Consider the following 57,671-nt stretch of genomic DNA (forward strand, 5'->3'; position numbering starts at 1 on the left):
ACCCGCAATGCGGTTACTGCTAATTCGGAAAAGAACCTCAGTTCGCTTCCTGCCGATTTACACCGGATACTGCTTTAATCGTGGTGGGTCGTGCAGGATGACTCGGCTTTGCCTCGCCCTGCGGGCCGTTGCCGCTGGCAACGTTGTCTCGCTTACGCTCGACCCGAACCTGCTGCAGGTTCGCTTCCTGCCGATTTGCACCGGTTACTGCTTTAATCGTGGTGGGTCGTGCAGGATTCGAACCTGCGACCAATTGATTAAAAGTCAACTGCTCTACCAACTGAGCTAACGACCCACTTTTGCCGCCCGAAACCTAATCGCTTATGCCTCGTCAACGGCGGCATATATTACTGATTTACCTTGCCAGCGCAACCACTATTTTCCCCGGAGAGGTTCAACTGCCTACCTTTCATGCGTTAAGACCAGAAATCCAGCGAAATCTGGTCAATATTACACGCTTAAAGGCTTGCCGCACGTTTTGCCGCCTGTTTGGCCGCTTCGGTGTTCGGATACTGTTTAATGACCTGCTGATAAACCGCTTTCGCTTTTGCGTTATCACCTTTGTCCTGCATGATCACGCCCACTTTATACAGTGCTTCCGAGCTTTTCGGCGATTTTGGATACTTTTTCACCACGGTGGCGAAATAATATGCCGCATCATCCTTTTTGCCCTTATTGTAATTCAACTGCCCCAGCCAGTAATTCGCATTCGGCTGATAGGTTGAATCGGGATATTTCTTCACAAAGGCCTGAAACGCTGCGATGGCCTGATCGTACTGTTTTTTCTCCAGTACCAGCGCAACGGCGCTGTTGTAATCAGTATTGGCATCGCCGCTTTGCACCGGGGCCGCTGCAGCCGCTCCTGCATCTGCCGCTGGGGCTGGGGCCGCCGCCGCTGCGGTATCGCCGCCGGAACCCGAAGCGGTATTGCTGGCCGCAGCACCGCTGCTCAGGCTGTCAATTTGCTGATAGATCTGTTTTTGCCGCTCGACAACCTGATTCAGCTGATAGCTGTTTTCCTGAATCTGACCACGCAGCGAATCAATATCGCTTTGCGTCGCGTTAAGCTGCTGTTGAAGCTGCTGAAGAAGCTGAGCCTGTGCATTGGAGATGCGCTCAAGGGAGGTGACACGGTCTTCTACCGAGCCGGAGCCGACGCTACTGATTGATGCCTGGGCATTAGCGGCCCAGGGGGCCGCTATGCCAATCAGTAACGACAGACTCAACAAGTGAGGTCTGAAGCTACTAATCATGTGACTCTCTTAGTATACCAGGACGGCACGACGGTTTTTGGAGTAAGCCGCTTCGTCATGACCGAGCACCGCAGGCTTCTCTTTACCGTAAGAAACGATAGAGATCTGATCGGCAGAAACGCCTTTACCTTGCAGGTACATTTTCACTGCGTTAGCACGACGCTCGCCCAGTGCAATGTTGTATTCCGGCGTACCGCGCTCATCCGCATGACCTTCAACGGTGACTTTGTAGGACGGGTTATTACGCAGGAAAGTCGCGTGCGCATCCAGCATCTGAGCGAAGTCAGAACGGATGTCATATTTGTCCAGATCGAAGTAAACGATGTTGTTCTGCTGCAGCTGCTGCATCTGCAGACGCGCCTGCTCGTCAGAAGACATGTTGCCGCCGTTCATGCCGTTGCCGCTACCGTATGCACCATCAGCGCCGCCCATACCGTTGGTCTGGTCGTTGTCGTTGTTTTTGTGCGAGCTACATGCAGCTACAGCGATTACCGGCAGAGCCAGCATTAAACCCTTCAGCACTTTGTTCAGTTGCATTTCTAAATCCTGTTATAAGTTTGCTATACATATTTACACATGCATCACAGATACGGCGACCAGGCAGGAGATTTGACCTGTCCATCAGTCGCCGGAAGACGCGCTTTGAAACGCCCATCTGTCGAAACCAACTGCAACACGGAACCCATCCCCTGAGTAGAGCTATAGATTACCATCGTGCCGTTAGGTGCGAGACTTGGCGTCTCATCCAGGAACGTGTCCGTTAATTGTTGAACGGCTCCCGTTTCCAGATCTTGTCTGGCGACGTGTTGAGCGCCGCCGTTGGTGCTGATCATCACCATAGATTTGCCGTCAGTGGCAATGTCAGCATCCTGGTTTTGTGAACCTTCCCAGGTAATACGCTGCGGCGCGCCGCCATTGACATTAACTTTATAAATCTGCGGACGTCCTGCCTGATCTGAGGTATAGGCCAGACTCTGGCTGTCAGGATACCAGGTAGGTTCGGTGCTGTTAAAGCGACCGTCGGTAATCTGGCGAATCTGACCGGAACCCAGATCCATCACGTAAAGGTTAAGGCTGCCGGTTTTAGAGAGCGCAAACGCCAGCTTAGAGCCGTCCGGCGAGAAAGCAGGCGCACCGTTATGACGCGGGAAGGAAGCCACCTGACGAATTGCTCCGTTAGCCAGCGTTTGAATAACCAGCGCCGATTTACCGCTTTCAAAGGTGACATAGGCCAGCTTGCTGCCGTCCGGCGACCAGGCCGGCGACATCAGCGGCTGCGGTGAACGGTGTACGACAAACTGGTTATAGCCATCGTAGTCCGCTACGCGCAGTTCATACGGGAACTGGCCGCCATTGGTCTGCACCACATAGGCGATACGGGTACGGAACGCGCCTTTAATACCGGTCAGCTTTTCAAAGGATTCATCGCTGGCGGTATGCGCGGCATAACGCAGCCACTGTTTGGTCACTTTGTACTGATTCTGCGCCAGCACGGTGCCCGGTGAGCCGGAGGTATCCACCAGCTGATAAGAGACCGTATAGCTGCCATCGGCGCCCGGCTGGATTTGGCCGATCACGACGGCATCAATACCCAGCGCGGTCCAGGCGGCTGGCTGTACTTCCGCCGCGCTGGTTGGCTGCTGGGGCAGACGCGAACGATCCAGCGGATTAAATTTACCGCTGTTGCGTAAATCCGCAGCGATAATGCCGCCAATATCTTCCGGCGCCGCGCCCGGTCCATCCCATTTAAACGGGACAACACCAATCGGACGCGCCGTATTCACCCCCTGGGTGATTTCGATGCGTACTTCTGCATGCAGCACTGCTGCCCACAGAAGAAGAAAAAAGCTTAAGGTTACACGTAGTGCCTGCTTCATTTTCTCTCCCTTATCTGAACGCCATGTCCACGATAATTCGCACTGTTCCTGACGACGATTAACTAAAACCATACAGAGTACGGCAAGCTAACCATAGTTCAACCTGCCATTTGTTACTGCATTCTTACGGCTTGAATTCCAGCGTAGCTTCTTTTACCGCCTGCCAGACATCCTGGCTCGGTGGTTTAGGCATGCGCGCCATACGAGCCGCGTTGATCGCCGCCTGACACAACGCCGCATCGCCGCCAGCCGCCGTGGCCGAAATCAGCAAGCCATCGGGCGCCAGCTTAATACGAACGTCACAGGTGCGCCCCTTAAAGGTGTCGGCATCGTAGAATTTACTTTCTATCGCGCCTTTTACCTGACCCAGATAGCTCTCAATCGCCGCACCGGAAGCGCCTGATTTTTTCTGATTGCCCTTCCCTGCCGCACCGCCGCCGGACTGACCGGTTTTCGGTGCGTTTTTACCGGAGGAGAGGCCGCCCAGTAAATCATCGACCGCGCTGCTATCGCTGGCCGCTTCCGCCGCGGCTTTTTTCTTCGCTTCCGCAGCCGCTTTCGCTTTAGCGTCCGCTGCGGCCTTGGCTTTGGCCTTCGCCTCAGCGGCGGCTTTCTCTTTAGCATCCGCAACCGCTTTAGCTTTTGCCTCAGCGACGGCTTTCTCTTTAGCAGCCGCAGCCGCTTTAGCTTTTGCTTCAGCGACGGCTTTCTCTTTAGCATCCGCAGCCGCTTTGGCCTTCGCCTCGGCGGCGGCTTTCTCTTTAGCATCCGCAGCCGCTTTGGCTTTCGCTTCAGCCGCTGCCGCTTTCGCCTGTTCTTCCGCCTTCTGCTTCGCCTGGGCTGCGGCGGCCTTAGCCTGTTCCGCCGCTTTGGCTTTTGCTTCGGCGGCAGCGGCGGCTTTGGCCTGCTCTGCCGCTTTAGCTTTGGCTTCGGCGGCATTGGCTTTAGCTTGTTCTGCTGCTTCCGCTTTTGCTTTCGCCGCTGCGGCTTCTGCTGCTTTCTGCTGCTCTTCGGCGCGCCTGGTCGCTTCTTCGGCCTGGCGCTGCTGATCAGCCTGCTCCTGAGCCTGTTTTTTCGCCTCTTCCTGCGCCTGCAGACGTTCTTTTTCCAGCTCTTTTAACCGCTGCTGCTCGGCAGCACGCTTTTGCTGTAGCTCTTCAGCCTGCTGCTGCGCCTGTTTCTGGCGCTGCTGTTCGGCGCGTCGGCTGTCATTTTGCTGATTTTGCTGGCGGTTATATTGCTCAACCACCGCACCTGGATCGACCATAACGGCATCAATATCACTACCGCCACCGCCACCGCTGGCCTCGATTTTTTCGTTAAACGAGCTCCAAATCAGTAATGCAATCAGGATGATATGCAATATCACTGAAATGATTATCGCGCGTTTTAACTTATCGTTTTGTTCGGATGCCTTCGACACGCTCGGTTCCCAAAAAACGGTTACGGAATAATTAAATTGGCTGCGTCATCAGGCCGACTGATTTTACACCCGCCTGATGCAGCAGGTTCAGCGCCTTGATAATCTCGTCATAGGGCACATCTTTTGCGCCGCCAATCAGAAACACCGTTTTCGGATTCGCTTCCAGTCGGCGCTGTGCTTCCGCTACCACCTGCTCAGAAGGCAACTGCTCCATACGATCGTGATCGACAACCAGGCTGTATTGCCCAACGCCGGAAACTTCCACAATCACCGGTGGATTATCGTCACTGGAGACCGTTTTTGAATCCGTGGCGTCCGGCAGATCGACTTCAACGCTCTGGGTGATAATGGGTGCCGTTGCCATAAAAATCAGCAGCAGCACCAGCAGCACGTCCAGCAGCGGAACGATGTTAATTTCAGACTTCAGATCGCGACGACCGCGACCACGCGTTCTGGCCATACGTCACCTCTGCTTACTTTTTATTCTCGCTGGAGAATGCCTGACGGTGCAGGATAGCCGTGAACTCTTCCATAAAGTTGTCATAACCCTGTTCCAGCTTGTTGACGCGCTGGTTCAGGCGGTTATACGCCATTACGGCAGGAATTGCGGCAAACAGACCGATAGCGGTAGCGATCAGCGCTTCGGCAATACCCGGCGCCACCATCTGCAGCGTCGCCTGCTTCACCGCGCCCAGCGCGATAAAGGCGTGCATAATCCCCCATACGGTACCAAACAGACCGATATAAGGACTGATGGAACCCACGGTGCCGAGGAAGGGAATATTATTTTCCAGGCTTTCCAGCTCACGGTTCATAGAGATGCGCATGGCGCGGCTGGCGCCTTCCAGCACCGCTTCTGGCGCATGGCTGTTGGCCCGATGCAAACGCGCGAATTCTTTAAAGCCGGCGTAAAAGATCTGCTCTGAGCCGCTCAGTTCATCGCGACGCGCCTGGCTTTCCTGATAGAGGCGGGATAGCTCAATGCCCGACCAAAATTTGTCTTCAAACGCTTCCGCTTCGCGTCCCGCCGCGTTGAGAATGCGGGTGCGCTGGATAATAATCGCCCAGGACGCAATGGAAAACCCGATCAAAATCAACATGATAAGTTTAACCAGAAGGCTTGCCTTCAGGAACAAATCAAGAACATTCATGTCAGTCACTGCTTGAACTCCGCGACAATAGACTTGGGAAGCGCTATTGGCTTCATTAGGTGTGGGTTGATGCAGGCGATAAGGACTTCTGCTTCATTGAGCAATTTGCCTTCTGCGTTAACGATGCGTTGCGTAAACGTCATGGTTGCACGGGTCATCGACGTCACCTCGCTCTGCACTTCAAGCATATCATCCAGTCGCGCGGCGGCAATATAATCAACCGTGATTCGACGTACGACAAAAGCAATCTGCTGTTCAAGCAGCGATTGCTGTTGGAAATGATGCTGGCGCAGCATCTCCGTACGCGCTCGTTCATAAAAAGCGATATAGCTGGCGTGGTAAACCACCCCACCGGCATCGGTATCTTCGTAATAGACCCGCACCGGCCATCGAAACAGCGTTGTACTCACTTTACATCCCGGTAATGCTTTTTAAACGTTGCTACTATACGCAAGTGCAAACGGCTTTGGAATGGATCGTCAGAGCGCGGAGAAAATAATTATAGAATGGAAACTATTGACAAAAACGACGGGATAATTACTGGCAAAAAGCGGCGCTAAACAGACCTTTCCTGACGTAAATTTTCATTGTCAGCCGAGCCTGAGCGAATGGCGTCACCTCAGGCACGAAAACCCGTCAGAAAAAGAAAAATAACATTCCCAGCGAGAGCGCAATCAGGGCCAGCAGCGGCGAGAGAAACATCTGCCAGCGCACCTGGCCAGGCCGAAACCCAACGCCATGCACCACACCTGCGCAAACCGCCCATATCAGCACAAAACCCTGCCAGACGGTTAACGAACTGGTATTGGCGGCAAAGCGCGTCGGATCCCAAAACAGGCAGCCTGCCAGCAGCAAAGCCAGCACCAGAGAAAGCGCCCGCAGCGGGCGCTTATCCATGATGAAATAGAGCTGTTGCAGCCGCTGGCGCATCAGGGTTTATCCTGCTGCTGGGCGCTCTCTTCTATATGCTCCAGCGCCAGCGCGGTGATAATCCCGAAGGCGCAGGCCAGTAGCGTTCCAAGAATCCAGGCAAAATACCACATGGTTTAACGCCTCCGTTAATAGAGTGAATGAGTATTACTTTCAATATGTTCTTTGGTGATGCGTCCGAACATTTTGTAGTAACACCAGCTGGTATAAATAAGGATAAGGGGTACAAACACCATCGCCACAAACAGCATCAGCTTCAGCGTCATCAGGCTTGAGGTGGCATCCCATATTGTCAGACTCATATTCGGCTGAGTGCTGGAAGGCATAATGAACGGAAACATCGCCACGCCAGCGGTCAAAATAACGCAGGCCAGCGTAAGCGAGGAGAACAGGAACGCCCAGCCGCCCTTCCCTGTGCGTGAGCAAATGACGGTAAGCAGCGGTAGTACCACGCCCAGCGCCGGGATCAGCCACAGCAGCGGATACTGGTTAAAATTAATCAGCCAGGCTCCGGCTTCGCGCGCCACTTCCTTATTTAACGGATTTGAAGATGCCGCATGATCCAGCGCGCTGGTCACTACGTAGCCATCAATCCCGTAAATAACCCAAACGCCCGCCAGCGCAAAAGCGACCAGCATAATCAGCGCGCAAATCTGCGCGGTGGCGCGGGCACGCAAATGAAGCTCGCCCTGGGTACGCATCTGCAAATACGTGGCGCCCTGCGTCAGAATCATCGTCAGGCTTACCACGCCGGCCAGCAGGCCAAACGGATTCAGCAGCTGGAAAAAATTACCGGTATAGTACAGGCGCAGGTAAGCGTCGGTATGGAAAGGCACGCCCTGCAGCAGGTTACCGAATGCCACGCCAATCACCAGCGGCGGAACAAAGCTGCCGATAAAAATGCCCCAGTCCCACAGCGTACGCCAGCGCATATCTTCAATTTTCGAACGGTAGTCGAAACCAACCGGACGGAAAAACAGCGACGCCAGCACTAAAATCATCGCGACATAAAAACCGGAGAAGGCAGCGGCATAAACCATCGGCCAGGCGGCAAACAGCGCGCCGCCGGCGGTAATCAGCCAGACCTGGTTTCCATCCCAGTGCGGCGCAATGCTGTTGATCATAATACGACGTTCCGTATCGCTGCGTCCGAGGATGCGCGACAGCATACCCACGCCCATATCAAAACCGTCGGTGACCGCGAAGCCAATCAGCAGAATACCGATCAGCAGCCACCAGATAAAACGTACTACTTCATAATCCAACATGGCTGGCTCCTTTACTGCACCGGCTGCGAGGCGATAGTGGACTGCTCATAGTGATAGCGTCCGGTTTTCAGGCTGCTTGGTCCCAGGCGGGCAAATTTGAACATCAGATACATTTCCACCACCAGGAAGAGCGTATAGAGGCCGCAAATCAGTCCCATAGAGAACAGCAGGTCACCTACGGTGAGCGTCGAGTTCGCCACCGCCGTTGGCAACACTTCACCAATCGCCCACGGCTGACGGCCATATTCTGCAACAAACCAGCCCGCTTCGACGGCGATCCACGGCAGCGGAATGCCATACAGCGCCGCCTTCAGCAGCCAGCGGTTTTTTCCAATACGGTTACGGATGACGCTCCAGAACGAGAGGCCGATAATGCCGAGCATCAGCACGCCGCACAGCACCATAATGCGGAAGGAGAAATAGAGCGGCGCAACGTGCGGAATAGAATCCTGGGTAGCCAGCTTGATCTGCGCTTCCGTCGCGTCGGTAACATTTGGCGTATAGCGTTTCAGCAGCAAACCGTAACCCAGATCCTGCTTGTGACCGTTAAAGGCTTCGCGCACGGCCGGATCGGTATTACCCGCCCGCAGTTCTTCCAGCAGATGATAGGCCTGCATCCCGTTACGGATACGTACCTCATGCTGCGCCAGCAGATCTTTCAGGCCGGTTACCGGCTGGTCAACCGAACGCGTAGCGATCAGGCCCAGCAGATAAGGGATTTGAATGGCGTAGCCGTTTTCCTGGGTCAGCTGATCGGGCAGGCCAAACAGGGTAAAGGCCGCCGGGGCGGGCTGCGTTTCCCACTCGGCTTCAATCGCTGCCAGCTTGGTTTTTTGCACATCGCCCATTTCGTAGCCGGATTCATCTCCCAGCACAATCACCGACAGCACGGCCGCCATACCAAAACTGGCCGCGATAGCAAAAGAGCGTTTAGCGAACGCCAGATCGCGCCCGCGCAGCAGGTAATAAGCGCTGATACCGAGAATAAACATGGCACCGGTGGTATAGCCCGCCGCAACCGTATGCACGAACTTCACCTGCGCGACCGGGTTAAGCACCAGCTCCGAGAAGCTCACCATCTCCATGCGCATGGTTTCAAAATTAAATTCTGAGGCGATGGGGTTTTGCATCCAGCCATTAGCGACCAGAATCCAGAGTGCGGAGAGATTGGAACCCAGGGCCACCAGCCAGGTGACGGCCATATGCTGAACTTTGCTCAGGCGATCCCAGCCAAAAAAGAACAGGCCAACAAAGGTGGATTCGAGGAAGAAAGCCATCAGGCCTTCAATGGCCAGCGGGGCACCGAAAATATCGCCGACATAGTGAGAATAATAAGACCAGTTAGTGCCGAACTGGAACTCCATAGTCAGGCCAGTCGCTACGCCCAGCGCAAAGTTAACGCCAAACAACTTGCCCCAGAACTTGGTCATATCTTTGTAGATTTGTTTACCCGACAGGACATAAACGGTTTCCATGATCGCCAACAAAAACGCCATACCCAGCGTTAACGGCACGAAAAGGAAGTGGTACATCGCAGTCAGGGCAAACTGTAAACGCGACAGTTCGACGATATCAAACATCTTAACCCCTTGCTCTTTGCTAAAAGCAGTTAAAACATAATGTTTATTTACCAGGAGGAACCGGTAAATAGCACCATGCTGATTGCTGTTTAAAATAAAACGCTATTTTTATTTTGCTGTTTAACGGACAGGAAAAAATATAGCCGCACGCAGCAAATGAAAGAGAGTAGATAACTCACCGCAGGTGAGACGGCAATATCATACCCCTACAAACGATACGGTAAAGAGAAATTATTGTGATCCCCAAGATATTTTTTGATCTGGCCCCAGATTTAACCTTAACGCGTTACAAGGCGAAATATGACGCAGCGCAATAAATACAAGGAAGAAAGATAGAAGCAATGATTACATTAATATCAATAATTTAGATAAAAATAGAATGCAATGTTAATTATAAATATTAATTTAACAGCATAGGTGAATTATATGTTAAAGATCTGTTTTAAATAATCGAATTTATTAATCCTTTATTTAAAATCCAGCAAAATAATAGCGTACAAAACGCATTTTCTTTTGATGGAAAATCCTTACTTTTTATTTTTAATTCGATTGATAAAAAGGAATTATGAAATTTACCGACAGAAAATTCACATTTATTAAACCCGTTTTTATTTTATTGTTAACAAAACGACCACGGCAGGAATAAAAGCGATAAAAAAGGCCACCCGTAGGTGGCCAACATGTCGAATAATCTGACACAGATTATTTTAGAGGGAGTACTGCTTTTACTGCGTCGCCAATGTCTGCCAGGCTACGAACGGTTTTTACGCCAGCCGCTTCCAGCGCAGCGAATTTTTCATCCGCCGTGCCTTTACCACCGGCAATAATCGCACCAGCGTGGCCCATACGCTTGCCTTTCGGCGCCGTGACGCCAGCAATGTAGCCTACAACCGGTTTGGTAACGTGTTCTTTAATGTAGGCCGCCGCCTCTTCTTCTGCGCTGCCGCCGATTTCACCGATCATAACGATGGCTTCCGTCTGCGGATCGTCCTGGAACATTTGCAGAATATCGATAAAGTTGGAGCCAGGAATGGGGTCGCCGCCGATACCTACACAGGTGGACTGGCCGTAGCCAATATCGGTCGTCTGCTTCACCGCTTCATAGGTCAGCGTACCGGAACGTGAAACGATACCGATGCGGCCCGGCTGATGAATGTGGCCCGGCATGATGCCGATTTTACATTCGCCTGGGGTGATAACGCCCGGACAGTTCGGACCAATCATGCGTACGCCCGCTTCATCCAGCTTCACTTTTACCGTCAGCATATCCAGCGTCGGGATCCCTTCGGTAATAGTGATAATCAGCTTGATGCCAGCATCGATGGCTTCCAGGATGCCGTCTTTACAGAAAGGCGCCGGAACATAGATAACGGACGCCGTTGCGCCGGTCGCTTCTACCGCCTCGCGTACGGTATTAAATACCGGCAGGCCAAGATGCGTGGTGCCGCCTTTGCCTGGCGTTACGCCGCCAACCAGCTGCGTACCATAGGCCAGCGCCTGTTCAGAGTGGAATGTACCCTGGCCGCCGGTAAAGCCCTGGCAGATAACTTTGGTGTTTTTGTCGATCAAAATGGACATTATTTACCCTCCGCTGCAGCAACAACGCGTTGGGCCGCGTCGGTCAGGCTGGTTGCTGCAATAATGTTCAGACCGCTGTCCGCCAGTTTCTGTGCGCCCAGCTCAGCGTTGTTCCCTTCAAGACGCACCACTACCGGTACGTTGACGCCCACTTCTGCCACCGCGCCGATGATGCCATCAGCAATCAGGTCACAGCGTACGATGCCGCCGAAGATGTTAACGAATACAGCTTTTACCGCGTCGTCAGACAGGATGATTTTAAAGGCTTCGGTTACGCGCTCTTTAGTTGCGCCGCCGCCAACGTCGAGGAAGTTAGCAGGCTGACCACCGTGATGTTTCACGATGTCCATAGTACCCATCGCCAGACCGGCGCCGTTTACCATACAGCCAATGTTGCCTTCCAGCGCAACGTAGTTGAGCTCCCATTGGGTCGCGTGCGCTTCGCGCGGATCTTCCTGGCTCGGATCGCGCATTTCACGCAGCTCCGGCTGACGGAACATCGCATTACCGTCTGCGCCCAGCTTGCCATCAAGGCAAATCAGGTCGCCCTGTTTGGTAATAACCAGCGGGTTGATCTCAACCAGCGCCAGGTCACGTTCCAGGAACAGCGTCGCCAGACCCATAAAAATTTTGGTGAACTGATTGACCTGCTTGCCGCTCAGACCCAGCTTAAACGCCAGCTCGCGCCCCTGATAAGGCTGCGGGCCAGTCAGCGGATCCAGCGCCATTTTATGAATCAGCTCTGGCGTTTCTTCCGCCACTTTTTCAATCTCGACGCCGCCTTCGGTGGAGGCCATAAACACCACGCGACGTGAGCTACGGTCAACCACGGCGCCGAGGTAAAGCTCCTGATCAATATCGGTCGCGGCTTCTACCAGAATCTCGTTAACCGGCTGACCTTCCGCATCCGTTTGGTAAGTAACCAGACGTTTACCCAGCCAGTTTTCAGCAAAAGTACGGATCTCTTCTTTGCTGTTAACTACTTTCACACCGCCCGCTTTACCACGGCCACCGGCATGAACCTGACATTTTACTACCCACGGGCCTGCGCCAATTTTTGAGGCCGCTTCTTCCGCTTCACGTGGCGTAGTGCAGGCGTAACCGATCGGTGCCGGTAAGCCATACCGTGCAAACAGCTGTTTCGCCTGGTACTCGTGTAAGTTCATGATGTTCTATCCATTCAGGTCTGAAAAGATTAATAAGGTTGGGCGCGGCAATGACCGCGCCCGGCAACATTAAACGTCCAGCAGCAGGCGCGCCGGATCTTCCAGCATCTCTTTCACCGCCACCAGATAGCCCACGGATTCGCGGCCATCGATCAGACGGTGATCGTAAGAGAGTGCCAGATACATCATCGGCAGCACCACGACCTGACCATTAACCGCCATTGGGCGATCTTTGATGGCGTGCATGCCCAGAATGGCGCTCTGCGGTGGGTTAATGATCGGCGTCGACATCAGCGAACCGAACACGCCGCCGTTGGTGATGGTAAAGTTGCCGCCGGTCAGTTCTTCTACCGTCAGCTTGCCGTCACGGCCTTTTACCGCCAGCTCTTTAATTTTCTTCTCGATATCCGCCATGCTCAGCGTATCGACATCGCGCAGAACCGGCGTTACCAGGCCACGCGGCGTGGAAACGGCGATGCTGACGTCAAAGTAGTTGTGATACACCACATCATCACCGTCGATGGAGGCGTTCACTTCCGGATAGCGCTTCAGCGCTTCCACTACCGCTTTGATATAGAAGGACATAAAGCCCAGACGCACGCCATGACGCTTCTCGAAGGCATCGCCATACTGCTTGCGCAGATCCATGATCGGCTTCATGTTGACTTCGTTGAAGGTGGTCAGCATTGCGGTGCTGTTTTTTGCTTCCAGCAGACGCTCGGCAACGCGTTTACGCAGGCGCGTCATCGGTACGCGTTTCTCGCTGCGGCCTGCCAGCGGCTGCGGTGCGGCAGCCTGCGGCTTCGATTCGGCTTTTGCCGGCTGCTGTTTCAGATGTTTTTCCACATCTTCGCGCGTAATGCGTCCACCCACGCCGGTGCCTTTAATCGTCGCCGCATCCAGGCTGTGCTCGGCAATCAGTCGGCGAATCGCCGGGCTAAGGGCATCGTTGCTTTCTTCTTCCAGCGAGGCGGACTGGCGCTGCGCTGGAGTGGATTCGTTGCTTTCCGCTTTAGCAGAGGTCTCTTTGCCGCCGCTGTTACCCTCTTTCAGGCGTCCCAGAATCTGACGAGAGGTCACGGTTGCGCCCTCATCTTCCAGCACGGCTTCCAGCACGCCGTCGGCGGAAGCAGGCACTTCCAGCACGACTTTATCGGTCTCGATTTCTACCAGCACTTCATCGCGGCTTACTGTATCGCCCGGTTTCTTATGCCAGGTTGCTACAGTGGCATCAGCAACAGATTCAGGCAGGTCGGGAACGAGAATATCTACGCTACTCATTATCTTTCCTTATTTAATCAACGTTCAGCGCGTCATTAACCAGGGCTTGCTGCTGTTTCAGGTGTACAAACATGTAACCTACAGCAGGTGAAGCGGAAGCCGGACGTCCGGCATAACGTAAAGAAGCACCAAAAGGAATCACTTCACGGAAGTGATGCTGGCTGCAATACCAGGCGCCCTGGTTCAGCGGCTCCTCTTGACACCAAACGAAATCATGCACGTGCGCATAGGGCTGCAGCGCTTCCTGTACCGCTTTGTGCGGGAAAGGATAAAGCTGCTCAATGCGTACGATAGCGACATCGCTTTGTTCATTTTTGCGACGCTGTTCCAGCAGGTCGTAATAGACCTTGCCGGCGCACAGCACTACGCGTTTCACCGCTTTTGCATCCAGCTCGTCTACTTCGCCAATCGCTGGCTGGAAGCTGCCGTTTGCCAGCTCATCCAGCGAGGAAACCGCCAGCGGATGACGCAGCAGAGACTTCGGCGACATGACCACCAGCGGGCGACGCATACCGCGCAGCGCCTGTCGGCGCAGCATGTGATAAACCTGCGCCGGAGTCGACGGTACGCAGACCTGCATATTCTGCTCTGCGCACAGCTGGAGATAACGTTCCAGACGGGCCGAGGAGTGCTCCGGTCCCTGTCCTTCATAGCCGTGCGGCAGCAGCATGACCAGGCCACACATACGGCCCCATTTTTGCTCGCCGGAGCTGATGAACTGGTCGATAACCACCTGGGCGCCGTTGGCGAAGTCACCGAACTGCGCTTCCCAAATGGCCAGAGTGCGCGGCTCAGCGGTGGCATAACCATATTCAAACGCCAGCACCGCTTCTTCCGACAGCACGGAGTCCCAGACTCTAAACTGGCCCTGGCCGTTGTGGATATGCTGCAGCGGCGTATAAGTCGAACCGTTCGCCTGGTTATGAATCACCGCATGGCGATGGAAGAAGGTGCCGCGCCCGGAATCTTCGCCGGAAATACGCACCGGAATGCCTTCATCCACCAGCGTGGCGTAGGCGAGATTTTCCGCCGCGCCCCAGTCGAACAGCTTATTGCCTGCCGCCATTTCGGCGCGGTCGTTGTAGATCTTCGCAACGCGCGACTGCACTTCAACCGATTCCGGCACCTGACTGATACGCTTCGCCAGTTCCTGCAGGCGCTTAAAGTCAACTTTTTCCGGGTAGCTTTCATCCCACTCATGGTTGAGATAAGGCGACCAGGTGAAAGAGTGCAGGCTCATCGGACGCCATTCTGGCACCACGCATTCGCCAGCATCCAGCGCATCACGATAAAGGTTAACCATTTCCGTGGCGTCTTCCAGATTTATTACCTGCTCCGCTTCCAGACGATCGGCGTAAATTTTACGCGGCGTCGGATGCTTTTTGATTTTCTGGTACATCACCGGCTGGGTTGCGCTTGGCTCATCCGCTTCGTTATGGCCGTGGCGGCGATAGCAAACCAGATCGATAAAGACGTCGCGCTTAAAGGTATTACGGAAGTCGAGCGCCAGGCGGGTAACAAAGGCGACCGCTTCCGGATCGTCCGCATTGACGTGGAAAATAGGCGACTGCACCATTTTGCCGATGTCGGTGCAGTATTGGGTTGAACGGGCATCTTTCGGGTTTGACGTGGTGAAACCGATCTGGTTGTTAATCACGATACGCACCGTACCGCCCACTTCATAACCGCGCGCCTGCGACATGTTCAGGGTTTCCTGAACCACGCCCTGGCCAATCACCGCCGCATCGCCATGAATGGTAATCGGCAGCACTTTATTGCTTACCGGCTCATCCAGACGATCGAGGCGAGCGCGTACCGAGCCCATCACCACCGGACTAACGATCTCCAGGTGCGACGGGTTAAACGCCAGCGCCAGGTGAACCATACCGCCTTCGGTTTCCACATCGGAAGAGAAGCCCATGTGGTATTTCACGTCGCCGGTGCCAAGATGTTCTTTGTGCTTGCCAGCGAACTCGTCAAACAGATCCTGTGGTTTTTTACCCAGAACGTTAATCAACACGTTCAGACGGCCACGGTGCGCCATGCCCAGCACCACTTCACGCGTGCCGCTTTTGCCGGCGTGACGGATCATCTCGCGCAGCATCGGCACCAGCGCATCGCCGCCTTCCAGCGAGAAACGTTTCGCGCCGGGGAATTTGGCGCCCAGATAGCGCTCCAGCCCTTCTGCGGCGGTCAGCTCTTTCAGGAAGCCTTTTTTCTCTTCAGCCGAGAACGCGGCGTGCCCCACTACCGATTCGATACGCTGCTGAAGCCAGCGTTTTTCATCAGTATTGGTGATATGCATATATTCCGCGCCGATCGGGCCGCAATAGGTCTGCTTCAGGGCATTAATCAGTTCCCCCAGCGGCAGGCGATCTTTGCCGATAGCAAAAGAGCCGACATTGAAGGTTTCCTGATAATCCGCCTCGCTTAATCCGTGGAAAGCTGGCTCAAGATCGGATACCTGCTCCTGCTGCCACAGGCCCAGCGGATCGAGGTTAGCGTGCTGGTGACCGCGGAAGCGGTAGGCATTGATCAGCTGCAGGACTTTTACCTGTTTAGCATTGGCATCGGGATCGCCAACGGAAGCGGCGTAACGCGAAGTATCTTTTGCCAGACGACGGAAATAGTCGCGCGTAGAGGAGTGGAACTGCTCAGGCCTGAGCCCGGTGCCGGGAAGCTGTTGGAACATGTCGCGCCATACAGCATCAACAGAGTCAGGATCGGTGAGAAAATCCTCATAGAGCTGCTCTATGTAAGATTGGTTCGCGCCGGCCAGCCAGGAAGAGTCAAGCCAGGGCTTCATTGCGCTGTTCTGCATTGTGATCCCTTAAGCATTACATGCTTTTTTCGAGGTTTCATTGTTGCCGGGTTACCGGCTTGCCCAACGCTGTGTCGCGCACCTGCTTGTAAAGTGCCCGTCACAGCCAGATCCAGTTCATCGATACGAGCGCGCTGGGCAATCGATGCCCTGGCCCGTAAGGGAACCTTGGTAAGGTTTTTCATCGTGTTGTGACAGACCTTACCAGGGTCTCCGTAAAACATCCGGGAACCTGAGTTCCCGGATAACTTTGCCGTTACGCGTTACGCTGTAGCAGCATCGACTTAATATGGCCGATGGCGCGCGTTGGGTTCAGCCCTTTCGGACAAACGCTGACGCAGTTCATAATGCTATGGCAGCGGAATACGCTGAAAGCATCGCTAAGATCGTCCAGACGCGCATTGGTCTCGGTATCACGGCTGTCGATCAGGAAGCGATAGGCCGCCAGCAGTCCCGCAGGGCCGACGAATTTGTCCGGGTTCCACCAGAACGACGGGCACGACGTCGAGCAACAGGCGCACAAAATACACTCATACAAACCATCCAGGTGAGCACGGTCTTCCGGCGTTTGCAGATGCTCGCGGGCGGGCGGATTTTCGCCATTATTCAATAGGTAAGGCTTAATCTTCTCATACTGCTTGTAGAACTGCCCCATGTCCACGACTAAGTCGCGAACCACCGGCAGGCCCGGCAGCGGACGGATAACGATTTTTTTCTTGCCGTTGTCCAGCGCTGAAACCGGGGTAATGCAGGCCAGTCCGTTACGACCGTTCATATTCAGGCCGTCAGAGCCGCAAACGCCCTCACGGCAGGAGCGACGAAAGGCCAGCGTAGGGTCTTTCTCTTTCAGCTTAATCAGCGCGTCCAGCAGCATCATGTCGCGACCGTCTTCCGCTTCCAGGGTGTAATCCTGCATGCGCGGCGCGTCATCCACGTCCGGGTTATAACGATAAATGGAAAATTCGAGTCTCATCGTCTCTTCTCCGCAAATTAGTAGGTACGCACTTTCGGCGGGAAAGCGGCGCGCAGTTTCGGCTGCATGTTCACCTCACGGCGCGTCATGCTTTCGGTTTGCGGCAGATAGAGCGAATGGCACAGCCAGTTCTCATCGTCACGTTCCGGGTAGTCAAAACGGCTATGGGCGCCGCGGCTCTCCGTGCGGTAATTCGCTGCCACGGCGGTAGCAAAAGCGGTTTCCATCAGATTATCCAGCTCCAGGCATTCGATGCGCTGGGTATTAAAATCGCTGGAACGATCGTCAAGGCGCGCAGACTTCAGGCGCTCACGGATCTGCTTCAGATCTGCCAGCCCTTGCGCCATCGCATCGCCTTCGCGGAACACGGAGAAGTTATTCTGCATGCAGCTTTGCAGCGCCTTACGGATTTCAACCGGATCTTCACCCGTAGTGTTGTTATCCCAGCGATGATAACGCGCCATTGCGGCATCAATATCTTCCGGCGTTGCATCGCGCAGCGGCCCCTGCTCCTGAATTGACTCCAGCAGATGCAGGCCCGCCGCACGGCCAAAGACCACCAGATCCAGCAGCGAGTTGCCGCCCAGGCGGTTAGCGCCGTGTACCGATACGCAGGCGATTTCGCCGACGGCGAACAGACCCGGCACCACTACGTCTTCACCTTTTTCATTCAGGGTCAGCGCCTGGCCGCTTACTTTGGTCGGAATGCCGCCCATCATATAGTGGCAGGTTGGGATAACCGGAATCGGCTCTTTCACCGGGTCAGCGTGAGCAAAGGTACGGGACAGTTCAAGAATGCCCGGCAGACGCGACTCCAGCACCTCTTTACCCAGATGATCCAGCTTCAGTTTAATGTGCGGGCCCCACGGGCCTTCACAGCCACGGCCTTCACGGATTTCAATCATCATGGAACGCGCAACCACGTCACGGCCCGCCAGATCTTTGGCGTTCGGCGCGTAACGCTCCATAAAGCGTTCGCCATGTTTATTCAGGAGATAGCCGCCTTCGCCACGGCAGCCTTCGGTCACCAGCACGCCGGCACCGGCGATGCCGGTCGGGTGGAACTGCCACATCTCCATATCCTGCACCGGCACGCCCGCGCGCAGCGCCATACCGACGCCGTCGCCGGTATTAATATGGGCGTTGGTCGTGGATTGATAGATACGGCCCGCGCCGCCGGTCGCCAGCACCGTCGCTTTCGCTTTGAAATAGACCACTTCGCCCGTTTCAATACTCAGCGCGGTACAGCCCACCACGGCGCCATCCTGGTTTTTCACCAGATCCAGCGCATACCATTCGGAGAAAATGGTGGTTTTGTTTTTCAGGTTCTGCTGATATAGCGTGTGCAGCAGCGCATGGCCGGTACGGTCAGCCGCCGCCGCGGTGCGTGCCGCCTGCTCGCCGCCGAAGTTACGCGACTGGCCGCCGAACGGGCGCTGATAAATGCGGCCATCGTCCAGACGGGAGAACGGCAGACCCATATGCTCCAGCTCCAGAATCGCTTCCGGACCGGTTTTACACATATATTCGATCGCGTCCTGGTCACCGATATAGTCGGAACCTTTTACGGTATCGTACATGTGCCATTCCCAGTTATCCTCATGGGTATTACCCAGCGCAACGGTAATGCCGCCCTGCGCGGAAACGGTATGGGAACGGGTAGGGAAAACTTTAGACAGCAGGGCACAGCTTTGGCCCGACTGTGAAATCTGCAGGGCCGCACGCATACCTGCGCCGCCTGCCCCGATAACTACGGCATCAAACTCTCTGACTGGCAAATTCATTCTCACGCACCCCACACCACAACAGTTCCATAAATTGCATAAACCAACAGCGCAACAACGATGACCAGCTGCAGAAGCAGACGCCATGCCAGCGGTTTAATATAGTCCGTCAGCACCTGCCACATGCCGATCCAGCCGTGAATAACGGTAGAAAACAGCGTCAGCAGGGTAAAGACTTTGGTAAAAGAAGAGGCGAAGAAGGCGCGCCAGATATCATAGGTCAGCGTATCTGACACAATAATGAAGCCGAGAATATATAAGGTGTAGAGCGTAATGAGGATTGCAGTGGCACGCAGCAGCAGCCAGTCCTGCACGCCATTACGACCCAGTGCAGTAGCATTGCTTACCATACGAGGACTCCAGCCAGAATTGAAAGCACGACAGTAATACCAAAACAGATACGCGCAGAGCTATTGCCGACATGCTGCGTTTCCGCCAGGTAACCGAAATCCATTAACATATGACGGATACCGCCAACAGTATGCCAGGCCAGCGCGGTGAGGATGCCCCACATAATGAACTTAGCGAAAAAGCTGTTCATCACGGCAGATGCCTGCAGGAAGCCTTCAGGTGAGGAGAGCGAGAGCCCCAGTAGCCAGAGCAGGATACCGACGGCCACAAAACTAATGACGCCGGAAACGCGGTGGAGAATGGACGCTATTGCAGTAACGGGAAACCGGATCGTAGTGAGATCCAAGTTGACAGGTCTTTGTTTTTTCACGGTTTTGCCCACACAGCCTTTCTTATTTTGCTTCCTCCGGGCCTGAAGGTGATAGCCGATCGCGACTCGTGCACCGGCACCATAACAGCAACATCCAGTGTTAATTGAAGCGGTAAAACGCTGGGTGGCTCCTGGTGTCAGGGTATTCCGGAGACCTGGCGGCAGTATAGGACGATCACATTCTCATTACAATTGCTCTACAAACGCTTTAGCAAGATTTAGGTGGAACAGTGATCGACCTCACGATTTTCATATTTTAAACAAATTTAATTATCTGATTTGACAAAAGTTCAACAATTCAGTTACAAACTAACGCACGAAAGTTCTATGATGCGTAAAAGTTATGGGGATACACTTTACCCCTAAACACAAGTTATGTAACAGTGTTGAAATTAAATTGCTAAACGCATCAGGTTATTAGTTAAGGTTCATAATGACCAGCACGGATCTTTAACAACCACAGAACGCATTAGCATCGTGGCTGCCGGAAGCTTTCCGACCGCGCCCGTCACTCTGTACCCTGCAAGCAAAACATGCCACAGAGTAGATAGTCTGCAATTACTTCACGCAATTCGCAGCATGATGGTAACTTCGGTGTCAAAGATCCTACAAATATGGCGCTAAGGAGACTGTAAATGGCTGATAAAAAAGTGACGCTCACGCTAAATGGTGAAGCTCCTGTTGAGCTGGACGTGCTACAAGGCACGCTGGGCCAGGACGTTGTCGATGTCCGAAGCCTTGGCTCAAAGGGTTTGTTTACGTTTGACCCTGGTTTTACCTCTACTGCGTCCTGCGAATCCAAAATTACCTATATTGATGGTGATGAAGGCATCCTGCTCCATCGTGGCTATCCGATCGATCAACTTGCCACCCATTCTAATTACCTGGAAGTCTGTTACATTCTGCTGAACGGCGAAACGCCAACGTCAGAACAGTTTGAAGAGTTCCGTACCACCGTTACGCGCCATACCATGATTCATGAGCAGATTACCCGTCTGCTTCAGGGTTTCCGCCGCGATTCTCACCCGATGGCCGTCATGTGCGGCGTGACCGGTGCGCTGGCTGCGTTCTATCATGATTCACTGGACGTTAACATTGAGCGTCACCGCGAAATCGCAGCGTTCCGCCTGCTGTCTAAAATGCCGACCGTGGCGGCCATGTGTTACAAATACTCGATTGGTCAGCCATTCGTATATCCACGCAATGATCTCTCCTATGCCGGTAACTTCCTGCATATGATGTTCGCCACCCCGTGCGAAGAGTATAAGATTAACCCGGTGCTGGAACGCGCCATGGATCGTATTCTGATCCTGCACGCTGACCATGAGCAGAACGCATCTACCTCAACGGTGCGTACTGCGGGTTCTTCCGGCGCTAACCCGTTCGCCTGTATCGCTGCGGGTATCGCCTCGCTATGGGGACCGGCGCACGGCGGCGCGAACGAAGCCTGCCTGCGTATGCTGGAAGAAATTAACCATAAAGAGCATATCCCGGAATTTGTGAAGCGTGCGAAAGATAAGAATGACTCTTTCCGCCTGATGGGCTTCGGACATCGTGTTTATAAAAACTACGATCCGCGTGCAACCGTCATGCGCGATACCTGTCATGAAGTGCTGAACGAGCTGGGTATGAAAGATGACCTGCTGGAAGTGGCGATGGAGCTGGAGCATATTGCGCTGAACGACCCCTACTTCATTGAGCGCAAACTCTACCCGAACGTTGACTTCTACTCTGGCATTATTCTGAAAGCGATGGGTATTCCCTCTTCGATGTTTACCGTGATCTTTGCCATGGCGCGTACCGTTGGCTGGATCGCCCACTGGAAAGAGATGCATGACGAAGGAATGAAAATTGCCCGTCCGCGTCAGCTTTATACCGGTTACGAACAGCGCGAGTTTACCTCTAAATTATCGAAATAATTTTGCTTCAGTTTAAAAGGGCCTGCGGGCCCTTTTTTATGCGCTGTATAACGTGCAGTCAGATAAAGTTTTTAACGTCAACGCTGGCAGCCGGGACACCAGTAAAAGGGACGCGATGAAAGCGTGCTTTTTTCGATAATTCCGCCGCAGCGCTCGCAGGGCTGGCCGGCACGATGAAAAACTTTGAAGCTAAAGGCCGCGCCGTGGTGGGCACTTTTCATGGTGCCGCGCATCCGGTAAGAGTGACGCGGAATCGCCAGCAACGCCTGTACTAAACGCTGTAGCTGCGGCTCCGTTAAGTCCTGCGCCCGATGTTGCGGTGCCAGCGCCGCCTCCCACAGAATTTCCACGCGTAAATAATTGCCTAAGCCCGCCAGAAAAGCCTGATCGAGCAGCAGGCCGCTGAACTGACGCCGACGGAAGCGCGGCGAAAGCAGGCGTTCGCGTACCTCCTCTTCCGTGAGCGTCATCTCCAGCACGTCGGGACCGATGCGCTGCAAAAAGGGATGCGCCGCCAGCGTATCGCTATTGTGCATCTCAATATCAGAAGCGCTATACAGCAGAATGGTTTGGTCGGCGCAGCCAAGCCGCACCCGTAATATCCGCTGCGTTTTTGGATCGCTGCCGGTTTTTACTACCCGCCAGACGCCGTATAGCTGGTTATGGCTGTAGAGCGTCAATCCGTTGGAAAAATGTGTCAGCAGCGCTTTACCGCGGGTTTCAATGGCGGTTACCGTTTCACCGATTAAGGCGTTTTCATAGGTTTTTAGCTGCGGAAAGGCAAACCAGACCTCCGTCAACGGTTTACCGATAATGGCCTCTTCCAGCCGATCCGCCGCCCGACGGATCTCTGGTCCTTCTGGCATAGAAATATCCTGTTAGTGCGTTGCGCCGCCAATCAGGCGCAGATCCTGTTCAGTTCGTAGCGCAATGGTAATCGCCATTTCCAGCGCCAGAATGACGGTTTGTGCTGCCATGCTGGGCGCGCCGGGATGATTGATCGCCTGCTCCGGCAGATAAGGAATATGAATAAAACCGCCGCGCACCGTATTGTCCTGTTGAGCCAGACGATGCAGTAGCCCGTACATCACATGGTTACAGACGTAGGTTCCTGCGGTTTGCGACACCGATGCGGGAATGCCTGCTTCACGAATTCCTTCGACAATCGCCTTAATCGGCAATGTAGAAAAATAAGCCGCCGGGCCGCCGGGCCGCCGGGGATAATCGGCTCATCAATGGGTTGATTACCGTTGTTATCAGCGATACGCGCATCGTTGATGTTAATGCCAATCCGTTCGACGGTTATATCGGTCCGCCCACCGGCCTGCCCTACCGCAATGACTAACTCCGGCTGCTGCGCCTCCATCTCGGCATAAAGCGTGGTTAGCGCATCGCCAAAGGCGCAGGGCAGCTCTTTTGCCACTACCTGAAAGCCGCACAGCATACGCTCGTGCAGCTGACGCACCGCTTCCCATGAAGGGTTAATCTGCTCACCGCCGAAAGGCTCGAACGCTGTAATCAATACTGTTCTCATTATTGCCTCACAGGAACATCAGGAAATAGAGCAAAAATATGTTCACAATTAACAGTAGCACGCCGGTCGGCGTCTGCGCCCGGATGACCGCATTGCGGTCCGGCAACTCCAGCAGCGCCGCGGGGACGATATTAAAATTCGCCGCCATCGGCGTCATCAGGGTGCCGCAGTAGCCGGAAAACATCCCGATGGCGGCCATCACGGCCGGATTTCCGCCGTGCTGAAGCACCAGCACAGGAATGCCGATACCGGCGGTGACAATGGGAAAAGCCGCAAAGGCATTGCCCATAATTATGGTTAACAGCGCCATGCCGATAACAAACACCGTCACGGCAATAAAGCGATTATCCACCGCCAGATACTGCTCCGTCAGGTGAGCGATAGCGCTGCCGACGCCCGCGCTGGTAAACAGCAGCCCCAGCGTGGCAAGGATTTGCGGCAAAATAAAGGCCCAGCCGATCGAATCCAGCAGACGGCGCGTTTCCTGTATCGACTGCGCCGGACGCTCGCGGCTGATTTTCAGCGCCACCAGCCAGCCCACCAGGCAGCCAACGGTCATAGAAAACAGCGTGACCAGCGTAGAGTGCTTGCCTTCACCAAAAACCACAGACTCCAGGCCGGGAATATGGTTAAACGCCAGCACGCCCGCCACCGTCACCAGCGGGATCGCCAGCGCCGGTAAGAAGAGACGATTGCCAAGGCGGCTGGCGCTCTCCTGACGTTCACCTTCGCTGCGCTGATGATAGCTCCCAAGTTTTACCCCACCCAGGCCAGCAATCAGCGCCATCACCACCACCAGCACGCCGATAAGAATATGCAGGTTGCGTGCGCCGCCTTCCCCGGAACCGGTTAGCTGCGCCGCCAGTTGATATGCCCAGTCACCGATAAAAAACATCAGGCCGTACAGACCCCAGAATAACCCGGTAGTGATACGCCGCGGATTGGCCTTATCGCGCCATGACATCAGCGCCACTACCAGCAAAATCAGCCCGGCAAGATAAAACAGATACTGTTGCTGAAACATTAGCGGCCCCCTTTTTGCTGTAGCGCCGCCTGGTTCAGCGCGCTCAGCTCCGCCGCCAGCTTTTTATCAAGCCGACGCAGGCGCAGGGAGTGAATAATGAAAGCGCTTACCGCCGTGGGAATGCCCCACAGCGCGATATGCAGCGGTTCGGTGTGGATACCGCCCGATTCCAGCATAAAGTTGTGCATGAAAATAATCGCACCAAAGGCGACAAAAATATCTTCGCCAAAAAATAGCCCAACGTTATCCGTTGCGGCTGACATGGCGCGCAGACGGTAGCGCACCGAAGCGGGCAGATCGCCGTAACGATTTTCCACTGCGCCTTCCGCCATCGGTGCCAGCAGCGGCCGCACCATCTGCGGGTGGCCGCCCAGGCTGGTCAGCCCCAGCGCCGCCGTCGCTTCACGCACCAGCAAATAGATAATTAACAGACGACCCGCGGTGGCGGTTTTAATCGTGGCAATCCACGCCTGGGCGCGCTCTTTTAAGCCATGACGCTCCAGCAAACCGATTACCGCCAGCGGCAACAGCAGAATAAACGGCAGATTACGGGTATTCAGGAAACCTGAGCCCAGCTTTTCCAGAATATCCGCCAGCGGCATATGGGCGGCGATGCCGGTGATCAGACCGGCAACGATCACTACCAGCACCGGGTTAAAGCGCAGTAAAAAGCCGATAATAATGGCTGCGATGCCCAATAATGGCCACAGATTCACCAAAGGTTGCATAAATTCTCCTGATAAAAAAGCCCCGACGCGTGTCGGGGCAAAATGTCAGTCTTCGCTGCTAACTGAAATATGCTGCGCGGCAAATGCGGCGCGCAGGCGACGAGCGAAAGCCAACGCATGCGGGCCGTCACCGTGCAGACAAACGGTCTGTGCATGCAGCGATACCCACTCACCGGTGACGCTGGCGATTTTGCCCTGCTGCACCATGCTCAGCGTACGAGAAATGGCCTGCTCTTCTTCTTCAATCATCGCGCCCGGCTGATTGCGCGGCACCAGCGAGCCATCGGCCTGATAACCGCGATCGGCAAATACCTCTTCCCGGGTGCGCAATCCATGATGCTGCGCGGCCCGGATCGACTCGCTGCCCGCCAGTCCCACCAGCAGCAGGCTGGCATCCACCGATTTTACCGCCCTGGCAATCGCATCCGCCAGCAGCCCATCGCGCGCGGCCTGGTTATATAACATGCCGTGCGGTTTGACGTGCGTCAGCTTTCCCCCTTCGCTTTCAGCAAGGGTTTTCAGCGCGCCAATTTGATACAGCACCTGGGCATACACCGTTTCCGGCGGCAGCTGCATGGCGCTGCGGCCAAAATTTTCCCGATCGGGAAAAGAGGGATGCGCGCCAATCGCCACGCCAAACTCCAGCGCCCACCGTACCGACTGCAGCATGGTTTGCGCATCGCCCGCGTGAAAACCACAGGCGATATTGGCTGAACTGACTAATTGCAACAGTTCGCGATCGTGGCCGCAGCCTTCGCCTAAATCCGCGTTTAAATCAATTTTCATCTTCCAGCCCCCACGCCATACGCTCAATAACCCGCTGCTGCTGCTGCTTCGCCTGTAACGCCTCCTCCAGCGTACAGTGAATAAAATGGATCGGTTCGCCCAGACGGATTTGCGCCAGGTGATAAAGATCGGCTTCGATCACACAGGCAATGCGCGGATAGCCGCCGGTGGTTTGGGCATCGGCCATCAGCACAATCGGTTGGCCGTTATGAGGAACCTGAATAACGCCGGGCAGCAGGCCATGCGAAAGCAGTTCGCGGCTGACGTTGCGCGCCAGCGAGCGCCCCTGAAGGCGATAGCCCATACGGTTACTCTGCGGATCGAGCCGCCAGGAAACGCGCCAAAACGCTTCCTGCGACTCTTTACTGAATTCGTGATATTCCGGCCCCGGCAGCGCGCGCAGGCGATTGCCCCACAGCAGCTGCCGCACGCCGACGGTTTTGCTGAACTCACGCGTTGGCGCAACCAGCGGCAGCAGATCGCCATCCTGCAGACGCCGCCCCTGCCAGCCGCCGAATTCCGCCTTAATATCGGTACTGCAGGAGCCCAGCGTCGGCACAACATTAAAGCCGCCGTTAATCGCCAGATAGCTGCGCATGCCGCGTACCGGCATCGATAGCGTCAGGCGCTGGCCTTTTTTTACCGGTAGACGCCAGCCGGTCCAGACCGGACGGCCATCTAAATCGGCATTGCAGCCGGCCCCCGTTAGCGCAAACCAGCCATCGCGATCGAATTCCGCACAAAACTGGCCCAGCGTAATTTCCAGCACCGCCTGGGTCTGCGGATTCCCCACCAGCAGATTCGCGGTGCGCATTGCCGGTTCATCCAGCACGCCGCCGCTGCTGATGCCAAACTGACGCCAGCCGCTGCGGCCGCTGTCCTGTAGCGTGGTGTTCATTCCGGCACGGATAATTTTCAGCATACGCCCTCCTTCTGCGGTACAAAGCGTACCTTATCTCCCGGGCGCAGCAGCGTGGGCGGCTGATGCTGCGGATTAAACAACGATAGCGTGGTGCGACCTAACAGCTGCCAGCCGCCGGGCGACGCCAGAGGATAGATACCGGTCTGACTGCCGCCGATGCCCACCGATCCCGCCGGCACCAGCACGCGCGGTTCATCGCGGCGCGGCGCATGCAGGCGGCTGTCCAGCCCGCCCAGATAGGGAAAGCCTGGCTGAAAGCCGATGAAATAGACGACGTATTCGGCGGCGGAGTGCGCCTCAACGAGTTGCTGCGGCGTCATTTGACAGTGGCGCGCCACCTCGTCCAAATCGGGACCGGCTTCGCCGCCATACACCACCGGAATGGCGACATCGCGCGATTCGGGTAAAACGGCTTCGCTCTCTTCCCACCAGGTTTGCAGACGTTCAATGGCGTCCAGCGCCTGGTGCTGTGGGTCGCGCAGAATAACGGTGAGGTTATTCATTCCTGGGATCGCTTCCAGTACCTGCGGATAGCCGCGCAGGCGCTCTGTTAATCCCCAAATTCGCTGTTGGCTGAACAGCGAAACAGGCGGTTCCAGCTCAAGCACGACCGCGCGTTCCCCCAACAGGTAACAACGTGCCCTTTGCAAAACTTACCTCCTGTCATAACTAAACGATTCAAACTTATTCATTTTGAGCAGATAGTTATGCTGAGATGAAGCAAGCGTGTCAACCGCTTTACATAAGACGATGTCACGAAAATGACGACGGGCGCCGCCGCCGTCATTATCCGCAAGAGAAATGGTCAGGTGAAAATCAGGCGGGGATCAGGCTGGGTTATCAATATCAATAAAAGTGACATCCAGCTGATGATGCGTCGCCAGCCATTCGCCCAGCGCCCGAATACCGCCGCGTTCAGTAGCATGGTGACCGGCGGCAAAAAAGTGCAGCCCATTTTCTCTGGCGCTGTGAATCGTCTGTTCTGACACTTCGCCAGTAATAAACGCATCCACACCAAAGGCCGCGGCGCTGTCGATAAAGCCCTGCCCGCCGCCGCTGCACCAGGCGATACGGCGAATCTGCCGCGGCGCGTTATCGCCGCAGTGCAAAGGCTGACGTCCTGATACGCGGGTAATTCGCGCCGCCAGCTGCTCTCCGCTCAGGCTTTCATCCAGTTCGCCCCACGGCACCAGCGGCTGCACCTCGCCCTGCACGCTAATGCCCAGCGCCTGCGCCAGCTGCGCGTTATTTCCTAATTGTGGATGCGCGTCCAGCGGCAGATGCCAGCCATAGAGATTAATATCGTTTGCCAGCAGGGTTCGCAGGCGACGGCGCTTCATGCCTTTAATCACCGGCGCTTCGTTTTTCCAGAAGTAGCCGTGATGCACCATTACCGCATCCGCCTGTAAACGCACCGCCTCATCCAACAGAGCCTGACAGGCCGTTACGCCGGTCACGATTTTTTTCACCTCATCGCGTCCTTCAACCTGCAAACCGTTAGGCGCATAATCGCTAAAGGCCGCGCTGTTCAGCTGTTGGTTAACGATTCGCTCCAGTTCAAAATTATTCATTCATTTACTCCGGCATCACATTGGACGCGTTGCGCGCCGCTTCAAAAATAGCTAAGGTTTTTTTTCTTGCCGTCTTATGTTCCACCATCGACGAGGGATAATCGAGCCGCTGATTATTTTTCTTTGCCCAGCCGTTTATGTCTGCCATCAAAATGCACGCTGTCATCCAATAAACAGGCGCAGTTTCCTGCCGGGATTTTCTCGCCCATCGTTATACAGCATAAGTATTTATGTATAAGTTTAAACGTGGCCGAAGCGTCTGTCTGACACACCGAAAAACCAGTAACACGCTGGTATAACGCAAAAAAATCCCGCCGAAGGGGCGGGATATTAATAAGCGGTTATCGTCAGCGCTGAAGCGGGCACCAAAAAAAGCGGGCCTAATAGATGTCTGCGCCTGCGGCTTCAGCCTGCGCCAGCCAAACGGGTTTGCTGCTGGTTTTGCTCCAGACGCGGTGCAGATAGCTATAAAAACGCGCACGATCGCTGCGGAACAGCATAACCGGCAGCGCCAGCAGGCCGATGACGACCACGGCCGTGCGACGCAGGATAATTTTATGCAAGGGATAACTGGAATAGATCACCTGGGCCTCCCGGAAGATTAAATAACAACCGAATAGTTTATTAGTTAATCATCATATGCCGCATTATGTAATTTTACTACTCATCCGACCACTAAATTGACGAAAAAAAGCGCAGGCGCAGGTTTTTATGTAATCAAGTTACATTTATGTAAATGACAGGTAATCAATTTATACCAGGCTAGCCGGATTTCCCTGCAAGGCGCATCTGCTTACCGAAACCGGTATCGGCTATCGCTTTCTGCCGTCACAGCGCCGCGCGGCCATAAAAAAAGGCGCTGGATCTCAGCGCCTTTCTCGTATCGATTAGCCTCAGGCGTTTTTCAGCACTGCGCTCACAATCTCTACGGCTTCTTTTTCGATTTTTTCGCGATGTTCCGCGCCGAGGAAGCTTTCACAATAAATTTTGTAAGCATCTTCCGTACCGGACGGGCGAGCGGCAAACCAGCCGTTTTCCGTCATGACTTTCAGACCGCCAATCGAAGCGCCATTGCCAGGCGCGCTGGTCAAACGAGCCGTGATCGGATCGCCTGCCAGCGTAGCCGCGCTTACCATTTCCGGCGACAGTTTCGACAGCGCCGCTTTTTGCGCGGAGGTTGCTGGTGCCTGTAAGCGGTTGTAGCTTGGCGCGCCGAAACGCTCCGCCAGTTCATCATAATGCTGCTGCGGGTTTTTGCCGGTTACCGCAGTGATTTCCGCCGCGAGCAGGCAGAGGATAATCCCGTCTTTATCGGTAGACCACGGCGTACCATCGAAGCGCAGGAAAGAAGCCCCGGCGCTTTCTTCGCCGCCAAAGCCAAAGCTGCCGTCAAACAGGCCATCAACAAACCACTTGAAGCCCACCGGCACTTCCACCAGTTTACGACCAATATCGTTAACCACGCGGTCAATCATGGCGCTGGAGACCAGGGTTTTACCCACGGCCACCTCTTTGCCCCACTGCGGACGATGCTGGAACAGGTAGTTAATCGCCACGGCCAGATAGTGGTTTGGATTCATCAGGCCCGTCGGCGTGACGATACCGTGACGGTCGTAGTCAGGGTCGTTGCCGAAAGCAAGATCGAATTTATCACGCAGCGCCAGCAGGCCGGCCATCGCGCATTCTGACGAACAGTCCATACGCACCACGCCATCTTTATCCAGATGCATAAAGCGGAACGTCTGATCGATAGCGTCGTTAACGATGGTTAAATCCAGCTGATAATGCTCGGCGATGCGTTTCCAGTATTCCATTCCGGAACCGCCCAGCGGATCAACGCCGATTTTCAGGCCCGCTTTTTTAATCGCGTCCATATCAACAACCTGCGCCAGCCCTTCGACATAAGGCTGGATCAGATCTTTTTCCTGAATATGGCCGCTGGCCCACGCCTGCTCCAGCGGCAGGCGTTTAACCGCTTGCAGATCGTCCTGAATCAGCTGATTCGCCCGATCTTCCACCACTTTGGTGACGTTAGTATCGGCCGGGCCGCCGTTAGGCGGATTATATTTAATGCCGCCATCTTCCGGCGGATTATGGGAGGGCGTAATAACAATGCCGTCGGCCTGAGCGCCGCCCGCTTTGTTATGTTCAAGAATTGCGTTGGAGATCGCCGGCGTCGGCGTATAGCCGTTATCCTGCTGCACAATGACATCAACGCCGTTGGCCGCTAACACTTCCAGCACGGAGATGATCGCGGGCTCTGACAGCGCGTGGGTATCTTTACCCACGTAGCAAGGGCCAGTAATCCCGTTCTTTTTACGTTCTTCAGCAATGGCTTGGGCGATAGCCAGAATATGCGTTTCATTGAAGCTCTGACGTGCGGCGCTGCCGCGATGCCCTGAGGTGCCAAATTTCACCGCGTGTTCCGCATTCCCTTTTTCTGGCTGCAGAACGTAATACTGGGATGTTAATTGTGCAACGTTAATCAAATCGCTCTGCTGGGCTGGCTGCCCGGCACGGGGGTGATTGGCCATTGGCGCTTCTCCCTGACGCTTCAGTTAAATGGTGCCGCAAACCTTATCTGACAGCTCCGGTGGGAACTGCATAGCCAGCATGATGTGCTCCACCATGCTGCATTTGCGGCCTGTGTTAGTGTTGGTGATCACCCAATACGGCGTGCCGGGAACATGCTTCGGCTTGGTATGGGTGCCATGCTGCAACAGTGTTTGTTCATCGCCGGCAAAGTAAACGCGGGTGCGTCCCTGCAGCGATGCAGTGGCCTCGGCAAACGCTTCGGGATCAAGACGATACAGCGTCGATAAAATCAACATAAAGCGATTTACCGCTTTATTCTGCTCGGCGTATTCATCAGAAAGTAGCAGCTCACGCACGGCTCGCACCCGATCTTGCGTGCGCGAGGTCGGCTTGCTGGCTTCATTTTCCTGACTCACGCTAACAGCAGATGCCGCAGCCGCAGCGGCAACCGGCGCACTCTGACCAGCGGTAAATTTCAACATCCGCCGTAAAATGTCGGAGGCGCTTTCACCGATATGCTGCGTGTGGCTGGCAATATAGCGATAGAGTTCTTCGTCGACTTCAATCGTTTTCATCTTTATCCGTACGGTAATTGCTTGTGGCAGAACCAGGCGCAGCGCGTAATAGCAAAGTTCAGCTGTACAATCTGTGCGCTGGTTCTAACATAAGGATTATAAAGTTAAATCCTGCGGGTCGGTAGCGACGTTGGCGCTTGCAGGCAAAAGTCAGAATATGCCGCAAAGCCACCCGGCAAACAACCACTGACTGACCGGCAGGAAGAATGAAAACCATGATAACCTATGCTTTCCTTTCAACTGTAAGATCTTTGCCATGAATTTAAATACTCGCCTGCAAACTGAACAGTCCGATCCAGACGCCCTTCCCATCCTGCTGATTCATGGCCTGTTCGGCAGCCTTGATAATTTAGGCGTACTGGCGCGCGGCTTAAAAGCGGATCGTCCGTTGATACAGGTAGATGTTCGTAATCATGGCCTTTCGCCGCGCAGTGATGAGATGTCTTATCGGGCAATGGCGCAGGATATGCTGGATACGCTTGATGCGCACGGCATCAATAAAGTGGCGGTCATCGGTCACTCAATGGGCGGAAAAATCGCCATGACCATGACGGCGCTGGCACCTGAACGTATCGAACAGCTGGTGCTGGTGGATATCGCCCCGGTTGATTATCGCACCCGGCGTCACGATGAGATTTTCGCCGCCGTAAAGGCGGTAACCGCCGCGAAAGTACAGCTGCGCAGTGAAGCGGCCAGCGTGATGCGCGAAATTATCTCTGAAGAGGGCGTGATTCAATTTCTGCTGAAATCTTTCCATGAAGGCGAGTGGCGTTTTAACGTCCCGGCGCTGTGGGACAACTACACGACGATCTCCGGCTGGGAAAATGTGCCCGCCTGGCACGGTCCGGCGCTGTTTATTCGCGGCGAGCTTTCCCCCTATCTTGATGATATTCATCGCAATGCATTGCTGGCGCAGTTTCCCGAGGCGCGTGCGCACGTAATTGCCGGCGCAGGACACTGGGTTCATGCTGAAAAACCTGATGCGGTGCTGCGGGCCGTACGGCGTTTTTTAGCGCTGTAAAAGCAACATGTTAACGGGCCAACAAAGATTGTTCTCGCTCTTTCGTCAGGGTATGATGGCGCGCTAAAATTTTGCCGCCGTTAAACATGGCGGTAAACCGGCCCAAAACGTCACCATGCGCGGCGCAAACGCGCAGCCCATTCAGTATCACGATTCTATGGCAAAAGAACACACGGACCGGACCACGCTCGATCTCTTCGCAGATGAACGTCGCCCGGGACGCCCGAAAACCAGTCCGCTGTCGCGTGATGAACAACTTCGTATCAACAAGCGCAACCAGTTGAAGCGTGACAAAGTGCGCGGGTTACGGCGCGTTGAACTGAAGATGAACAGTGAGGCCGTCGATGCGCTTAATGCGATGGCTGCCGAACGTGGCGTCAGCCGCAGCGAGCTGATCGAAGAGATGATCCTCGCCCAGTTGCAGGCGCGCTGAACGGCTGGAAGTAGCGCACTAAGAAACAAATGCAGCGGCTTTACGAGTTCCGCCTCCTGTCGGTCTCTGCTATTATTGCTGTAATCTGCATACAACGGGCAGTTATCATATTTTTAAGTTTCAAGAGGTTACTAAACTCATGGCAATCGTAGGTATTTTCTTTGGCAGCGATACCGGCAATACAGAAAATATTGCAAAGATGATCCAGAAACAGCTCGGTAGCGATGTTGCCGAAGTGCATGATATTGCCAAGAGCAGTAAAGAAGACTTGGAAGCTTTTGATATTCTGCTGTTAGGTATCCCGACCTGGTATTACGGCGAAGCGCAGTGCGACTGGGATGATTTTTTCCCGACGCTGGAAGAGATCGACTTCAACGGTAAGCTGGTGGCACTGTTTGGCTGCGGCGATCAGGAAGATTATGCTGAGTATTTCTGCGATGCGATGGGTACCATTCGTGATATTATCGAGCCGAACGGTGCGGTGATCGTGGGCCACTGGCCGACCGAAGGTTACCATTTTGAAGCGTCAAAAGGCCTGGCTGATGATAAACATTTCCTCGGCTTAGCTATTGATGAAGATCGTCAGCCCGAATTGACTAACGAACGCGTTGATAAATGGGTTAAACAGATTTACGCAGAACTGCACCTGCAGGAAATTCTGGAGGCCTGATTTAACGTATATTGTGCTGTAAATCACATTGCGTAACAGGTTTTTCCTATAGAAATGATAGATACGGGTTTGAAAATTTTATCATTGAATCGGTAGAATACCCGTATCGGTCACGCGCTTTCCTGCCGTCGTGCTGTAAAGCGGCAGGGTTAAGCGAAATGTAAACACAGCATCATATGGGCATGAACAACGCCGGACGTAGCGATCTTCTCTTTACTTCCACTTGCGATTTCACGCGCACCCTTACGGTTTTCATTTCGAAGCATCAGTTCTATAATGAGACGCTATTAGCTTAGCGTCGACCGATGTTCATGGCTGTTCAGCCACATTGTGACTAGCAAAGTAACAGGACAATATCCGCATGACTGACAATAACACCGCATTAAAGAAGGCCGGACTGAAGGTCACTCTTCCGCGACTAAAAATCCTGGAAGTGCTTCAGGGACCTGAGAGCCATCACGTCAGTGCGGAAGAGTTATACAAGCGTCTCATTGATATGGGCGAAGAGATCGGCCTGGCGACGGTGTATCGCGTCCTGAACCAGTTTGATGATGCCGGCATCGTTACGCGCCATAACTTTGAAGGCGGCAAATCCGTTTTCGAACTGACCCAGCAGCAGCACCACGATCATCTGATCTGCCTGGACTGCGGCAAGGTTATTGAATTTAGTGATGAATCTATTGAATCTCGCCAGCGTGATATCGCCACGCGTCACGGCATTAAACTGACCAACCACAGCCTTTATCTGTATGGTCATTGCGCGTCAGGCGACTGTCGCGAAGACGAAACATTACACGATAAATAATCAATTACGCTATGCAGTAACATGAAAACCGGTGCTTATGCACCGGTTTTTTTATCGCTTCGCGCTAAGGCCCCCGGCCGCTTTAAAAAATGGTGAACGGGGCGATAACGATAAATTTCAGGTCTTTTTCGTCCTGGAAGATATTGCCAAAGCCGCCGCCGCCGCTGGGAATATCGCTGTGATTTTCGTAACGGGTAAAGTGCAGCTTAAACATTGTATCTTTGGCCCTGCCCTGCTGGATGGTATAAAGCAGATCCAGATTCCAGGCGGATTCCCTGATGCGCTGTTGTTGATCCCACTGTGGATTACTGCTGGGTTTGGCGTCCCAGCCCCAAACCCAGGATGTCCCTGCCGTCCAGCCGGGCAGATTCCAGCCGCCTAAGTCATACATAACGCCGGCAAAGATCGCTTTCTCACCGTTGGCGTTCCAGTCAGAACGGGCATCCCACCAAATATCAAGACGCCCGTTGGAACTGGCATACGAAGGCGTCATGCGCTGCAGAAAATAGCCCTGATTGCCTTCCGCTTTGACCCAGGTTCCCTCCAGGCGGAAATCAAAAGGCCCCTGCTTATAGCCAAACGTCAGCGCCTGCAGCCAGGCTAAGCCATCATACACATCATTGCTGTTTGCAAAGCCGCCGCTTTCGCGATCGTGCGCCCCGTAAAATTGATAGCTGGTAAGCAAATCATTGCCGGCCAGCGGCATCGTCCATGAAGCCCTGGCAAAAAATTGATCCATATAATCTGCCGCCTGGCCCCATGAGGCTTCCAGGATTAACTGATTTTTAAAATCATAGCGGGCTCCAACAGCATGCAGCCAGGGGATACCGGTTTTGCCATCGGCCTTACGGAAATGATAAAAATTTTGATACCAGGGCGCTTTGTAGCGGTCGCTCCAGATATAGGAAATATCCAGCGCGCCCGCATCGCTCAGGTCTTTATGCATCCCGAATTCTACAGCGCGATAGGTGCCGGGTAAAAAGCTCCAGTGCGGCGTCAGCAGCGTTTGCCCCTGCGGCTGCAAATAGCCCGCACGCAGCCAATAATCTTCCATTTTCATTTTTAACGCCGCTTTATACAGACTGGCGCCGCTGCGATCGCCGCCCCACTCTTCATCCCAGGCATTATTCGCTTTACTGAAGCCAATTTCATTCGGCGCTGCCGGGCCGCTATTGCTTACTTCCAGCGCGCCGAATAACGCCACATCCAGCCCAATAAAACCTGCCGCATAGCCAGAGCTAAAGTCGAGACTGCTGTTAACGGTGGAATGATGTAAATTAGCCTGATATTGCCCATACTTTTCGCTTTCGGGATCCATTTCTTTGCGATCGCGCTGACGCTGCCAGTAATAAACGGCGCCCGTAAGCGAGGCATCTTCTAAGAATCCGGTGGCATGAGCAGGTGGAAGGATAATAAGGCCTGACAACGCAGTTATAATGGAAACTGACCAGCCGATAGCCTTACGCTTCCCTGTTAAGGCGCGCATGATTAATTCCTCTTTGACGGAAAATGAAAAAACGTAGCGAATAACGGCGGTTAAAAAAGAAGTGCCGCTGCGGAAACAAGAATATTTTTCGCAGCGCGAATTATCAATGAGCGGGAGAGGTTAATGTATTAAATTATGACCGCGCCCGCATAAAAGGCGGTGAGCTTTAACAAACAGATAAACTTTTTCCCGACAGAAGATCATTAATTGCAGACTATTACTTCGCGCTAAAATAAAGGAATTTCAATGCGGTTAATTAGCCTGAAAAACTCCTTCAATTAAACAATTAGCTTTATAGTAATTAACGCGAAAAATATACACCGAAGAAGGGCTTATTCTCAGGACGGCAAATTAATCGTCCTGAGAATAAATTTAGCGGGCGTAAACCGGGAGTAAATCAGCGTAGCTCAGCAGAGAAACAATAATATTCAGAGCGGCAAACAACAGCACCAGTAGCACCGGCAGGTTGCCTCCTTTTAAGCGCCAGCCCTGAGACTGCGAAAAAACGTTGCCTGGCCCGCCAGACCAGCAGTGCCGGCGTGATAACCGCCCAAACGGTAGCAGCCAGCCCGGCATAGCCAATCGCCATCAGAAAGCCATTCGGCCAGATTAACGCAGCGGAAAGCGGGACGACAAAAGTAACCAGCGTGGTTTTTAACCGTCCTGTCGCGCTGTTATCTATCTTTAGCAGATCGGCCAGATAATCAAATAATCCCAGCGTAACGCCAAGGAATGAACTGGCAACGGCGAAAGTCGAAAAAATAGTGAGCAGGATGCTAAGCGAGACGTTTTTTAGCAAATTGCCCAGGGCGTCAACCAGCGCATCAATATTGCCTCCGCGTTGGGCAATTGCAATAAAGTCCGTGCGGGGAATGTTGCCCATGGTGCCAACAATCCAGACCAGATAAATTATTAGCGCCGCTACGGTACCCAGCAATAAGCAGCGCGCCACTTTTTTACCATCGCCCCGGTAATAGCCGATCAGCCCGGAAATATTGCCGTGATAGCCAAAGGAGGCCAGGCAAAAGGGAATAACCATCCAGCCATAGCGCAGATAATGGCTTTCCGTTCCGCCCGCATCAAATAATAGCTCTGCCCTGACGTGCCCCAGCAGACCGCCAAATAGCAGGAAGAAAGTGATCACTTTCGCGCCCAGAAAAATTAGCGTAACGCGACTGACTGCGGCGGTTCCCAGCCAGACAAACAGCGCCACCAGCAGCGTAAAGCCCAGCCCCGCCGCTCTGGCAGAGACCGGCAGCGCCAGGGCAGCAAAAGTATGTTGCAAAATGGCGCTGCTGGCTGAGATATAGGCATACGTCAAAATGCCCAGCACAAAGAGAATGGACGCACCGTTAAGCAGATTCCAGCGCTGGCCCAGCAGATCGCGCGTCAGCGTGTCGAAGCCCGCCCCGCCAGGATAATGCAGGCTGGTCTCAAGAAACATCAGCCCGGAAAGCAGCATGCACAGCCAGGTAAATAATAAAATAGCTGACGACCAGCTAAACCAGGCGCCGGACATGACTACCGGCAGGGAAAACATACCGGCGCCGACTACCGTACCGGTAACAATCAGCGTGCCCCATAATATTGAGGGAAGCTTGCTGGCGGAAACCGCTGTTTCCATAACGTATCCTTAGAATGATATTTGTTTATTTAATGTTCAGCTGGCGCTCTGTCTGGTAAAGAGGCCGTTAAGGCAGAGATTCTACCTGATAGTGAACTCATGAACTAGTACATATCAGCAGAACAGAAGAGATAAGATCCGGTGGCAGGATAAGAAGACGTGGTCACTTTCCATAAGCGCAATGTTTTCTCTTTCTGTCCGCAGACGAAAGGTTTAGCAATAAAAAAGGCGGCTCAGGGAGCCGCCTTTTGTCATAACGATGCCTTATTCGCCGCTTTTAACCCAGGTGTCACGCAGGCCAACGGTACGGTTAAATACCAGATGCTGCGGGCTGGAGTAAACGCTGTCGGCACAAAAATAGCCTTCACGTTCAAACTGGTAGGGTGAAGTGACTTCCGCCTGCTTCAGGCCCGGCTCTACAAAGCCATGCTTAATTATCAGCGACTCCGGGTTAATGGTGGCGAGGAAATCTTCCGCCGCTCCCGGATTCGGTACGCTAAACAGGCGATCGTAAAGACGGAACTCGGCCGGAGCCGCATGCTCTGCCGATACCCAGTGGATAACACCTTTCACTTTACGGCCGTCCGCCGGATCTTTGCTCAGCGTATCAATGTCGCAGGTGCAAAAAATACAGGTAATATTGCCCGCTTCATCTTTCGCGATACGCTCGGCACGGATAACGTAGGCGTTACGCAGACGCACTTCTTTACCCAGCACCAGACGTTTGTATTGCTTATTCGCTTCTTCGCGGAAATCAGCGCGATCGATCCAGATTTCACGGCTAAACGGCACCGGGCGCGTCCCCATCTCCGGCTTGTTCGGATGATTGGGCATGCCGATCGTCTCTTCATGACCGGCAGGCAGGTTCTCAATCACCACTTTTAAGGGATCGAGCACGGCCATCGCGCGCGGCGCATTCTCGTTCAGATCGTCACGAATGCAGGATTCCAGCGCCGCCATTTCCACGATGTTCTCCTGCCTGGTCACGCCAATACGGCGGCAGAAATCGCGAATAGAAGCTGCGGTATAACCACGACGACGCAGACCAGAAACGGTAAGCATGCGCGGATCGTCCCAGCCTTCCACCACTTTCTCGGTCACCAGCAGGTTCAGCTTACGCTTGGACATAATGGCGTATTCAAGATTCAGGCGGGAAAACTCGTACTGACGCGGATGTACCGGGATCGTGATGTTATCCAGCACCCAATCATACAGACGGCGGTTATCCTGGAACTCCAGCGTACAAAGCGAATGGGTGATCCCTTCCAGCGCATCGGAAATGCAGTGGGTGAAATCATACATCGGGTAGATGCACCACTTGTTACCGGTCTGATGATGCTCGGCGAATTTCACGCGGTACAGCACCGGATCGCGCATAACGATAAAGTTAGAAGCCATATCGATTTTAGCGCGCAGGCAGGCGGCACCCTCCGCAAATTCACCGTTGCGCATTTTCTCAAACAGCGCCAGGTTTTCTTCCACGCTACGATCGCGGTACGGGCTGTTTTTACCCGGCGACGTCAGCGTGCCGCGATATTCACGGATCTGCTCTGGCGACAGCTCATCGACATAGGCCAGACCTTTGTTGATCAGCTCAATAGCATAGTGATGAAGCTGGTCAAAATAGTTAGAGGAGTAACGGATTTCACCACTCCACTGGAAACCCAGCCACTGCACGTCACGCTTGATCGACTCGACATACTCAATATCTTCTTTTGCCGGGTTGGTATCGTCAAAACGCAGATTGCATTCGCCCTGATAATCTTGCGCGATGCCAAAGTTCAGGCAGATCGATTTTGCGTGACCAATATGCAAATAGCCATTTGGCTCCGGTGGAAAACGGGTATGCACACTGCTGTGCTTGCCGCTCGCCAAATCTTCGTCGATGATCTGACGAATAAAATTAGTTGGGCGGGCTTCAGCCTCACTCATCACTGTATCCTCAATACGAAATGTCTGGTCGTTATAACCATGAAATAACGGATATGATCCACAAAGCGTGCAAGGGAAACAACCGTTTGTTAGCGCTGAGACAGAAAAAAGGCAGGAATCGCTTCCTGCCTGAAGTGGTTTAACGCAAAGGGCGTTATTTCTGAATTTCGTACAGTTTACTTTCGCCAGCAACCACCGTTCCCGTTGCCAGCAATTTCAGCCCGGCAAAGTCGTCGATATTGCTTACTACCACCGGGCTAATCATAGAGCGGGCGTTGGCATTCAGGAAATCAAGATCCATTTCCAGTACCGGCTGACCTGCGTTAACGGTCGCGCCCTCTTCCACCAGCCGCGTAAAGCCTTTACCCGCTAACGCGACGGTATCCAGCCCCATATGCACCACGATTTCCACGCCGTTTGCCGTTTCCAGGCAGAACGCATGATTGGTGTTAAAGATTTTCACCAGCGTCCCGGCAATCGGCGCGACTACCGTTTTACCGGTAGGTTTGATGGCTAAACCATCGCCAACCGCTTTGCTGGCGAAAGCTTCATCAGGCACCTGATCAATCGGCACGATTTCACCGCTTACCGGCGCCAGCAGCGTGGCAATAGTTTGCTGAGCGGTTGCCGGGGTCGCTTTCGCCGCGGGCGCAGCGGCAATGGTCGGCGCTACGTTAGCGGATGCGGCTACCGGCCCTTTTGCCAGCACGTTTTTCATCGCCGAAGCGATCAATTCCGCCTGGGTACCCACAATAATTTGTACACTCTGCTTATTCAGACGGATCACGCCGGATGCGCCCAAACGCTTCGCCAGATTTTCATTCAGCGCAGCGCTGTCTTTAACATTCAGACGCAGACGAGTAATACAGGCATCAATGTGGGTCAGGTTGTCCGAGCCGCCTACCGCACTGATATAGCGACGCGCCAGCGATTCCGTTTCCGTTTCGCCCTGCACGCCGTGTTCTACATTAACGTCATAGCCATCACTTTCATCACCGGAAACCGCCAGTTCACGACCTGGGGTCAACAGATTGAATTTTTTGATGGTAAAGCGGAACACCAGATAATAAATAACGAAGAATACCAGACCCTGCGGGATCAACATATACCACTGCGTTGCCAGCGGGTTACGCGACTGCAGCACCATATCTACCAGTCCGGCACTGAAGCCAAAGCCGGAAATCCAGTGCATACTCGCGGCGATAAAGACTGAAATGCCGGTCAGCACCGCATGGATAACGTAAAGCACCGGGGCCACAAACATAAACGAGAATTCCAGCGGCTCGGTAATACCGGTAAAGAAAGCCGCGAACGCCGCCGCGATCATGATGCCGCCCACTTTGGCGCGATTTTCCGGAAGTGCGCACTGATAAATCGCCAGCGCGGCGCCCGGCAGACCAAACATCATAATCGGGAAAAAGCCCGCCTGATACTGGCCGGTTACGCCTACAATCCCTTTGCCGCTGGCAATGGACTGCGCGCCGCCGAGGAAGTTAGGAATATCGTTAATGCCCGCCACGTCGAACCAGAAGACCGAGTTCAGCGCATGATGCAGACCAACCGGAATCAGCAGGCGGTTGAAGAAGGCATAAACCCCGGCACCCACGGAGCCCAGCTTCTGAATATGTTCGCCAAAGTTGACCAGCGCGTTGAAAATAAGCGGCCAGACATACATCAGGATAAACGCGATCAGAATCATCAGGAAGGAGACCAGGATAGGCACCAGCCGGCGACCGCTGAAGAAGGAGAGCGCTTTCGGCAGTTCAACGTGGCTGAAGCGGTTATAAACTTCAGCGGAGAGGATGCCCACCAGGATACCCACAAACTGGTTATCAATTTTGCCGAACGCAGCCGGCACCTGATCCAGCGGTATTTTCTGAATCATCGCCACCGCTGCCGGTGAACAGAGCGTGGTCACGACCAGAAAGCCCACAAAGCCTGAAAGCGCCGCGGCACCGTCTTTATCCTTCGACATACCATAAGCAATACCGACGGCGAACAGCGCAGACATATGTTCGATAATGGCGCCGCCCGATTTAATCAGCAGCGCGGCCAACGCGTTACCCGCTCCCCAACTATCGGGATCGAGCCAATAACCGACGCCCATTAAAATTGCGGCGGCGGGTAGCGTAGCGACAGGCACCATTAGCGCCCGGCCTACCTTTTGTAAATAGCTAAGAATATTCACTCTTTCCCCCTGTGAGAGTCAAAAAAGGCGTCTGAAGCTGTTACTTTTATTATCACATACTCCAAATAACCTAACGAAAGTACAGCATGCGCTGCAGTGTAAAAAGAATTTAATTCGCTTCGCAAATTAAAACCGCTCTGTATGTGACAGTTGTCACCATAAACTTCTTTCCAGGCCGCATAATGCTGGTTATCTTTTTGTACTTATTTTATGATTAAAAATATCAGGACGGCGATCTTTTTGCGGTAAATGCTAATAGATCGAAATACGCTTAGATGATGCGGTTTATCCGTCCATAACCGGTTTGAATACTACTACTTAAACGAGGTCAAACATGAGACTAATTCCGCTGGCAAATGCTTCTCAGGTAGGCAAATGGGCCGCACGTCATATCGTAAATCGTATTAACGCGTTTAAACCCACCCGTGAACGTCCTTTTATCCTGGGTCTGCCTACCGGCGGCACGCCGCTGGAAGCCTATAAGCATTTAATTGCAATGCATAAAGCGGGCCAGGTTAGCTTCCAGCATGTCGTCACCTTTAATATGGATGAATATGTCGGTTTGCCGAAAGAACATCCTGAAAGCTACCACAGCTTTATGTATCGTAATTTTTTCGATCACGTTGATATTCCGCGAGAAAACATCAATCTTCTTAATGGAAATGCTGCGGATATTGACGCAGAATGTCGTCAGTATGAAGAAAAAATTCGCGCCTATGGAAAAATCCACCTGTTTATGGGCGGCGTAGGCAATGATGGTCATATCGCCTTTAACGAACCGGCTTCTTCGCTGGCATCCCGCACCCGTATTAAAACGCTGACGCATGATACCCGCGTAGCTAACTCACGCTTTTTTGATGGCGATGTGGATCAGGTACCGAAATATGCCTTAACGGTGGGCGTTGGCACGCTGTTGGATGCCGAAGAAGTGATGATTCTGGTGACCGGCAACGTGAAGGCGCAGGCGCTACAGGCAGCGGTAGAAGGCAACGTTAACCATATGTGGACCATTAGCTGTCTGCAGCTTCATCCTAAAGCCGTAGTGGTTTGCGATGAGCCAGCCACCATGGAACTGAAGGTAAAAACGGTCAAATATTTCCGCGAAATGGAAGCGGAAAATATGCAGGATTTATAACCACTGGATTTAACCCACTGTCCGGTCAACGTACCGGACAGATGCCGCCTTGAGTCGGGAGAATATTATGTATGCTTTAGTAAATGGCCGCCTGTTTACCGGCCATGAGATCCTGGATAATCACGCTGTTATTATCAATAACGGCCTGATTGAACGTGTCTGTCCTCACGATGAGCTTCCGGCTGAATGTGAACAGCGCGACGTGAGTGGCGCAATCGTTGCTCCCGGCTTTATTGACGTTCAGCTGAATGGCTGCGGCGGCGTCCAGTTTAATGATGATATTGATGCGCTTAGCCTGGAAACCCTGGCTATTATGCAAAAAACAAATGAAAAGTCAGGCTGCACCAGCTTTCTCCCGACCCTGATTACCAGCAGCGATGAGCTGATGGTGCGGGCAGTCGAGGTGATGCGCAGCTGGCTGGAACATCATCCGCATCAGGCGCTTGGTCTGCACCTTGAAGGCCCGTGGTTGAATGTGGCGAAAAAAGGCACCCACCGTTCAGAATTGATTCGTAAACCCGATCCGGCGGTAATCAAATTCCTGTGCGATAACGCCGAGGTGATTACCAAAATTACCCTTGCGCCTGAAATGGCGGGCCCGCAGGTGATTCGTCAGCTGTGCGATGCCGGCATTGTCGTTTCCGCCGGGCACTCTCACGCAACCTATGATGAAGCGCGTAGCGGTTTCGCCGCCGGCATCAGCTTTGCCACCCATTTATATAACGCCATGCCGACCACTACCGGACGCGAACCCGGTTTAATCGGCGCGCTGCTTGATACGCCAGAGGTTTACTGCGGCATTATTGCCGATGGCCTGCACGTTCACTACGCTAACGTGCGCAATGCGAAACGTATCAAAGGCGATAAGCTGGTTCTGGTGACTGACGCCACCGCGCCAGCTGGTGCGACCATTGATCGGTTCATTTTTGCCGGTAAAACAATATACTATCGGAACGGGCTGTGCGTTGACGAAAATGAGACGCTCAGTGGATCGGCGCTAACCATGATCGAGGCAGTGCAAAACTGCGTTGAACACGTCGGCATTTCACTGGACGAAACGTTGCGTATGGCGACGCTTTATCCAGCCCGCGCAATGGGCGTGGATAAACAGTTAGGCTCGATTGAAGCTGGAAAAGTAGCAAACCTGACCGTTTTTACGCGCGATTATCATATTATCAAGACTATCGTTAACGGTAACGAAGTCTTCAGCGAGTAATCATTGATGACCACTGGCGGCCAGGCACAAATAGGCAATGTCGATCTCGTAAAGCAGTTAAATAGCGCAGCGGTTTATCGCCTTATCGATCAGTTGGGGCCGATTTCTCGTATTCAGATTGCGGAACATAGCCAGCTTGCGCCAGCCAGCGTCACAAAAATTACCCGTCAGCTTATTGAGCGCGGCCTGATTAAAGAAGTCGATCAGCAGGCCTCTACCGGCGGTCGCCGCGCCATTTCCATCGTTACCGAAACCCGTGGCTTTCATACCATCGGCGTCCGTCTTGGGCGTAACGACGCCACGCTAACGCTCTACGACCTGAGCGGTAAATCTTTGGCGGAGGAGCATTATCCGCTGCCGGAGCGCACCCAGGAAACGCTGGAACATGCGCTTTTTAACGCCATCGAGCACTTTAATGGGGTTCATCAGCGTAAGCTGCGGGAGCTGATCGCTATCTCGATCATTTTGCCCGGCCTGGTCGATCCGAATAACGGCATCATTCGCTATATGCCTCATATCACGGTCAATAACTGGCCGCTGGTGGCCAACCTTAAACAGCGTTTTAACGTCACCAGCTTTGTCGGTCATGACATTCGCAGCCTGGCGCTGGCGGAACACTATTTTGGTGCAAGCCGTGACTGCGCGGATTCTATTTTGGTGCGCTTACATCGTGGCACCGGGGCTGGCATTATCACTAACGGCCATATTTTCCTCGGCAGCAACGGCAACGTAGGGGAAATTGGTCATATTCAGGTGGATCCGCTGGGCGAACGCTGCCACTGCGGCAACTTTGGCTGTCTGGAAACCATTGCCGCCAATAGCGCGCTTGAAAATCGGGTACGCCGTCTGCAGCAGCAGGGTTATCCCAGCACGCTGTCGCCGGATGATTGCTCGATTCAGGCCATTTGCAAAGCGGCTAATCGCGGTGATGCGCTGGCTACGGAAGTGATTGAGCATGCCGGGCGTTATCTGGGTAAAGCGATTGCGATTGTGATTAATCTGTTTAATCCGCAGAAAATCGTGCTGGCAGGCGAAATTACCGAAGCGGAAAAGGTGCTGTTCCCGGCGATTGAAAGCTGTATTAATGCGCAAGCGTTAAAGGAGTTTCGTAAAAATCTGCCGGTGGTGCGCTCAGAGTTGGATCATCGCTCCGCCATCGGCGCTTTTGCGCTGGCAAAACGCGCCATGCTAAATGGCAGCCTGCTCCAGCATCTTCTGGAAGAATAACGGTTAACGCCAGCCATTCACGGCTGGTTTTTTTTGCGCCTCGTTCAGATGAGGTTATTTTTTACTCAACTTTCTGCATTTTTTGCCGATACTGCAATTATCTGCTCATTTAATTAGATGAAATCTAATATCAAGCGCATGGCAACAACCTTTTTATCAAGAAAAAGGGAAATCGCTTGCATTACATGCACCAAATAGAGCATTTTCTTATACATCACGCAACGACAGGCGTTGCTAATTCAATATCACTTAATGAAAACATCACCATTTAGGTGAGATCAGGAGTCGGTTATGTGTTCAATCTTCGGTGTACTCGATTTGAAAAGCGACGCTGCGGAACTGCGTAAAAAAGCGTTAGAACTTTCACGCCTTATGCGCCATCGTGGCCCGGACTGGTCCGGCGTCTATGCTGATGAGCATGCCATTCTGGCCCATGAACGTTTGTCGATTGTTGACGTTAACAACGGCGCGCAGCCTCTGTACAACGCAGCACATACTCACGTTCTGGCCGTCAACGGCGAAATTTATAACCACCAGGCGCTGCGTGCGGAGCTAAGCGATCGCTATGCGTTCCAGACCGGCTCTGACTGTGAAGTGATTCTGGCGCTGTATCAGGAAAAAGGCGTTGATTTTCTCGATGATCTGCAGGGCATGTTCGCCTTCATCCTGTACGATAGCGAAAAGAAAAGCTGGCTGATTGGCCGCGATCATATCGGCATTATTCCGCTGTATATGGGCAACGATGAACATGGCAACCTGTTTGTTGCTTCAGAAATGAAAGCGCTGGTGCCGGTATGCCGCACCATTAAAGAATTCCCGCCGGGAAGCTACCTTTCCAGCACCGACGGCGAAATCCGTCGTTACTATCAGCGTGACTGGATGGAATATGACAGCGTCGCCGATAACACCACCGACGCGACCGCGCTGAAAAATGCGCTGGAAGAATCGGTTAAAAGCCATCTGATGTCCGACGTGCCGTATGGCGTCCTGCTCTCTGGCGGGCTGGATTCCTCAATTATCTCAGCGGTAACGAAACGCTTTGCTGCGAAGCGCGTGGAAGATCAGGATAAGAGCGATGCCTGGTGGCCACAGCTGCACTCTTTCGCGATCGGCCTTGAAGGCTCACCCGATCTGAAAGCGGCAAAGGCTGTCGCCGATCACCTGGGTACGGTGCATCATGAAATTCACTTTACCGTACAGGAAGGGCTGGATGCGATTCGCGATGTGATTTATCACATTGAAACTTATGACGTCACCACTATCCGCGCGTCAACGCCGATGTATTTGATGTCGCGTAAGATTAAAGCGATGGGCATTAAAATGGTGCTGTCCGGTGAAGGCGCCGATGAGGTGTTTGGCGGCTACCTCTATTTCCACAAGGCGCCGAACGCTAAAGAGTTCCATGAAGAAAACGTCCGTAAGCTGTTGGCGCTGCATATGTATGACTGCGCGCGCGCCAACAAGGCGATGTCCGCCTGGGGCGTGGAAGCGCGAGTGCCCTTCCTCGATAAAAAATTCCTCGACGTGGCAATGCGCATCAACCCACAGGATAAAATGTGCGGCAGCAACGGCAAGATGGAAAAGCATATTCTGCGTGAATGCTTCTCCTCTTACCTGCCGGAAAGCGTGGCCTGGCGTCAGAAAGAGCAGTTCTCTGACGGCGTAGGCTACAGCTGGATTGATACGCTAAAAGAGGTGGCCGCACAGCAGGTGAGCGATCAGCAGCTGCAGACCGCACGCTATCGCTTCCCGTACAACACGCCAGCGTCAAAAGAAGCTTATCTCTACCGCGAGATCTTTGAAGAGCTGTTCCCGCTGCCGAGCGCGGCTGAATGCGTCCCTGGCGGTCCGTCAGTGGCCTGCTCTTCCGCAAAAGCCATTGAGTGGGATGAGGCGTTTAAAAGCATGGACGATCCGTCTGGTCGCGCTGTTGGCGTACACCAGTCCGCCTATAAATAATCAACCTGATATCACTGGTAAAAACGGGCCCGCGCGGCCCGTTTTTTATTGCCTCTGGCGGTGTTACGATCGAAAATTGTCGTTTTTATCATCATGCTGGTTACAAGCCAGTCAAACGATGCGCGAATGGCAAAAAACGACAAAAAACTTGTTGACGCTATTGAGTGCAATACGCATAATGCGCCCCGCAACGCCGATGAAGGTAGCGCGAAAAAAGATGGCTACGTAGCTCAGCTGGTTAGAGCACAGCACTCATAATGCTGGGGTCACAGGTTCGATTCCCGTCGTAGCCACCATCTTTTTTGCGGGAGTGGCGAAATTGGTAGACGCACCAGATTTAGGTTCTGGCGCCGCAAGGTGTGCGAGTTCAAGTCTCGCCTCCCGCACCATTTCAATCATCGGCTAGCGGATGGGGTATCGCCAAGCGGTAAGGCACCGGTTTTTGATACCGGCATTCCCTGGTTCGAATCCAGGTACCCCAGCCATATTTCTGATGTAAAACTGATGCATGATCGGATCTTGGGATATCGCCAAGCGGTAAGGCACCGGTTTTTGATACCGGCATTCCCTGGTTCGAATCCAGGTATCCCAGCCACATCAGAAAGCAATAAAATTTGGCTACGTAGCTCAGCTGGTTAGAGCACAGCACTCATAATGCTGGGGTCACAGGTTCGATTCCCGTCGTAGCCACCATTTTATTGGGGTATCGCCAAGCGGTAAGGCACCGGATTCTGATTCCGGCATTCCGAGGTTCGAATCCTCGTACCCCAGCCAAATACAAACTGTTTATCCCAATTTATTGGGGTGTCGCCAAGCGGTAAGGCACCGGATTCTGATTCCGGCATTCCGGGGTTCGAATCCCTGCACCCCAGCCAAACAGTGTAAAAAAGCCCGCTTCTGCGGGCTTTTTTGCGTCTGTGCGTCAGGCTTTTTATCGGGCGGCTCCTTCCGCCCGTCTCGTTTACAGCCCCAGCGCGTAACGCAGCGCCTGACGCTTCAGAACGCCGGCATGCTCTGCCGCCATCAGCCCTACATTGCGCAGCACGCGCAGCGGCGGCAGACGGTTGCTGAACGCGAAATAAAACAGATCCATACCGCTCTGCATCAGCAGATTATCTTTTTGCCGCTGGCGTTGATAACGCAGCAGTACCCGTTCTGAAGACCACTCCTCCGCCTGATTGCGCGCCGTGGTTAAAACCTCAATCAGCGCGTCAACGTCGCGGTAGCCCAGATTAACGCCCTGCCCGGCCAGCGGATTGATGGTGTGCGCCGCATCGCCCACCAACGCCAGCCCCGGTAAAACATAACGGCTGGCGTGACGACGCACTAACGGGAAGGAGGCGGCCTGCTGTACGCGAAAACGTCCCAGCCGCGCCGGGAAACAGCGCTCTACCTCTTTTTGCAGCTGTTCTGGCGTCAGCGCCTGCAGCTGGCGAATACGGGCCGGGTTGTCATACCAGACCAGCGATGCCCAGCGATCGAACAGCGGCAGCAGCGCATGGGGGCCATCCGGCGTAAAATGTTGCCAGGTGGTATCGCCCGCCGCATGCTCCAGCTCCACGCTTATCAGCATACAGGACTGACTGTAGTTCCAGCCCTGAATGCCGATGCCGGTGAGCTGGCGCACCTGAGAGTTCGCCCCATCGGCACCAATCACCAGCCGGGTCGTTAGCGTCTGACCATCCTCCAGCGCCAGCTGCCAGCCGCCATTATGCTGCTGCAGCGCATTTAATTTTGCCGGCGCGAACAGCGTAACCGGCTGCTGCTGCAAACGCTGCCACAGCGCCAGCTGCAGCACAGAATTCTCCACCATGTAACCCAGCTCCGGCAGCCCAAGGCTTTCGGCATCAAACTGTACGCGCGCCGTCTGCCATTCCCAGGTCTCCAGCTTACGATAGGGCGCGCAGCGCATTTGCTGAACGCCCGGCCAAACCTCCAGCTGTTTGAGTAAGTCCACCGAGGCGCAGCCGATGGCGGAAATGCGAATATCCGGCGGCGCATCAGGATTGTAAGCCGGCGGAACGTCCCGCTCCAGCACGGCAACCTGAAAGCCCTGCTGCGTCAGCCCGCTTGCCAGCGCCGCGCCAACCATACCTCCGCCAACCACCACGACATCGAATTGCGTTTGATGCATAAATTTATCCTTTTGTGCCCTGCCGTCTCGCTGCGACAGGTCCGCGAGCCCGTTACGTTAAAGTGTACCGGAAATCGCGCGGAAAACAGAAAAGCCGATACGCTGGTCACAACAGCAGCAAAGCATTACAATACGCGCCCTGCAATCCTTCCTGCACTGATAAATGGCACGTTAGATGAGTAAAAAACTGCATATCAAAACCTGGGGCTGTCAGATGAACGAATACGATTCATCTAAAATGGCCGACCTGCTGGAGAGTACGCACGGCTATACCCTCACGGAAGTGGCGGAAGAAGCTGATATTCTGCTACTTAATACCTGCTCTATCCGCGAAAAGGCACAGGAGAAAGTCTTTCATCAGCTGGGCCGCTGGAAAACGCTGAAAGAGCGTAACCCTGAATTAATTATTGGCGTGGGTGGCTGCGTCGCCTCGCAGGAAGGTGACCATATTCGTCAGCGCGCCAGCTATGTCGATATTGTCTTCGGACCGCAAACCCTGCACCGCCTGCCGGAAATGATCAATACCGTGCGCGGATCGAAAAGTCCGGTGGTGGATATCAGCTTCCCGGAAATTGAGAAGTTTGACCGCCTGCCCGAGCCGCGCGCTGAAGGCCCGAGCGCGTTCGTTTCCATTATGGAAGGCTGCAACAAATACTGTACTTTCTGCGTGGTGCCTTATACCCGCGGTGAAGAAGTTAGCCGTCCCTGTGACGATATTCTGCTGGAAATTGCCCAGCTTGCCGCCCAGGGCGTACGTGAAGTTAACCTGCTGGGCCAAAATGTGAACGCTTATCGCGGTCCGGCTTTTGATGGCGGTATCTGTTCTTTTGCCGAGCTGCTGCGTCTGGTGGCCGCTATTGACGGTATCGATCGCATTCGCTTCACCACCAGCCATCCGATCGAGTTCACCGACGATATTGTCGACGTCTATCGCGATACGCCGGAGCTGGTGAGTTTCCTGCATTTGCCGGTACAGAGCGGCGCCGATCGCATCCTGACGCTGATGAAGCGTGCCCATACGGCGTTGGAATACAAAGCGATTATCCGCAAGCTGAAAGAAGCGCGTCCGAATATTCAAATCAGCTCTGACTTTATCATCGGCTTCCCTGGCGAAACGCAGGAAGACTTTGAGAAAACCATGAAGCTGATTGCCGACGTTAACTTCGATATGAGCTTCAGCTTTATCTATTCTGCGCGTCCTGGCACGCCGGCGGCCGATCTGCCGGACGATGTTAGCGAAGAAGAGAAAAAGCAGCGTCTCTATATCCTTCAGGATCGCATTAACCAGCAGGCTATGGCATGGAGCCGTCGGATGATGGGCAGCGTTCAGCGTATTCTGGTTGAAGGGCCGTCGCGTAAAAACGTGATGGAGCTATCAGGCCGTACGGAAAATAACCGCGTGGTGAACTTTGAAGGCACTCCGGAGCTGATAGGTAAATTCGTCGATGTGGAAATCGTTGACGTTTATTCTAACTCTCTGCGCGGCGTGGTCGTTCGCACGGAGGAAGAGATGGGCCTGCGCGTTGCAGAAAGCCCGGCTTCCGTGATTGCGCGTACCCGTAAAGAAAATGAAATTGGCGTCGCCATTTTCCAGCCTTGATATTCAGCCATTCCACGGTGGGCAGCGCTTGCCCACCGTACAATTTCACTTCATTACACTTGCTTTCTGAAAGCAGCGCCCAAATATCGGCTTTACAGCTTGCGCCTTTCGGTCACGCCATAAATACTTTTGCTATGGTTCGCCTGCATAACAGGCAGCAAGCCCCTGTTAATTATCAACCTGGCCCTGAGCGACCCAAAGGATTAGTTTGAATATCGAAACTCGCGAAATAGAATTAGAACCCGCTGATAATAATCGGTTGCTGAGCCTGTGTGGTCCTTTTGACGATAACGTAAAGCAACTGGAGCGGCGGCTGGGCATTGAAATCAGCCACCGCGATCACAGCTTTAAGCTGACAGGACGCGCGCTCTGCGTTAACGCCGCCGTGGACATTCTGCGTAATCTGTACGTGGATACCGCGCCGGTGCGCGGCGTTATCCCGGACATCGAGCCGGAACAGATCCATCTGTCCATTAAAGAGAGCCGGGTGCTGGAACAGACGGCAGAAAGCGTGCCTGAATATGGCAAAGCGGTGAACATCAAAACAAAACGCGGTGTTATTAAGCCACGAACGCCGAATCAGGCGCAGTATATTGCTAACATCCTCGACCATGACATTACCTTCGGCGTTGGCCCGGCGGGTACGGGTAAAACCTATCTGGCGGTAGCTGCTGCGGTTGATGCGCTTGAGCGCCAGGAGATACGCCGTATTCTGCTGACGCGTCCGGCCGTCGAAGCGGGTGAAAAGCTGGGCTTTTTGCCCGGTGATTTAAGCCAGAAGGTCGATCCCTATCTGCGCCCGCTGTATGACGCGCTGTTCGAAATGTTGGGCTTTGAGCGCGTAGAAAAGCTGATTGAGCGTAACGTGATTGAGGTAGCGCCGCTGGCCTATATGCGCGGCCGCACGTTGAATGATGCGTTTATCATTCTCGACGAGAGCCAGAATACCACTATCGAGCAGATGAAGATGTTTCTGACGCGCATCGGTTTTAACTCCAAAGCGGTTATTACCGGCGACATTACCCAAATCGACCTGCCGCGCAACGCTAAGTCCGGCCTGCGCCATGCGATCGAAGTGCTGTCTAACGTCGAAGAGATCAGCTTTAACTTCTTCCACAGCGAAGACGTGGTGCGTCATCCGGTTGTCGCCCGCATCGTAACGGCCTATGAGGCCTGGGAAGAGGCCGATCAAAAGCGCCGCGATAAGCTGGCCGAAGAACGTAAGCGCGAAGCGCAGACAGCAGCACAGGAACAGAAATGAGTCAGGTAATTCTCGATTTACAGCTGGCCTGCGAGCAGTCCAGCGGCCTGCCGGGCGAAGCGGATTTCCGTCGCTGGCTGGAAGCGGTGCTGCTGCAGTTTCAGCCCGAAAGCGAAGTCACCATTCGCGTGGTGGACGAAGCGGAAAGTCACGATCTTAACCTGACCTGGCGCGGTAAAGATAAGCCGACCAACGTGCTCTCTTTTCCTTTTGAAGCGCCGCCCGGCATAGAATTGCCGCTGCTGGGCGATCTGGTGATTTGTCGTCAGGTCGTCGAGCAGGAAGCCGCCGAGCAAGAGAAAGCGCTGGAAGCGCACTGGGCGCACATGGTTATCCACGGCACCCTGCATTTGCTGGGTTACGATCATATAGAAGATGATGAAGCCGAAGAGATGGAATCGCTGGAGACTGAGATAATGCTTGCTCTTGGTTATCCCGATCCGTACATTTCGGAGAAAGAGGCGCCGTAACGGCCGCCTGTTGTTAAATCCTGCCGGCAAAGGCTGGCAGGCCGATCCTCATAAAGAGAGACCCATACCAGAACGCCATGAGCGACGACCATTCACAAAACAGCGACAGTCCCAGTAGTAAAAAGGGCTTTTTTTCCCTCATCCTCAACCAGCTTTTTCATGGTGAGCCTAAAAACCGTGAAGAACTGTTGGAACTCATTCGTGATTCCGAACAGAACGAACTGATCGATCCGGATACGCGTGACATGCTGGAAGGCGTCATGGATATTGCTGAGCAGCGCGTCCGCGATATTATGATCCCCCGCTCGCAAATGATTACGCTGAAACGTAATCAAAGCCTCGAAGAGTGCCTGCAGGTCATCGTTGAGTCAGCCCATTCTCGCTTCCCGGTAATTAGCGAAGATAAAGATCATGTCGAAGGGATCCTGATGGCGAAGGATTTACTGCCGTTTATGAGCAGTGGATCAGAGCCTTTCAGCATGGAAAAAGTGCTACGTCCGGCGGTCGTCGTCCCTGAAAGTAAGCGTGTGGACCGCATGCTGAAAGAGTTTCGCTCCCAGCGCTACCATATGGCGATCGTTATCGATGAGTTTGGCGGCGTTTCAGGCCTGGTGACTATTGAAGATATTCTTGAGCTGATCGTGGGTGAAATTGAAGATGAATATGATGATGAAGAAGATCGTGATATTCGTCAGCTTAGTCGTCACGCCTATACCATTCGTGCGCTGACGCCGATTGAAGATTTCAATGAAGCCTTTGAAACGCAGTTTAGCGATGAAGAGGTAGATACTATCGGTGGTCTGGTCATGCAGGCTTTTGGTCATCTGCCGGCGCGTGGTGAAAGCATCGACATTGAAGGCTATCAGTTTAAAGTCGCGATGGCGGACAGCCGTCGTATCATTCAGGTGCATGTAAGAATACCGGAAAACGCCCCGCTGCCTGTGCTGGAAGAATAACGCTTTTTATGGCTATTGCCTGATTCTGGATGAATAACACACTTATGGCTATTGCCTCTGTTTATGCCCGTCAGCAGGTTCGCCTGCTGCTGGCTTTATGTGCCGGAGCAGTCGGCACGCTGGCTTTTTCCCCTTATGATTTTTGGCCTGCCGCGCTGCTGTCGCTGATCGGCTTACAGGCGCTCACCTTACAACGAACAACGCCGCAGGCCGCCGCTATTGGCTTCGCCTGGGGTTTTGGCCTGTTTGGCAGCGGCATAAACTGGGTATACGTCAGCATTGCGACCTTTGGCGGCATGCCTGGCCCGGTCAATGTCCTGTTGGTTATTTTGCTGGCCGCTTATCTGGCGCTCTATCCGCTGCTGTTTGCCGCCGTGGTTAACCGTCTTAGCCCGCAAGCTACCTTATTAAGGCTGGCGTTGCTGGCACCGGTCGCCTGGCAGGTAAGTGAATTTTTGCGCGGCTGGATCCTGACCGGTTTTCCCTGGCTGCAGTTCGGCTATAGCCAGATTGACGGCCCGCTGAAAGGGCTGGCCCCGCTGACCGGCGTGGAAGGCGTTACCTTCTTGCTGATGATTATCGCCGGGCTGGCAGTTTATGCGTTAACGCAGCGACGCCTGTGGCCGGCGCTGGCGGCGCTGGCGCTGCTGCTGCTGCCCTGGCCGCTACGTTACATTAGCTGGTATCAGCCGCAGCCTGCGCGGGCGGTAAATGTGGCGCTGGTGCAGGGAAACATTCCACAGTCGCTGAAATGGGACCCGGAACAGCTGCGTAATACGCTGCGCATCTACCGTGACATGGCGCGTCAGTATATGGGCAAAGCGCCCATTATTATTTGGCCAGAATCCGCTGTTTCCGATCTGGAAGTTAACCAGCAGCCGTTTTTACACGGGCTGGATGATGCTCTCCATACCGGTAGCAGCACGCTCATTACCGGCATTGTGGATTCACGCCTGGAAGGCAACCGCTATCACGATTACAACTCGGTAATCGTGCTGGGCGGGAAACAGCCCTACAACTACTACGGCGGCAATCGTTACCAGAAGAATCATCTGGTGCCTTTTGGTGAGTTTGTGCCGCTGGAGGCGTTGCTGCGTCCGCTGGCTCCCTTCTTTGATTTGCCGATGTCCTCATTCAGCCGCGGCGACTATATTCAGCCGCAGCTGCAGGCGGCAGGCTATAACCTGACCACCGCTATCTGCTATGAAATTGTGCTGGGCCAGCAGGTCAGGGATAACTTCAGTCCGCGCACGGATTTTCTGCTAACGGTCTCTAACGATGCCTGGTTTGGCCATTCTGTTGGCCCGTGGCAGCACTTCCAGATGGCACGTATGCGCGCTCTGGAACTGGGCCGCCCGTTATTACGCAGCACCAATAACGGCGTAACCGCGATTGTTGGCGCCAACGGCGAAGTGCAGCATATTATCCCGCAGTTTACCCGTCAGGTACTGGAGGCGAAAGTTACGCCGACAACCGGCCTGACGCCCTACGCACGCACCGGCAATATTACCGTCTGGCTGATAACGCTGCTGTTTGCGCTGGCCGCAATCTTTACGGCGCGCCGCTCCAGCCGCTGATTTTCCCCGGCGAAGCTCACGCTTCGCCTGCTCTCCCCTTTTTCCTGCCCTTCATCAAAACGACATCTTTTTTTCATACCTTTACTGGCACAACGTTTGCATTGTATTGACCGCGAAGCCGCAATTTACGGTCTCTGTTAAAGGAGCCCGTCAGCTTTTGCCCCGTTCAGGTTCAGCTTACGCTCCGTGCTGGGGCAAAGAGGCGGAAATGCATTAATTTGGTGCGGCGAACTTCGCAAAAAACAAACTTTCTTGTTTCATTACGTTAACATTCCGCTATGTTAAGAGCTATTCAGAAGCCGTTCTGGAACCCAAAAAAAGCGGCAGGTATTAATAACCTATCCCGGTCCCTGAATTAGGTGCCAAAACGACGAAGGAGTTGGAACATGCAGATGCGCAAAGTGGCGCTGTCTCTTCTGTTGCTCAGCGCAGCAACAGGCGCAGTTCAGGCCGAAGAGTTCACCGGTACGCTGAAAAAAATTAATGATAACGGCGTGATTGTTGTCGGCCATCGTGAGTCTTCCGTTCCCTTTTCTTATTACGATAACCAACAGAAAGTGGTGGGTTACTCTCAGGCTTATTCTGACGCTATTGTCGATGCGATTAAGACCAGGCTGAACAAACCCGATCTGCAGGTGAAGATGCTGCCGGTCACCTCACAGAACCGTATTCCCCTGCTGCAAAACGGTACCTACGATTTCGAGTGTGGTTCCACCACCAACAACCTTGAGCGCCAGAAACAGGCTGCCTTCTCCGATACGGTATTTATTATCGGTACGCGCCTGCTGGTTAAAAAAGGCAGCCCGATTAAAGATTTCGACGATCTGAAAGGCAAAACCGTGGTCGTGACGTCGGGCACCACCTCAGAAGTTTTGCTGCACAAGCTGAACGATGAGAAAAAAATGGAGATGCGCATTATTAGCGCGAAAGATCACGGTGATTCCTTCCGCACGCTGGAAACGGGACGCGCCGTGGCCTTTATGATGGACGATGCGCTGCTGGCCGGTGAACGCGCCAAAGCGAAAAAACCGGATAACTGGGAAATTGTCGGCACGCCGCAGTCGAAAGAAGCTTACGGCTGTATGTTGCGCAAAGACGATCCTGCATTTAAAGCGCTGGTCAATGAAACCATCGCTAAAGTGCAAACCTCCGGGCAGGCGGAAAAATGGTTTGATACCTGGTTTAAACAGCCTATCCCACCGAAAAACCTCAATATGAACTTTGCGCTTTCTGATGATATGAAAGCTCTGTTTAAGACGCCAAACGACAAAGCGTTAAATTAATTATAATGAAAACAGGGCGATGACTCGCCCACTCGATTGCTGAAAACAGGCTCGGACAGACAGCGCGGGGCGGTCGTTCCCCGACCCGCGTTCCATGAGAGCCTCTCATCAATCTTCAGGGTAGCTTAGCTACCCTTTTTTACCGGAGTTTGTTATGGGTATTGACTGGAACTGGGGCATCTTCTTCGAACAGGCCCCGTTTGGAAACACCACCTATCTCGGCTGGCTGTGGTCAGGGTTGCAAACCACGGTTACCGTCTCGTTGTGCGCCTGGATAATCGCCTTTTTTGTCGGATCTTTTTTTGGCATTCTGCGTACTGCCCCCAGCCGCCTGCTGTCAGCGATTGGCACCTGTTATGTTGAGCTGTTCCGAAATATTCCTTTAATCGTTCAGTTCTTTTTCTGGTATCTGGTGGCGCCGGAGCTGGTCGGTGAAGATTTGGGAATGTGGTTTAAGGCCGAACTCGATCCTAACCTGCAGTTTTTTATCTCCTCAACTCTCTGTCTTGGCCTTTTTACCGCCGCCCGCGTTTGTGAACAGGTGCGCGCGGCTATTCAGTCACTGCCGCGCGGGCAACAGAACGCTGGGTTAGCGCTGGGGTTAACGCTGCCGCAAACCTATCGCTATGTTCTGCTGCCTAATGCTTATCGGGTGATTGTGCCGCCGATGACGTCGGAAATGCTGAACCTGGTAAAAAACTCCGCTATCGCCTCCACCATTGGCCTGGTGGATATGGCAGCGCAGGCGGGCAAACTGCTGGACTATTCCGCCCATGCCTACGAATCCTTTACCGCCATTACGCTCGCCTATATCGCCATTAATCTGGTGATTATGCTGTTGATGAGCCTCGTTGAGCGTAAGGTGCGTTTGCCCGGCAATATGGGGAGTAAATGATGTACGAATTTGACTGGAGTTCCATTATCCCCAGCCTGCCTTACCTGATTAGCGGCCTGATCATTACCCTGAAAATCACCGTCACGGCGATAGTGTTTGGCATTCTCTGGGGCACTCTGCTGGCGGTTATGCGCCTCTCAACGTTTAAGCCGATCGGCTGGTTTGCCAAACTGTATGTCAACCTGTTCCGCTCCGTGCCGCTGGTGATGGTGCTGCTATGGTTTTATCTGGTGGTGCCCAGCTTTTTACAGCAGGTGCTGGGGCTATCGCCCAAAACCGATATTCGCCTGATTTCAGCCATGGTGGCCTTTTCGCTGTTTGAGGCGGCCTACTATGCCGAAATCATCCGCGCCGGTATTCAAAGTATTTCACGCGGACAGTCCAGTGCCGGGCTGGCGC

51 protein-coding genes, 8 tRNA genes, 1 other RNA gene and 2 pseudogenes (1 of these 62 running past the window's edge) are annotated in these 57,671 nt (G+C 53.7%); 24 read left to right on the top strand and 38 right to left on the bottom strand.

The window, feature by feature from the left end; all coding sequences use genetic code 11:
- Window positions 1–81: 81 nt before the first annotated feature.
- The 21 genes from COO59_RS04855 to sdhC all read right to left on the bottom strand — a co-directional run bounded on the left by COO59_RS04855 (window position 82) and on the right by sdhC (window position 19,818).
- A non-coding RNA gene (locus tag COO59_RS04855) (RtT sRNA) lies at window positions 82–207 on the bottom strand.
- Window positions 208–219: 12 nt separating this feature from the next.
- Window positions 220–295, bottom strand: a tRNA-Lys gene (locus tag COO59_RS04860).
- Between the two features lie 163 nt (window positions 296–458).
- Entirely contained in the window at window positions 459–1,253 is a 795-nt protein-coding gene (cpoB, locus tag COO59_RS04865; RefSeq protein WP_103058718.1) for a cell division protein CpoB, read from the bottom strand.
- 9 nt (window positions 1,254–1,262) lie between these two features.
- A complete protein-coding gene (gene pal, locus COO59_RS04870; RefSeq protein ID WP_085067572.1) occupies window positions 1,263–1,790 on the bottom strand; it encodes a peptidoglycan-associated lipoprotein Pal in 528 nt (175 codons plus the stop codon).
- A gap of 44 nt (window positions 1,791–1,834) precedes the next feature.
- Window positions 1,835–3,130 carry a Tol-Pal system beta propeller repeat protein TolB gene (tolB, locus tag COO59_RS04875; RefSeq protein ID WP_103058719.1) on the bottom strand — a complete coding sequence of 432 codons (1,296 nt, stop codon included), beginning with the start codon at window positions 3,128–3,130 and terminating at the stop codon, window positions 1,835–1,837.
- A gap of 124 nt (window positions 3,131–3,254) precedes the next feature.
- Complete coding sequence (tolA, locus tag COO59_RS04880; RefSeq protein ID WP_103058720.1) at window positions 3,255–4,553, bottom strand: cell envelope integrity protein TolA; 1,299 nt, start codon at window positions 4,551–4,553, stop codon at window positions 3,255–3,257.
- Window positions 4,554–4,584: 31 nt separating this feature from the next.
- A complete protein-coding gene (gene tolR, locus COO59_RS04885; RefSeq protein WP_038627352.1) occupies window positions 4,585–5,013 on the bottom strand; it encodes a colicin uptake protein TolR in 429 nt (142 codons plus the stop codon).
- 13 nt (window positions 5,014–5,026) lie between these two features.
- Window positions 5,027–5,713: a Tol-Pal system protein TolQ gene (gene tolQ, locus COO59_RS04890; RefSeq protein WP_103058721.1), complete on the bottom strand. Its 687-nt coding sequence runs from the start codon at window positions 5,711–5,713 to the stop codon at window positions 5,027–5,029.
- Window positions 5,710–6,114 (bottom strand): tol-pal system-associated acyl-CoA thioesterase, encoded by a 405-nt coding sequence (gene ybgC / locus COO59_RS04895; RefSeq protein WP_103058722.1) that lies wholly within the window; start codon window positions 6,112–6,114, stop codon window positions 5,710–5,712. The genes tolQ and ybgC overlap by 4 nt, the downstream gene beginning before the upstream one ends.
- A 226-nt stretch (window positions 6,115–6,340) precedes the next feature.
- Window positions 6,341–6,634 (bottom strand): cyd operon protein YbgE, encoded by a 294-nt coding sequence (gene ybgE / locus COO59_RS04900; protein ID WP_103058723.1) that lies wholly within the window; start codon window positions 6,632–6,634, stop codon window positions 6,341–6,343.
- Window positions 6,634–6,747, bottom strand: a complete 114-nt coding sequence (gene cydX / locus COO59_RS04905) for a cytochrome bd-I oxidase subunit CydX (protein WP_103058724.1) — start codon at window positions 6,745–6,747, stop codon at window positions 6,634–6,636. The genes ybgE and cydX overlap by 1 nt, the downstream gene beginning before the upstream one ends.
- A gap of 15 nt (window positions 6,748–6,762) precedes the next feature.
- Window positions 6,763–7,902, bottom strand: a complete 1,140-nt coding sequence (gene cydB, locus COO59_RS04910; protein WP_103058725.1) for a cytochrome d ubiquinol oxidase subunit II — start codon at window positions 7,900–7,902, stop codon at window positions 6,763–6,765.
- Window positions 7,903–7,913: 11 nt separating this feature from the next.
- A complete protein-coding gene (gene cydA, locus COO59_RS04915; protein ID WP_103058726.1) occupies window positions 7,914–9,482 on the bottom strand; it encodes a cytochrome ubiquinol oxidase subunit I in 1,569 nt (522 codons plus the stop codon).
- 702 nt (window positions 9,483–10,184) lie between these two features.
- Entirely contained in the window at window positions 10,185–11,060 is an 876-nt protein-coding gene (gene sucD, locus COO59_RS04920) for a succinate--CoA ligase subunit alpha (protein ID WP_085067580.1), read from the bottom strand.
- Window positions 11,060–12,226, bottom strand: a complete 1,167-nt coding sequence (gene sucC, locus COO59_RS04925) for an ADP-forming succinate--CoA ligase subunit beta (protein ID WP_103058727.1) — start codon at window positions 12,224–12,226, stop codon at window positions 11,060–11,062. Before sucC ends, sucD begins: the two co-directional genes overlap by 1 nt.
- A 69-nt stretch (window positions 12,227–12,295) precedes the next feature.
- Window positions 12,296–13,507, bottom strand: a complete 1,212-nt coding sequence (gene odhB / locus COO59_RS04930; protein WP_103058728.1) for a 2-oxoglutarate dehydrogenase complex dihydrolipoyllysine-residue succinyltransferase — start codon at window positions 13,505–13,507, stop codon at window positions 12,296–12,298.
- A 13-nt stretch (window positions 13,508–13,520) separates the two neighbouring features.
- Window positions 13,521–16,328: a 2-oxoglutarate dehydrogenase E1 component gene (gene sucA / locus COO59_RS04935; protein ID WP_103058729.1), complete on the bottom strand. Its 2,808-nt coding sequence runs from the start codon at window positions 16,326–16,328 to the stop codon at window positions 13,521–13,523.
- Window positions 16,329–16,584: 256 nt separating this feature from the next.
- Window positions 16,585–17,301, bottom strand: coding sequence for a succinate dehydrogenase iron-sulfur subunit (locus COO59_RS04940; RefSeq protein ID WP_103058730.1), 717 nt, complete (start codon window positions 17,299–17,301; stop codon window positions 16,585–16,587).
- Between the two features lie 17 nt (window positions 17,302–17,318).
- Window positions 17,319–19,085, bottom strand: a complete 1,767-nt coding sequence (gene sdhA, locus COO59_RS04945; protein WP_103058731.1) for a succinate dehydrogenase flavoprotein subunit — start codon at window positions 19,083–19,085, stop codon at window positions 17,319–17,321.
- A 2-nt stretch (window positions 19,086–19,087) separates the two neighbouring features.
- Window positions 19,088–19,435 (bottom strand): succinate dehydrogenase membrane anchor subunit, encoded by a 348-nt coding sequence (gene sdhD / locus COO59_RS04950; protein WP_103058732.1) that lies wholly within the window; start codon window positions 19,433–19,435, stop codon window positions 19,088–19,090.
- Complete coding sequence (sdhC, locus tag COO59_RS04955) at window positions 19,429–19,818, bottom strand: succinate dehydrogenase cytochrome b556 subunit (RefSeq protein ID WP_103058733.1); 390 nt, start codon at window positions 19,816–19,818, stop codon at window positions 19,429–19,431. The genes sdhD and sdhC overlap by 7 nt, the downstream gene beginning before the upstream one ends.
- A 623-nt stretch (window positions 19,819–20,441) precedes the next feature.
- Between sdhC and COO59_RS04960 the strand changes: the two genes are divergently transcribed.
- Window positions 20,442–21,725, top strand: a complete 1,284-nt coding sequence (locus tag COO59_RS04960; protein ID WP_103058734.1) for a citrate synthase — start codon at window positions 20,442–20,444, stop codon at window positions 21,723–21,725.
- Window positions 21,726–21,802: 77 nt separating this feature from the next.
- Here the strand turns inward: COO59_RS04960 and nei are convergent, their stop codons facing one another.
- From nei to seqA, 12 genes and pseudogenes are all read right to left on the bottom strand, one after another.
- Window positions 21,803–22,591 carry an endonuclease VIII gene (nei, locus tag COO59_RS04965; RefSeq protein WP_103058735.1) on the bottom strand — a complete coding sequence of 263 codons (789 nt, stop codon included), beginning with the start codon at window positions 22,589–22,591 and terminating at the stop codon, window positions 21,803–21,805.
- A gap of 12 nt (window positions 22,592–22,603) precedes the next feature.
- Window positions 22,604–23,259 (bottom strand): annotated as a pseudogene (pcp, locus tag COO59_RS21615) (pyroglutamyl-peptidase I).
- A 7-nt stretch (window positions 23,260–23,266) separates the two neighbouring features.
- Window positions 23,267–24,283, bottom strand: coding sequence for a DUF979 domain-containing protein (locus COO59_RS04975; RefSeq protein WP_103058736.1), 1,017 nt, complete (start codon window positions 24,281–24,283; stop codon window positions 23,267–23,269).
- Window positions 24,283–25,011, bottom strand: coding sequence for a DUF969 domain-containing protein (locus tag COO59_RS04980; RefSeq protein WP_103058737.1), 729 nt, complete (start codon window positions 25,009–25,011; stop codon window positions 24,283–24,285). Before COO59_RS04980 ends, COO59_RS04975 begins: the two co-directional genes overlap by 1 nt.
- Before the next feature lie 45 nt (window positions 25,012–25,056).
- Window positions 25,057–25,797 carry a 5-oxoprolinase subunit PxpA gene (gene pxpA / locus COO59_RS04985; protein ID WP_103058738.1) on the bottom strand — a complete coding sequence of 247 codons (741 nt, stop codon included), beginning with the start codon at window positions 25,795–25,797 and terminating at the stop codon, window positions 25,057–25,059.
- Window positions 25,787–26,719, bottom strand: coding sequence for a 5-oxoprolinase subunit PxpC (gene pxpC, locus COO59_RS04990; protein ID WP_103058739.1), 933 nt, complete (start codon window positions 26,717–26,719; stop codon window positions 25,787–25,789). Before pxpC ends, pxpA begins: the two co-directional genes overlap by 11 nt.
- Window positions 26,713–27,369: a 5-oxoprolinase subunit PxpB gene (gene pxpB, locus COO59_RS04995; RefSeq protein WP_103058740.1), complete on the bottom strand. Its 657-nt coding sequence runs from the start codon at window positions 27,367–27,369 to the stop codon at window positions 26,713–26,715. The genes pxpC and pxpB overlap by 7 nt, the downstream gene beginning before the upstream one ends.
- A gap of 177 nt (window positions 27,370–27,546) precedes the next feature.
- Entirely contained in the window at window positions 27,547–28,290 is a 744-nt protein-coding gene (locus tag COO59_RS05000; protein ID WP_103058741.1) for a type 2 GTP cyclohydrolase I, read from the bottom strand.
- Between the two features lie 4 nt (window positions 28,291–28,294).
- Window positions 28,295–28,438 (bottom strand): hypothetical protein, encoded by a 144-nt coding sequence (locus COO59_RS20900; protein WP_165786490.1) that lies wholly within the window; start codon window positions 28,436–28,438, stop codon window positions 28,295–28,297.
- Window positions 28,439–28,670: 232 nt separating this feature from the next.
- Window positions 28,671–28,871, bottom strand: coding sequence for a YbfA family protein (locus COO59_RS05005; RefSeq protein WP_103059014.1), 201 nt, complete (start codon window positions 28,869–28,871; stop codon window positions 28,671–28,673).
- A gap of 312 nt (window positions 28,872–29,183) precedes the next feature.
- Window positions 29,184–30,824 (bottom strand): phosphoglucomutase (alpha-D-glucose-1,6-bisphosphate-dependent), encoded by a 1,641-nt coding sequence (gene pgm / locus COO59_RS05010; protein WP_103058742.1) that lies wholly within the window; start codon window positions 30,822–30,824, stop codon window positions 29,184–29,186.
- A gap of 24 nt (window positions 30,825–30,848) precedes the next feature.
- Window positions 30,849–31,400: a replication initiation negative regulator SeqA gene (seqA, locus tag COO59_RS05015; protein ID WP_103058743.1), complete on the bottom strand. Its 552-nt coding sequence runs from the start codon at window positions 31,398–31,400 to the stop codon at window positions 30,849–30,851.
- Window positions 31,401–31,656: 256 nt separating this feature from the next.
- On the opposite strand from seqA, the gene ybfF reads away from it, so the two are divergent.
- The 4 genes from ybfF to fur all read left to right on the top strand — a co-directional run bounded on the left by ybfF (window position 31,657) and on the right by fur (window position 34,329).
- Window positions 31,657–32,421: an esterase gene (gene ybfF / locus COO59_RS05020; protein WP_103058744.1), complete on the top strand. Its 765-nt coding sequence runs from the start codon at window positions 31,657–31,659 to the stop codon at window positions 32,419–32,421.
- A 157-nt stretch (window positions 32,422–32,578) separates the two neighbouring features.
- Window positions 32,579–32,854, top strand: coding sequence for a LexA regulated protein (ybfE, locus tag COO59_RS05025; RefSeq protein ID WP_103059015.1), 276 nt, complete (start codon window positions 32,579–32,581; stop codon window positions 32,852–32,854).
- A gap of 139 nt (window positions 32,855–32,993) precedes the next feature.
- Complete coding sequence (gene fldA, locus COO59_RS05030; protein ID WP_085067601.1) at window positions 32,994–33,524, top strand: flavodoxin FldA; 531 nt, start codon at window positions 32,994–32,996, stop codon at window positions 33,522–33,524.
- Window positions 33,525–33,885: 361 nt separating this feature from the next.
- Entirely contained in the window at window positions 33,886–34,329 is a 444-nt protein-coding gene (fur, locus tag COO59_RS05035; RefSeq protein WP_103058745.1) for a ferric iron uptake transcriptional regulator, read from the top strand.
- Window positions 34,330–34,411: 82 nt separating this feature from the next.
- Here the strand turns inward: fur and chiP are convergent, their stop codons facing one another.
- The 4 genes and pseudogenes from chiP to nagE all read right to left on the bottom strand — a co-directional run bounded on the left by chiP (window position 34,412) and on the right by nagE (window position 41,553).
- Window positions 34,412–35,815 carry a chitoporin ChiP gene (chiP, locus tag COO59_RS05040; protein ID WP_103058746.1) on the bottom strand — a complete coding sequence of 468 codons (1,404 nt, stop codon included), beginning with the start codon at window positions 35,813–35,815 and terminating at the stop codon, window positions 34,412–34,414.
- A gap of 372 nt (window positions 35,816–36,187) precedes the next feature.
- A pseudogene (gene mtr / locus COO59_RS05045) lies at window positions 36,188–37,439 on the bottom strand (tryptophan permease).
- 264 nt (window positions 37,440–37,703) lie between these two features.
- The gene (gene glnS / locus COO59_RS05050) at window positions 37,704–39,371 is read right to left on the bottom strand and encodes a glutamine--tRNA ligase (protein ID WP_103058747.1); all 1,668 of its coding nucleotides are present in this window, start codon (window positions 39,369–39,371) and stop codon (window positions 37,704–37,706) included.
- Window positions 39,372–39,525: 154 nt separating this feature from the next.
- A complete protein-coding gene (nagE, locus tag COO59_RS05055) occupies window positions 39,526–41,553 on the bottom strand; it encodes an N-acetylglucosamine-specific PTS transporter subunit IIBC (protein WP_205960851.1) in 2,028 nt (675 codons plus the stop codon).
- A 340-nt stretch (window positions 41,554–41,893) separates the two neighbouring features.
- On the opposite strand from nagE, the gene nagB reads away from it, so the two are divergent.
- The 11 genes from nagB to COO59_RS05110 all read left to right on the top strand — a co-directional run bounded on the left by nagB (window position 41,894) and on the right by COO59_RS05110 (window position 47,971).
- A complete protein-coding gene (nagB, locus tag COO59_RS05060; protein ID WP_103058749.1) occupies window positions 41,894–42,694 on the top strand; it encodes a glucosamine-6-phosphate deaminase in 801 nt (266 codons plus the stop codon).
- Between the two features lie 67 nt (window positions 42,695–42,761).
- Window positions 42,762–43,910 (top strand): N-acetylglucosamine-6-phosphate deacetylase, encoded by a 1,149-nt coding sequence (gene nagA, locus COO59_RS05065; RefSeq protein ID WP_103058750.1) that lies wholly within the window; start codon window positions 42,762–42,764, stop codon window positions 43,908–43,910.
- A gap of 6 nt (window positions 43,911–43,916) precedes the next feature.
- Complete coding sequence (gene nagC / locus COO59_RS05070; RefSeq protein WP_103058751.1) at window positions 43,917–45,137, top strand: DNA-binding transcriptional regulator NagC; 1,221 nt, start codon at window positions 43,917–43,919, stop codon at window positions 45,135–45,137.
- Window positions 45,138–45,428: 291 nt separating this feature from the next.
- Window positions 45,429–47,096 (top strand): asparagine synthase B, encoded by a 1,668-nt coding sequence (gene asnB, locus COO59_RS05075; protein WP_103058752.1) that lies wholly within the window; start codon window positions 45,429–45,431, stop codon window positions 47,094–47,096.
- Window positions 47,097–47,315: 219 nt separating this feature from the next.
- Window positions 47,316–47,392: transfer RNA gene (locus COO59_RS05080), tRNA-Met, on the top strand.
- Window positions 47,393–47,400: 8 nt separating this feature from the next.
- Window positions 47,401–47,485, top strand: a tRNA-Leu gene (locus COO59_RS05085).
- Window positions 47,486–47,506: 21 nt separating this feature from the next.
- Window positions 47,507–47,581, top strand: a tRNA-Gln gene (locus COO59_RS05090).
- A gap of 35 nt (window positions 47,582–47,616) precedes the next feature.
- A tRNA-Gln gene (locus tag COO59_RS05095) sits at window positions 47,617–47,691 on the top strand.
- A gap of 21 nt (window positions 47,692–47,712) precedes the next feature.
- Window positions 47,713–47,789 (top strand) — tRNA-Met (locus tag COO59_RS05100).
- A 6-nt stretch (window positions 47,790–47,795) separates the two neighbouring features.
- A tRNA-Gln gene (locus COO59_RS05105) sits at window positions 47,796–47,870 on the top strand.
- A 26-nt stretch (window positions 47,871–47,896) separates the two neighbouring features.
- Window positions 47,897–47,971 (top strand) — tRNA-Gln (locus COO59_RS05110).
- A gap of 86 nt (window positions 47,972–48,057) precedes the next feature.
- On the opposite strand, the gene ubiF is transcribed toward COO59_RS05110, so the two are convergent.
- On the bottom strand, window positions 48,058–49,230 hold the full coding sequence (gene ubiF / locus COO59_RS05115) for a 3-demethoxyubiquinol 3-hydroxylase (protein ID WP_103058753.1): 1,173 nt from the start codon (window positions 49,228–49,230) through the stop codon (window positions 48,058–48,060).
- A 175-nt stretch (window positions 49,231–49,405) separates the two neighbouring features.
- On the opposite strand from ubiF, the gene miaB reads away from it, so the two are divergent.
- From miaB to gltK, 8 genes are all read left to right on the top strand, one after another.
- A complete protein-coding gene (miaB, locus tag COO59_RS05120; protein WP_103058754.1) occupies window positions 49,406–50,830 on the top strand; it encodes a tRNA (N6-isopentenyl adenosine(37)-C2)-methylthiotransferase MiaB in 1,425 nt (474 codons plus the stop codon).
- Between the two features lie 208 nt (window positions 50,831–51,038).
- On the top strand, window positions 51,039–52,091 hold the full coding sequence (locus tag COO59_RS05125; RefSeq protein WP_103058755.1) for a PhoH family protein: 1,053 nt from the start codon (window positions 51,039–51,041) through the stop codon (window positions 52,089–52,091).
- The gene (gene ybeY / locus COO59_RS05130; RefSeq protein WP_103058756.1) at window positions 52,088–52,561 is read left to right on the top strand and encodes an rRNA maturation RNase YbeY; all 474 of its coding nucleotides are present in this window, start codon (window positions 52,088–52,090) and stop codon (window positions 52,559–52,561) included. The genes COO59_RS05125 and ybeY overlap by 4 nt, the downstream gene beginning before the upstream one ends.
- A gap of 77 nt (window positions 52,562–52,638) precedes the next feature.
- The gene (corC, locus tag COO59_RS05135; RefSeq protein WP_103058757.1) at window positions 52,639–53,517 is read left to right on the top strand and encodes a CNNM family magnesium/cobalt transport protein CorC; all 879 of its coding nucleotides are present in this window, start codon (window positions 52,639–52,641) and stop codon (window positions 53,515–53,517) included.
- Between the two features lie 44 nt (window positions 53,518–53,561).
- Window positions 53,562–55,094: an apolipoprotein N-acyltransferase gene (gene lnt, locus COO59_RS05140; RefSeq protein ID WP_103058758.1), complete on the top strand. Its 1,533-nt coding sequence runs from the start codon at window positions 53,562–53,564 to the stop codon at window positions 55,092–55,094.
- Between the two features lie 386 nt (window positions 55,095–55,480).
- Window positions 55,481–56,377, top strand: coding sequence for an amino acid ABC transporter substrate-binding protein (locus tag COO59_RS05145; protein ID WP_103058759.1), 897 nt, complete (start codon window positions 55,481–55,483; stop codon window positions 56,375–56,377).
- Window positions 56,378–56,531: 154 nt separating this feature from the next.
- Window positions 56,532–57,272, top strand: coding sequence for an amino acid ABC transporter permease (locus COO59_RS05150; RefSeq protein ID WP_103058760.1), 741 nt, complete (start codon window positions 56,532–56,534; stop codon window positions 57,270–57,272).
- Window positions 57,272–57,671, top strand: the 5' portion of a protein-coding gene (gltK, locus tag COO59_RS05155) for a glutamate/aspartate ABC transporter permease GltK (protein ID WP_103059016.1). 278 nt of this gene lie beyond the right edge of the window; the window shows 400 of its 678 coding nt (coding positions 1–400); its start codon is at window positions 57,272–57,274; the stop codon falls past the right edge of the window. Before COO59_RS05150 ends, gltK begins: the two co-directional genes overlap by 1 nt.

Origin of the sequence: Mixta theicola (assembly GCF_002895925.1) — a bacterium.
Classification (GTDB): Bacteria; Pseudomonadota; Gammaproteobacteria; order Enterobacterales; family Enterobacteriaceae; genus Mixta; species Mixta theicola.

Coding starts and splice junctions, on each gene's coding strand:
- cpoB (WP_103058718.1), bottom strand. CDS start 1,253: ATGATTAGTAGCTTCAGACCTCACTTGTTGAGTCTGTCGTTACTGATT.
- pal (WP_085067572.1), bottom strand. CDS start 1,790: ATGCAACTGAACAAAGTGCTGAAGGGTTTAATGCTGGCTCTGCCGGTA.
- tolB (WP_103058719.1), bottom strand. CDS start 3,130: ATGAAGCAGGCACTACGTGTAACCTTAAGCTTTTTTCTTCTTCTGTGG.
- tolR (WP_038627352.1), bottom strand. CDS start 5,013: ATGGCCAGAACGCGTGGTCGCGGTCGTCGCGATCTGAAGTCTGAAATT.
- ybgE (WP_103058723.1), bottom strand. CDS start 6,634: ATGCGCCAGCGGCTGCAACAGCTCTATTTCATCATGGATAAGCGCCCG.
- cydX (WP_103058724.1), bottom strand. CDS start 6,747: ATGTGGTATTTTGCCTGGATTCTTGGAACGCTACTGGCCTGCGCCTTC.
- cydB (WP_103058725.1), bottom strand. CDS start 7,902: ATGTTGGATTATGAAGTAGTACGTTTTATCTGGTGGCTGCTGATCGGT.
- cydA (WP_103058726.1), bottom strand. CDS start 9,482: ATGTTTGATATCGTCGAACTGTCGCGTTTACAGTTTGCCCTGACTGCG.
- sucD (WP_085067580.1), bottom strand. CDS start 11,060: ATGTCCATTTTGATCGACAAAAACACCAAAGTTATCTGCCAGGGCTTT.
- sucC (WP_103058727.1), bottom strand. CDS start 12,226: ATGAACTTACACGAGTACCAGGCGAAACAGCTGTTTGCACGGTATGGC.
- odhB (WP_103058728.1), bottom strand. CDS start 13,507: ATGAGTAGCGTAGATATTCTCGTTCCCGACCTGCCTGAATCTGTTGCT.
- sucA (WP_103058729.1), bottom strand. CDS start 16,328: ATGCAGAACAGCGCAATGAAGCCCTGGCTTGACTCTTCCTGGCTGGCC.
- COO59_RS04940 (WP_103058730.1), bottom strand. CDS start 17,301: ATGAGACTCGAATTTTCCATTTATCGTTATAACCCGGACGTGGATGAC.
- sdhA (WP_103058731.1), bottom strand. CDS start 19,085: ATGAATTTGCCAGTCAGAGAGTTTGATGCCGTAGTTATCGGGGCAGGC.
- sdhD (WP_103058732.1), bottom strand. CDS start 19,435: ATGGTAAGCAATGCTACTGCACTGGGTCGTAATGGCGTGCAGGACTGG.
- COO59_RS04960 (WP_103058734.1), top strand. CDS start 20,442: ATGGCTGATAAAAAAGTGACGCTCACGCTAAATGGTGAAGCTCCTGTT.
- nei (WP_103058735.1), bottom strand. CDS start 22,591: ATGCCAGAAGGACCAGAGATCCGTCGGGCGGCGGATCGGCTGGAAGAG.
- COO59_RS04975 (WP_103058736.1), bottom strand. CDS start 24,283: ATGTTTCAGCAACAGTATCTGTTTTATCTTGCCGGGCTGATTTTGCTG.
- COO59_RS04980 (WP_103058737.1), bottom strand. CDS start 25,011: ATGCAACCTTTGGTGAATCTGTGGCCATTATTGGGCATCGCAGCCATT.
- pxpA (WP_103058738.1), bottom strand. CDS start 25,797: ATGAAAATTGATTTAAACGCGGATTTAGGCGAAGGCTGCGGCCACGAT.
- pxpC (WP_103058739.1), bottom strand. CDS start 26,719: ATGCTGAAAATTATCCGTGCCGGAATGAACACCACGCTACAGGACAGC.
- COO59_RS05000 (WP_103058741.1), bottom strand. CDS start 28,290: ATGAATAATTTTGAACTGGAGCGAATCGTTAACCAACAGCTGAACAGC.
- COO59_RS20900 (WP_165786490.1), bottom strand. CDS start 28,438: ATGGCAGACATAAACGGCTGGGCAAAGAAAAATAATCAGCGGCTCGAT.
- pgm (WP_103058742.1), bottom strand. CDS start 30,824: ATGGCCAATCACCCCCGTGCCGGGCAGCCAGCCCAGCAGAGCGATTTG.
- seqA (WP_103058743.1), bottom strand. CDS start 31,400: ATGAAAACGATTGAAGTCGACGAAGAACTCTATCGCTATATTGCCAGC.
- ybfF (WP_103058744.1), top strand. CDS start 31,657: ATGAATTTAAATACTCGCCTGCAAACTGAACAGTCCGATCCAGACGCC.
- ybfE (WP_103059015.1), top strand. CDS start 32,579: ATGGCAAAAGAACACACGGACCGGACCACGCTCGATCTCTTCGCAGAT.
- fldA (WP_085067601.1), top strand. CDS start 32,994: ATGGCAATCGTAGGTATTTTCTTTGGCAGCGATACCGGCAATACAGAA.
- fur (WP_103058745.1), top strand. CDS start 33,886: ATGACTGACAATAACACCGCATTAAAGAAGGCCGGACTGAAGGTCACT.
- chiP (WP_103058746.1), bottom strand. CDS start 35,815: ATGCGCGCCTTAACAGGGAAGCGTAAGGCTATCGGCTGGTCAGTTTCC.
- glnS (WP_103058747.1), bottom strand. CDS start 39,371: ATGAGTGAGGCTGAAGCCCGCCCAACTAATTTTATTCGTCAGATCATC.
- nagB (WP_103058749.1), top strand. CDS start 41,894: ATGAGACTAATTCCGCTGGCAAATGCTTCTCAGGTAGGCAAATGGGCC.
- nagA (WP_103058750.1), top strand. CDS start 42,762: ATGTATGCTTTAGTAAATGGCCGCCTGTTTACCGGCCATGAGATCCTG.
- nagC (WP_103058751.1), top strand. CDS start 43,917: ATGACCACTGGCGGCCAGGCACAAATAGGCAATGTCGATCTCGTAAAG.
- asnB (WP_103058752.1), top strand. CDS start 45,429: ATGTGTTCAATCTTCGGTGTACTCGATTTGAAAAGCGACGCTGCGGAA.
- ubiF (WP_103058753.1), bottom strand. CDS start 49,230: ATGCATCAAACGCAATTCGATGTCGTGGTGGTTGGCGGAGGTATGGTT.
- miaB (WP_103058754.1), top strand. CDS start 49,406: ATGAGTAAAAAACTGCATATCAAAACCTGGGGCTGTCAGATGAACGAA.
- ybeY (WP_103058756.1), top strand. CDS start 52,088: ATGAGTCAGGTAATTCTCGATTTACAGCTGGCCTGCGAGCAGTCCAGC.
- corC (WP_103058757.1), top strand. CDS start 52,639: ATGAGCGACGACCATTCACAAAACAGCGACAGTCCCAGTAGTAAAAAG.
- lnt (WP_103058758.1), top strand. CDS start 53,562: ATGGCTATTGCCTCTGTTTATGCCCGTCAGCAGGTTCGCCTGCTGCTG.
- COO59_RS05145 (WP_103058759.1), top strand. CDS start 55,481: ATGCAGATGCGCAAAGTGGCGCTGTCTCTTCTGTTGCTCAGCGCAGCA.
- COO59_RS05150 (WP_103058760.1), top strand. CDS start 56,532: ATGGGTATTGACTGGAACTGGGGCATCTTCTTCGAACAGGCCCCGTTT.